50 protein-coding genes, 1 other RNA gene and 1 pseudogene (2 of these 52 cut by a window edge) are annotated in these 56,426 nt (G+C 63.4%); 35 read left to right on the top strand and 17 right to left on the bottom strand.

Translation table 11 applies throughout. The annotated features are described in order from the left end of the window. The 5 genes and pseudogenes from M729_RS0102525 to M729_RS0102505 form a co-directional block, all read left to right on the top strand. Positions 1-764 carry the 3' portion of an ABC transporter ATP-binding protein gene (locus tag M729_RS0102525; RefSeq protein ID WP_013530913.1) on the top strand. Its footprint begins 28 nt before the window's first position, so 764 of the gene's 792 nt are visible here — the last part of the coding sequence; the start codon falls outside the window, past its left edge; it ends in the stop codon at positions 762-764. A gap of 112 nt (positions 765-876) precedes the next feature. Next, positions 877-1,287 (top strand): annotated as a pseudogene (locus M729_RS01000000134590) (DUF559 domain-containing protein); the annotation flags it as partial. Continuing rightward, positions 1,288-2,166, top strand: a complete 879-nt coding sequence (locus M729_RS0102515) for an ABC transporter permease (RefSeq protein ID WP_013530914.1) — start codon at positions 1,288-1,290, stop codon at positions 2,164-2,166. It abuts the pseudogene before it with no gap. Beyond that, positions 2,163-3,317 (top strand): ABC transporter permease, encoded by a 1,155-nt coding sequence (locus M729_RS0102510; RefSeq protein ID WP_027160664.1) that lies wholly within the window; start codon positions 2,163-2,165, stop codon positions 3,315-3,317. The genes M729_RS0102515 and M729_RS0102510 overlap by 4 nt, the downstream gene beginning before the upstream one ends. Positions 3,318-3,357: 40 nt before the next feature. Beyond that, positions 3,358-4,329 carry an ABC transporter substrate-binding protein gene (locus tag M729_RS0102505; protein WP_027160663.1) on the top strand — a complete coding sequence of 324 codons (972 nt, stop codon included), beginning with the start codon at positions 3,358-3,360 and terminating at the stop codon, positions 4,327-4,329. Between the two features lie 50 nt (positions 4,330-4,379). Here M729_RS0102505 and M729_RS0102500 read toward each other — a convergent pair whose 3' ends face one another. Continuing rightward, the gene (locus M729_RS0102500; RefSeq protein ID WP_024501498.1) at positions 4,380-4,838 is read right to left on the bottom strand and encodes an Lrp/AsnC family transcriptional regulator; all 459 of its coding nucleotides are present in this window, start codon (positions 4,836-4,838) and stop codon (positions 4,380-4,382) included. 125 nt (positions 4,839-4,963) lie between these two features. On the opposite strand from M729_RS0102500, the gene M729_RS0102495 reads away from it, so the two are divergent. Next, complete coding sequence (locus M729_RS0102495; protein ID WP_027160662.1) at positions 4,964-6,247, top strand: cystathionine gamma-synthase family protein; 1,284 nt, start codon at positions 4,964-4,966, stop codon at positions 6,245-6,247. Positions 6,248-6,401: 154 nt separating this feature from the next. Beyond that, positions 6,402-6,842: a CHRD domain-containing protein gene (locus M729_RS0102490; protein ID WP_027160661.1), complete on the top strand. Its 441-nt coding sequence runs from the start codon at positions 6,402-6,404 to the stop codon at positions 6,840-6,842. Between the two features lie 212 nt (positions 6,843-7,054). On the opposite strand, the gene M729_RS0102485 is transcribed toward M729_RS0102490, so the two are convergent. The 3 genes from M729_RS0102485 to M729_RS0102475 all read right to left on the bottom strand — a co-directional run bounded on the left by M729_RS0102485 (position 7,055) and on the right by M729_RS0102475 (position 10,908). Next, entirely contained in the window at positions 7,055-8,704 is a 1,650-nt protein-coding gene (locus M729_RS0102485; protein WP_027160660.1) for a thiamine pyrophosphate-binding protein, read from the bottom strand. Beyond that, positions 8,701-9,876, bottom strand: coding sequence for a CaiB/BaiF CoA-transferase family protein (locus M729_RS0102480; protein WP_027160659.1), 1,176 nt, complete (start codon positions 9,874-9,876; stop codon positions 8,701-8,703). Before M729_RS0102480 ends, M729_RS0102485 begins: the two co-directional genes overlap by 4 nt. Before the next feature lie 99 nt (positions 9,877-9,975). Then, entirely contained in the window at positions 9,976-10,908 is a 933-nt protein-coding gene (locus tag M729_RS0102475; RefSeq protein WP_027160658.1) for an alpha/beta hydrolase, read from the bottom strand. Positions 10,909-11,091: 183 nt separating this feature from the next. Here M729_RS0102475 and M729_RS0102470 point away from each other — a divergent pair, with 183 nt between their 5' ends. Further along, complete coding sequence (locus M729_RS0102470; RefSeq protein WP_027160657.1) at positions 11,092-12,099, top strand: ribonuclease; 1,008 nt, start codon at positions 11,092-11,094, stop codon at positions 12,097-12,099. Positions 12,100-12,189: 90 nt separating this feature from the next. Here M729_RS0102470 and M729_RS0102465 read toward each other — a convergent pair whose 3' ends face one another. Beyond that, positions 12,190-13,476 carry a GGDEF domain-containing protein gene (locus M729_RS0102465; protein ID WP_032808027.1) on the bottom strand — a complete coding sequence of 429 codons (1,287 nt, stop codon included), beginning with the start codon at positions 13,474-13,476 and terminating at the stop codon, positions 12,190-12,192. A 254-nt stretch (positions 13,477-13,730) separates the two neighbouring features. Here M729_RS0102465 and ettA point away from each other — a divergent pair, with 254 nt between their 5' ends. From ettA to M729_RS0102445, 3 genes are all read left to right on the top strand, one after another. Continuing rightward, a complete protein-coding gene (ettA, locus tag M729_RS0102455; RefSeq protein ID WP_013530923.1) occupies positions 13,731-15,380 on the top strand; it encodes an energy-dependent translational throttle protein EttA in 1,650 nt (549 codons plus the stop codon). 43 nt (positions 15,381-15,423) lie between these two features. Then, positions 15,424-16,191 (top strand): trans-aconitate 2-methyltransferase, encoded by a 768-nt coding sequence (tam, locus tag M729_RS0102450; protein WP_027160655.1) that lies wholly within the window; start codon positions 15,424-15,426, stop codon positions 16,189-16,191. Between the two features lie 142 nt (positions 16,192-16,333). Beyond that, positions 16,334-17,455, top strand: coding sequence for a beta-ketoacyl-ACP synthase III (locus M729_RS0102445; protein WP_027160654.1), 1,122 nt, complete (start codon positions 16,334-16,336; stop codon positions 17,453-17,455). 10 nt (positions 17,456-17,465) lie between these two features. Here the strand turns inward: M729_RS0102445 and M729_RS0102440 are convergent, their stop codons facing one another. Then, entirely contained in the window at positions 17,466-18,032 is a 567-nt protein-coding gene (locus tag M729_RS0102440; protein WP_027160653.1) for an isoprenylcysteine carboxylmethyltransferase family protein, read from the bottom strand. A gap of 197 nt (positions 18,033-18,229) precedes the next feature. Here M729_RS0102440 and M729_RS0102435 point away from each other — a divergent pair, with 197 nt between their 5' ends. Beyond that, on the top strand, positions 18,230-18,847 hold the full coding sequence (locus M729_RS0102435; RefSeq protein ID WP_027160652.1) for an MOSC domain-containing protein: 618 nt from the start codon (positions 18,230-18,232) through the stop codon (positions 18,845-18,847). Between the two features lie 47 nt (positions 18,848-18,894). Here M729_RS0102435 and M729_RS0102430 read toward each other — a convergent pair whose 3' ends face one another. Then, entirely contained in the window at positions 18,895-19,734 is an 840-nt protein-coding gene (locus M729_RS0102430) for an SDR family oxidoreductase (protein WP_027160651.1), read from the bottom strand. A 129-nt stretch (positions 19,735-19,863) separates the two neighbouring features. Next, positions 19,864-20,829, bottom strand: coding sequence for a D-amino acid aminotransferase (locus tag M729_RS0102425; RefSeq protein ID WP_027160650.1), 966 nt, complete (start codon positions 20,827-20,829; stop codon positions 19,864-19,866). 157 nt (positions 20,830-20,986) lie between these two features. On the opposite strand from M729_RS0102425, the gene M729_RS0102420 reads away from it, so the two are divergent. Then, positions 20,987-21,484: a hypothetical protein gene (locus M729_RS0102420; protein ID WP_027160649.1), complete on the top strand. Its 498-nt coding sequence runs from the start codon at positions 20,987-20,989 to the stop codon at positions 21,482-21,484. Positions 21,485-21,490: 6 nt separating this feature from the next. Here M729_RS0102420 and M729_RS0102415 read toward each other — a convergent pair whose 3' ends face one another. Together M729_RS0102415 and tsaA are read right to left on the bottom strand one after the other, a co-directional pair. Beyond that, complete coding sequence (locus M729_RS0102415; protein WP_013530931.1) at positions 21,491-21,805, bottom strand: DUF2293 domain-containing protein; 315 nt, start codon at positions 21,803-21,805, stop codon at positions 21,491-21,493. After that, the gene (tsaA, locus tag M729_RS0102410) at positions 21,802-22,338 is read right to left on the bottom strand and encodes a tRNA (N6-threonylcarbamoyladenosine(37)-N6)-methyltransferase TrmO (RefSeq protein ID WP_027160648.1); all 537 of its coding nucleotides are present in this window, start codon (positions 22,336-22,338) and stop codon (positions 21,802-21,804) included. The genes M729_RS0102415 and tsaA overlap by 4 nt, the downstream gene beginning before the upstream one ends. Positions 22,339-22,460: 122 nt before the next feature. Between tsaA and M729_RS0102405 the strand changes: the two genes are divergently transcribed. Further along, a complete protein-coding gene (locus M729_RS0102405; RefSeq protein ID WP_027160647.1) occupies positions 22,461-23,483 on the top strand; it encodes a metalloregulator ArsR/SmtB family transcription factor in 1,023 nt (340 codons plus the stop codon). After that, on the top strand, positions 23,480-24,397 hold the full coding sequence (metF, locus tag M729_RS0102400; protein ID WP_027160646.1) for a methylenetetrahydrofolate reductase [NAD(P)H]: 918 nt from the start codon (positions 23,480-23,482) through the stop codon (positions 24,395-24,397). Before M729_RS0102405 ends, metF begins: the two co-directional genes overlap by 4 nt. Positions 24,398-24,835: 438 nt before the next feature. Here the strand turns inward: metF and M729_RS0102395 are convergent, their stop codons facing one another. Next, positions 24,836-25,753 (bottom strand): DMT family transporter, encoded by a 918-nt coding sequence (locus M729_RS0102395; RefSeq protein ID WP_024501483.1) that lies wholly within the window; start codon positions 25,751-25,753, stop codon positions 24,836-24,838. Between the two features lie 207 nt (positions 25,754-25,960). On the opposite strand from M729_RS0102395, the gene M729_RS0102390 reads away from it, so the two are divergent. After that, positions 25,961-27,181: an alanine racemase gene (locus M729_RS0102390; RefSeq protein WP_013530936.1), complete on the top strand. Its 1,221-nt coding sequence runs from the start codon at positions 25,961-25,963 to the stop codon at positions 27,179-27,181. A gap of 108 nt (positions 27,182-27,289) precedes the next feature. On the opposite strand, the gene M729_RS0102385 is transcribed toward M729_RS0102390, so the two are convergent. Then, a complete protein-coding gene (locus M729_RS0102385; RefSeq protein ID WP_013530937.1) occupies positions 27,290-28,471 on the bottom strand; it encodes a lytic murein transglycosylase in 1,182 nt (393 codons plus the stop codon). Positions 28,472-28,785: 314 nt separating this feature from the next. Then, positions 28,786-29,586, bottom strand: a complete 801-nt coding sequence (locus tag M729_RS0102380; protein WP_013530938.1) for a GH25 family lysozyme — start codon at positions 29,584-29,586, stop codon at positions 28,786-28,788. A gap of 230 nt (positions 29,587-29,816) precedes the next feature. On the opposite strand from M729_RS0102380, the gene M729_RS0102375 reads away from it, so the two are divergent. Then, positions 29,817-31,196 (top strand): serine hydrolase, encoded by a 1,380-nt coding sequence (locus tag M729_RS0102375; protein WP_027160645.1) that lies wholly within the window; start codon positions 29,817-29,819, stop codon positions 31,194-31,196. A 52-nt stretch (positions 31,197-31,248) separates the two neighbouring features. On the opposite strand, the gene M729_RS0102370 is transcribed toward M729_RS0102375, so the two are convergent. From M729_RS0102370 to M729_RS0102360, 3 genes are read right to left on the bottom strand one after another with little or no spacing between them, the layout of a single operon-like run. Then, positions 31,249-31,932 (bottom strand): class I SAM-dependent methyltransferase, encoded by a 684-nt coding sequence (locus M729_RS0102370; protein ID WP_027160644.1) that lies wholly within the window; start codon positions 31,930-31,932, stop codon positions 31,249-31,251. Beyond that, positions 31,929-33,227, bottom strand: coding sequence for a DUF3419 family protein (locus tag M729_RS0102365; protein WP_027160643.1), 1,299 nt, complete (start codon positions 33,225-33,227; stop codon positions 31,929-31,931). The genes M729_RS0102370 and M729_RS0102365 overlap by 4 nt, the downstream gene beginning before the upstream one ends. A gap of 33 nt (positions 33,228-33,260) precedes the next feature. Continuing rightward, positions 33,261-36,908: a hydantoinase B/oxoprolinase family protein gene (locus M729_RS0102360; RefSeq protein ID WP_027160642.1), complete on the bottom strand. Its 3,648-nt coding sequence runs from the start codon at positions 36,906-36,908 to the stop codon at positions 33,261-33,263. 80 nt (positions 36,909-36,988) lie between these two features. Here M729_RS0102360 and M729_RS0102355 point away from each other — a divergent pair, with 80 nt between their 5' ends. From M729_RS0102355 to rnpB, 5 genes are all read left to right on the top strand, one after another. Further along, positions 36,989-37,363: a hypothetical protein gene (locus tag M729_RS0102355; protein WP_244514312.1), complete on the top strand. Its 375-nt coding sequence runs from the start codon at positions 36,989-36,991 to the stop codon at positions 37,361-37,363. 174 nt (positions 37,364-37,537) lie between these two features. Continuing rightward, the gene (locus M729_RS0102350; protein ID WP_027160641.1) at positions 37,538-38,257 is read left to right on the top strand and encodes a DnaJ family molecular chaperone; all 720 of its coding nucleotides are present in this window, start codon (positions 37,538-37,540) and stop codon (positions 38,255-38,257) included. Then, on the top strand, positions 38,254-39,009 hold the full coding sequence (locus tag M729_RS0102345) for an N-acetylmuramoyl-L-alanine amidase (RefSeq protein ID WP_027160640.1): 756 nt from the start codon (positions 38,254-38,256) through the stop codon (positions 39,007-39,009). Before M729_RS0102350 ends, M729_RS0102345 begins: the two co-directional genes overlap by 4 nt. A gap of 209 nt (positions 39,010-39,218) precedes the next feature. Next, positions 39,219-39,950, top strand: coding sequence for a lytic transglycosylase domain-containing protein (locus M729_RS0102340; protein ID WP_013530946.1), 732 nt, complete (start codon positions 39,219-39,221; stop codon positions 39,948-39,950). Between the two features lie 50 nt (positions 39,951-40,000). After that, positions 40,001-40,410: RNase P RNA component class A (rnpB, locus tag M729_RS1000000136445), an RNA gene on the top strand. An 87-nt stretch (positions 40,411-40,497) separates the two neighbouring features. Here the strand turns inward: rnpB and M729_RS0102335 are convergent. Next, positions 40,498-41,625, bottom strand: coding sequence for a cystathionine gamma-lyase (locus M729_RS0102335; protein WP_027160639.1), 1,128 nt, complete (start codon positions 41,623-41,625; stop codon positions 40,498-40,500). Positions 41,626-42,035: 410 nt separating this feature from the next. On the opposite strand from M729_RS0102335, the gene mraZ reads away from it, so the two are divergent. From mraZ to M729_RS0102270, 13 genes are all read left to right on the top strand, one after another. After that, positions 42,036-42,494 carry a division/cell wall cluster transcriptional repressor MraZ gene (mraZ, locus tag M729_RS0102330; RefSeq protein WP_013530948.1) on the top strand — a complete coding sequence of 153 codons (459 nt, stop codon included), beginning with the start codon at positions 42,036-42,038 and terminating at the stop codon, positions 42,492-42,494. Continuing rightward, positions 42,491-43,525, top strand: a complete 1,035-nt coding sequence (gene rsmH, locus M729_RS0102325) for a 16S rRNA (cytosine(1402)-N(4))-methyltransferase RsmH (RefSeq protein ID WP_027160638.1) — start codon at positions 42,491-42,493, stop codon at positions 43,523-43,525. The genes mraZ and rsmH overlap by 4 nt, the downstream gene beginning before the upstream one ends. A 4-nt stretch (positions 43,526-43,529) precedes the next feature. Further along, entirely contained in the window at positions 43,530-43,928 is a 399-nt protein-coding gene (locus M729_RS0102320; RefSeq protein WP_013530950.1) for a hypothetical protein, read from the top strand. After that, positions 43,925-45,634 (top strand): penicillin-binding protein 2, encoded by a 1,710-nt coding sequence (locus M729_RS0102315; protein WP_013530951.1) that lies wholly within the window; start codon positions 43,925-43,927, stop codon positions 45,632-45,634. Before M729_RS0102320 ends, M729_RS0102315 begins: the two co-directional genes overlap by 4 nt. Positions 45,635-45,688: 54 nt before the next feature. Further along, positions 45,689-47,143, top strand: a complete 1,455-nt coding sequence (locus M729_RS0102310) for a UDP-N-acetylmuramoyl-L-alanyl-D-glutamate--2,6-diaminopimelate ligase (RefSeq protein WP_024501469.1) — start codon at positions 45,689-45,691, stop codon at positions 47,141-47,143. Then, the gene (locus M729_RS0102305) at positions 47,140-48,597 is read left to right on the top strand and encodes a UDP-N-acetylmuramoylalanyl-D-glutamyl-2,6-diaminopimelate--D-alanyl-D-alanine ligase (RefSeq protein WP_024501468.1); all 1,458 of its coding nucleotides are present in this window, start codon (positions 47,140-47,142) and stop codon (positions 48,595-48,597) included. The genes M729_RS0102310 and M729_RS0102305 overlap by 4 nt, the downstream gene beginning before the upstream one ends. An 18-nt stretch (positions 48,598-48,615) precedes the next feature. Next, a complete protein-coding gene (gene mraY, locus M729_RS0102300; protein ID WP_013530954.1) occupies positions 48,616-49,698 on the top strand; it encodes a phospho-N-acetylmuramoyl-pentapeptide-transferase in 1,083 nt (360 codons plus the stop codon). Between the two features lie 8 nt (positions 49,699-49,706). Next, entirely contained in the window at positions 49,707-51,107 is a 1,401-nt protein-coding gene (gene murD / locus M729_RS0102295) for a UDP-N-acetylmuramoyl-L-alanine--D-glutamate ligase (RefSeq protein WP_027160637.1), read from the top strand. Continuing rightward, positions 51,107-52,258, top strand: coding sequence for a putative lipid II flippase FtsW (ftsW, locus tag M729_RS0102290; protein WP_013530956.1), 1,152 nt, complete (start codon positions 51,107-51,109; stop codon positions 52,256-52,258). The genes murD and ftsW overlap by 1 nt, the downstream gene beginning before the upstream one ends. 1 nt (position 52,259) lies before the next feature. Next, on the top strand, positions 52,260-53,387 hold the full coding sequence (murG, locus tag M729_RS0102285; RefSeq protein ID WP_027160636.1) for an undecaprenyldiphospho-muramoylpentapeptide beta-N-acetylglucosaminyltransferase: 1,128 nt from the start codon (positions 52,260-52,262) through the stop codon (positions 53,385-53,387). Then, complete coding sequence (gene murC, locus M729_RS0102280) at positions 53,384-54,790, top strand: UDP-N-acetylmuramate--L-alanine ligase (protein ID WP_013530958.1); 1,407 nt, start codon at positions 53,384-53,386, stop codon at positions 54,788-54,790. Before murG ends, murC begins: the two co-directional genes overlap by 4 nt. Beyond that, a complete protein-coding gene (gene murB, locus M729_RS0102275) occupies positions 54,787-55,752 on the top strand; it encodes a UDP-N-acetylmuramate dehydrogenase (RefSeq protein WP_027160635.1) in 966 nt (321 codons plus the stop codon). Before murC ends, murB begins: the two co-directional genes overlap by 4 nt. 391 nt (positions 55,753-56,143) lie before the next feature. Beyond that, positions 56,144-56,426 carry the 5' portion of a D-alanine--D-alanine ligase gene (locus tag M729_RS0102270; RefSeq protein ID WP_024501463.1) on the top strand. The gene runs 644 nt beyond the window's last position, so the window shows 283 of its 927 coding nt (coding positions 1-283); the start codon lies at positions 56,144-56,146; its stop codon lies off the right edge, out of view.

Raw genomic sequence — 56,426 nt, 5'->3', positions numbered from 1 at the left:
CGGCAAGCAAACTCGGGCTGACTTTCCAGACCAATGACGGGCCGGTGCAGGCGCTGTCCAATGTCGATCTCACCATCGGCAAGGGCGAGTTCGTCTCCTTCATCGGGCCTTCGGGCTGCGGCAAGACCACGCTGCTGCGCGTCATCGCCGATCTGGAGAAGCCGACCTCGGGGGCGATTTCCGTCAATGGCATGACAGCAGAGCAGGCGCGCGAGAAACGCGCCTATGGCTATGTCTTTCAGGCGGCGGCGCTGTTTCCGTGGCGGACCATCGAGCGCAATGTGGGGCTGCCGCTGGAGATCATGGGCCTATCCAGGGCGGAGCAAGGCGAGCGGATCAAGCGCACGCTCGGCCTCGTCAACCTCTCTGGATTCGAGAAGAAATATCCCTGGCAGCTCTCGGGCGGCATGCAGCAGCGCGCCTCGATTGCCCGTGCGCTGGCCTTCGACGCCGACCTGCTGCTGATGGACGAGCCGTTCGGCGCGCTGGACGAGATCGTGCGCGACCATCTCAACGAGCAGCTGCTGGAATTGTGGGGACGCACCAACAAGACCATCTGCTTCGTCACCCACTCCATTCCGGAGGCCGTCTATCTGTCGACGCGCATCGTCGTCATGTCGCCGCGCCCGGGCCGTGTCAGCGACATCATCGAATCGACGCTGCCGAGAGAGCGGCCGCTCGACATCCGCGAGACGCCGGAGTTTCTGGCGATCGCAGCGCGGGTGCGGGACGGGCTGCGCGCGGGGCACAGCTATGATGATTGAGGGGCAGGATGAGCTTCCTCCTCTCCCCAACGGGGAGAGGGTGGCCGGAGCGAAGCGGAGGTCGGGTGAGGGGGCGGCGCCGACGGATCCGACCAAGAGAAAGGTCGGGGCAACCGCTCGCGCCCGAAAGCTGCGGGTTGACGAGACCGAGGCTGAATACAGGCTTTGGGGGGAGCTGAGAGACCGTCATCTCAATGGCTACAAATTTGTGAGGCAAGTGCCGCTTGGACCGTTCATCGCGGATTTTGTTTGTCGCGAGGTAAGCCTGATTGTCGAACTTGATGGTAGTCAGCACGCAGATTCTCCAACCGACCCTTCCAGGACAGCTTGGCTGAACGGACAAGGTTATTCGGCTCTCCGGTTCTGGAATCATGAGGTTTTGGCCGAACGTCGAGCGGTCCTGGATACGATCTTGGCTTGCCTTGACGGAAAGATTTCTACCCCCTCACCCGACCTCCGCTTCGCTCCGGCCACCCTCTCCCCGTTGGGGAGAGGAGGGCGCCAGTCGGCTGAGGCCCGCTAGATGGACACCTTCCGCGACAAGCTCGTTCCCGTCACCTCCATCCTCGTTGGCGTGATCGCGCTCTGGTATGTCTTCGCCGTCATCCTCAACACGCCGTTCCAGCGCGATCTCGATCGTCGCGCCGGTGAAACATCCACGTTCAGCGAACTCATCGGCAAGACGCTGTCGCAGCCGAAGCCGACATTGCCGGCGCCGCACCAGGTGGCGGTGAATTTCTTCGAGAACACCTTCCTGCGGCCCATCACCTCCAACCGCAGCCTGGTCTACAATGCCTGGGTGACGCTTTCGTCGACGCTGCTCGGCTTCGCTTTCGGCACGGCGCTCGGCATCATCATCGCCGTCGGCATTGTCCATGTGGCGACGCTCGACCGCAGCCTGATGCCGTGGATCATCGCCTCGCAGACCATTCCCATCCTGGCTGTGGCGCCGATGATCATCGTCGTGCTGGGGGCGATCGGCATCAGCGGGCTCGTCCCGAAGGCGATGATTTCGACCTATCTGTCGTTCTTCCCGGTGACTGTCGGCATGGTGAAGGGGCTGCGCTCGCCCGAGATCATGCATCTCGACCTGATGCACACCTACAATGCCAGTCGCGCACAGACCTTCTGGAAGTTGCGCGTGCCTGCTTCGGTGCCGTTCCTGTTCACCTCGATGAAGGTGGCGGTGGCGGCAAGCCTGGTCGGCGCCATCGTCGGCGAACTGCCGACAGGCGCTGTCGCCGGCATCGGCGCCAAGCTGCTCGCCGGCGCCTATTACAGCCAGTCCATCGACATCTGGTCGGCGCTGGTTGCTGGCTCAGTGGTGGCAGCCCTTCTGGTCATGGTGGTCGGCATTGCCGGGCGCCTCGTCGACCGCGCCATGGGCGGGAGGCCGGCATGAACTGGCTGAAACCCTCCTGGCAGGCAGTGCTGGCGATCGTGCTGTGCCTGATCGCAGTGGCGCTCGGCCCGATCGCCGCGCCGAAAGTCGATGCACTGGCGCAGCCTGCAGGGACGTTGATATACCCCTATGTGGCGACGACCTGGCTGATTTTCGGCGTGCTGCTTGTCGCTGCTTTGATCTCGATGACCAGAATACCGTCCATCGTCGAAGCCGTTGTGCTTTTCATCGGCGCGCATCTGGCCGCCTGGCTGCTGATTGGCGGCATCACCGGCTTCGAAGGCCTGGCGCGGACGCCGTTCTTCCTGTTGCTCACCGGTGCATGGCTGCTTGGCTGGCGCTGCGTGGCGGTGCTGTCATCATTGCGTCCGTTCGCCAAATGGGCTCGCACCGCGCTGCGCCTGATCATCCCGGCCATCTTCGGCGCCTGGATCCTGATCATCTGGGAAGCGGTGACGCGTGGGGCCGGCATACCCTTCATCCTGCTGCCGCCGCCAAGTGCCATCGGCGCGCGCATCGCCGGTTCGCTGCCGGTGCTCGGCGCCGATGTCCGCCAGACCATCTTCAAGGCGGTCATCTTCGGCTATGTCGTGGGCAGCGGCGCCGGCTTCATCACCGCGGTGCTCGCAGACCGTGTGCCGTTCCTGCGACGCGGCCTGTTGCCGATCGGCAACATGGTCTCGGCGCTGCCGATCATCGGCGTCGCGCCGATCATGGTGATGTGGTTCGGCTTCGACTGGCAGTCCAAGGCGGCGGTGGTCATCATCATGACCTTCTTCCCGATGCTGGTGAACACGGTCGCCGGTCTGGCCGCCTCCGGCCATATGGAGCGCGACCTGATGCGCACCTACGCGTCGGGCTACTGGCCGACGCTCTTGAAGCTTCGGCTGCCGGCAGCAGCTCCCTTCATCTTCAACGCGCTGAAGATCAACTCGACGCTGGCGCTGATCGGCGCCATCGTTGCCGAGTTCTTCGGCACGCCTGTCGTCGGCATGGGCTTCCGCATCTCGACCGAGGTCGGGCGGATGAACATCGACATGGTCTGGGCCGAAATCGCAGTTGCAGCACTTGCGGGTTCGGTCTTTTATGGCGTGGTCGCTCTTGTCGAAAGAGCCGTCACGTTTTGGCATCCCTCTGTCCGTGGTGGATAGGGGCGGTGGGTTTAGGGCACTAACTTCAGAGGGTAACAAAATGAAAAGACTGATTATTCCCGTTCTGGCTGGCGCGATGTCGCTTGCCGCTTTCCAGGCAATGGCCGCCGACAAGGTGACGTTGCAGCTGAAATGGGTCACGCAGGCCCAGTTTGCCGGCTACTATGTCGCCAAGGCCAAGGGTTTCTATGAGGCCGAGGGTCTCGACGTCGACATCAAGCCGGGCGGTCCCGATATCGCGCCCGAGCAGGTGATCGCCGGCGGTGGTGCCGACGTTATCGTCGACTGGATGGGCGGTGCGCTGGCTGCCCGCGAAAAGGGCGTGCCGCTGGTCAACATCGCCCAGCCGTTCAAGAAGGCCGGCATGGAACTGGTCTGCCCGAAGGACGGCCCGATCAAGACCGAAGCCGACTTCAAAGGTCACACGCTCGGCGTCTGGTTCTTCGGCAACGAGTATCCGTTCTACGCCTGGATGAACAAGCTCGGCCTGAAGACCGAGGGCGGCCCGGACGGCGTCACGGTGCTCAAGCAGAGTTTTGACGTGCAGCCGCTGATCCAGAAGCAGGCGGACTGCATCTCGGTCATGACCTACAACGAGTACTGGCAACTGATCGACGCCGGCTACAAGCCGGAACAGCTGACCGTGTTCAACTACTCGGCCATGGGCAACGACCTGCTCGAGGACGGGCTCTATGCGTCCGAAGACAAGCTCAAGGATCCGGCCTTCGAAGACAAGATGGTGCGTTTCGTGCGCGCCTCGATGAAGGGCTGGAAATACGCCGTCGACAACAATGACGAAGCCGCAGGCATCGTCATGGACGGCGGCGGCCAGGACGAAAACCACCAGAAGCGCATGATGAGCGAAGTCGCCAAGCTGATCGACAATGCCGACGGCAAGCTTGACCCGGCGACCTACGAGCGCACCGCCAAGGCGCTGCTCGACCAGAAGATCATCACCAAGGAGCCGACCGGCGCCTACACCACCGCCATCACCGACAAAGCGGTCAAGTAAGCCTAGCCGGCAACACATCTATCCAGAAAGCGGCGCCTCCGGCAGAAATGTCAGAGGCGCCGTTCCTTTATGGTGTTCATGACGAAGCTGGTCTCGATCGAGGCGACGCATTTCAGCCGCGCGATCTTTTCCTTGATGAAGCGCTCGTATTGTTCGAGGCTTCCCGTCACCACTTTCAGCACATAGTCGCGCGAACCGGTGACGAGGTGGCATTCCAGCACCTCTTCCCAGCCGCGGATCGCGTCCTCGAACATCACGATCTCGTCTTCGTTCTGGCGGCTGAGCCGGATGGTGGCGATGGCGACCATGCTCCAGCCGAAGGCTGAGGGATCGACCAGCGTGGTGTAGCCTCTGATGACCCCGGTCTCCTCCAGCCGCCGCACACGCCTCAGGCAGGGCGACGGCGACAGGCCGATGCGCTCGGCAAGCTCGTTGTTGGTGATGCGGGCGTCGGCCCGCAGCTCACGCAGGATTTTCAGGTCGAAATCGTCGGCTATCTTCTGCTGCACTTTCGGTCTCTCCAGGCAATTTGTTGCGGGGATGCAGCCATGTGAGCCCAAGAATAGCAAGGACTGGCGGAACGAGATCGCATAAATTGCCGTTCACTATTTCACTCGAACAGGCAGGAAAAGCCATGACCGCGCCACGCCCGTCGAAAACCCATATCGGCAACCACAAGCTCCATCCGGAGACGCTGATGCTGAGCTATGGCTTCGATCCGCAGCTGTCGGAGGGCGCCGTCAAGCCGCCGGTGTTCCTGACCTCGACCTTCGTGTTCAAGTCGGCGGAGGAGGGACGCGACTTCTTCGACTACACATCCGGCAGGAAGGAGCCGCCGAGCGGCACCGCCTCCGGCCTGGTCTATTCGCGCTTCAATCATCCCAACAGCGAGATCGTCGAGGACCGGCTGGCGATTTATGAGGGGACGGATGCCTGTATCCTGTTTTCATCGGGCATGTCGGCGATCGCCACGACACTGCTCGCATATGCCCGTCCAGGCGACGTCATCCTGCATTCGCAGCCACTCTACGGCGGCACGGAGACGCTTTTGACGCGCACGCTCTCCGGTTTTGGCATCGGTGCTGTCGGTTTCGCGGATGGCGTGGATGAGCCGGCGGTGCGCACGGCCGCCGACGCGGCTGTCGCGAAAGGCCGCGTGTCGGTCATCCTGATCGAGACGCCGTCAAACCCGACCAACAGCCTGGTCGACCTCGCGCTGATGCGCAAAATCGCCGACGAGATCGGCGCGAGCCAAGGGTCAACGCCGATCATCGTGTGCGACAACACATTGCTGGGTCCGGTGTTCCAGCGGCCGATCGAACATGGTGCCGACGTGTCGGTTTATTCGCTGACCAAATATGTCGGCGGCCATTCCGACCTGATCGCGGGTGCCGCCATGGGCAGCAAGGCTATCACCAAGCCGATCAAGGCGCTGCGCGGCGCGATCGGCACGCAGCTCGACCCGCATTCCTGCTGGATGCTCGGCCGCTCCCTGGAGACGCTGTCGATCCGCATGGAGCGGGCCAACGACAATGCTCGCCTGATCGCCGAATTCCTGCGCGACCACGCCAAGGTCGACAAGGTGCACTACCTGCCGTTTCTGGGCGAGAATACGCCGGCCGGCCGCGCCTACAGGGCGCAATGCAGCGGCGCCGGATCAACCTTCTCCTTCGACATCAAGGGCGGGGAGAAGGCGGCTTTCGCCTTCCTCAACGAATTGCAGATCTTCAAGCTGGCGGTGAGCCTCGGCGGAACGGAATCGCTGGCCAGTCACCCCGCGGCCATGACCCATTCGGGCATTCCCTTCGAGGTGCGCCAGCGCATCGGCGTGCTGGAGACCACGGTCAGGCTGTCGATCGGCGTCGAGCATCCGGACGATCTGATCGCCGACCTGACGCAGGCGCTGGCGGCGGTCTGACCGCTATCGCTGAAGCCGGACAGGACGGCCCCTAGGATCTCTATACGTCATCACAAAAACGTGTGGTTGGATACATTGTGCCGCCAGGCCGTTCCGTTGGCGCATGCGCGCGCCGGGGAGCCGCGACGCATGCACAGTCAATCGGAGGTTCTTCATGCGCATCCAATCCTTCTTACCGGCGCTGTCGGCGCTGGCCATTTCGACCGCTTTCCTGTTCGCATCGCCGGCCTTGGCAGCCATGGAAAAGTTCAAGGCGACACTAGACGGCAGCCAGCAGAGCCCGCCCGTCACCACGAAGGGTAAGGGCACGGCCACTTTCACCTTCGACACGACCAAGAAGAAGCTCAACTGGAACGTCAAATATTCCGGCCTCAGCGGACCGGCGACGGCCGCGCATATCCATGGCCCTGCGGCGATGGGTGAAAACGCCGACCCTGTCATCCCGTTCAAAAAACTCAAGAGCCCGATCAAAGGGTCGGAGACGCTCACTGATGCCCAGGCGGCTGACCTTGAGGCCGGCAAGTATTACGTCAACGTCCACACCAAAGCGAACCCGAATGGGGAGGTCCGCGGCCAGATCGAGAAGGCGAAGTAGCTGACCGTTGAAGGTTGGCGGGACAGCGCCCCCCCTCTGTCCTGCCGGACATCTCCCCCTCAAGGGGGGAGATGGAATGTACTTCGGGTTTCGCCAATCGCCAGTATTGGAAGAAGGGCGAGACGACGAAACTGCCAATCTCCCCCCCTTGAGGGGGAGATGCCCGGCAGGGCAGAGGGGCGTGAAGGAACTCGACTTGCCCCGGTCGGCTCTCAAACCTTGTCGCGGATCTGGGTCATCGTCCGGGTCGGGGTGATCGCTTCGGGGTCGAGCCTGATCTCGACGATCGCCGGCTTGCCGCTGGCGCGGGCGCGTTCGAAGGCCGGGGCGAAGTCCGCCGTCTTCTCAACCGTTTCGCCATGGCCGCCATAGGCGCGGGCGAGAGCCGCGAAATCGGGGTTCTTGAGGTCGGTGGCCACCACGCGGCCGGGATATTCGCGCTCCTGATGCATGCGGATGGTGCCGTAGATACCGTTGTTGACGACGACGACGACGATCGGCAGGTCGTATTGCACGGCAGTGGCGAATTCCTGCCCGTTCATCAGGAAGCAGCCGTCGCCGGCGAAAGCGACCACGGTGCGCTCTGGAAACAGCTCTTTGGCGGCGACTGCCGCAGGCGTGCCATAGCCCATCGAGCCTGACGTCGGCGCACCTTGAGTGGCGAAGCGGCGGAAGCGATGGAAGCGATGCACCCAGGTGGCGTAATTGCCTGCGCCGTTGGTGAGAATGGCGTCGTCGGGCAGCATCTTTTCGAGATAGTTCATGATCGGGCCCATCTGGACCGGGCCGGGGCCGCTTTCGGGTGGTGTCGACCAGTCGAGATAGGTGGCATGCAGCTTTGGCGTCTCGGCTGCCCAGACGGGTGCGGAGGCCGGCTTGCGTTTGGCGAAAGCGTCGACGAAGGCGGACGGCGAGGCGTTGATCGCCAATGCCGGCCTGTAAACGCGGCCGAGCTCGCCGGAATCGGCATGGACATGGACCATTGTCTGGGCGGGGTAGGGGCTTTTCAGCAGCGTGTAGTCCGAGGAGGGCATTTCGCCCATGCGGCCGCCGATCAGCAGCACGAGGTCGGCCTGCTTGATCGCTGTGGCCAGCTTCGGGTTGATGCCTATGCCGACATCGCCGGCATAGTTCGGATGCAGATGATCGAACAGCATCTGGCGGCGGAAGGAACAGCCGACCGGCAGCGACCAAGCCTCGGCGATCGCGCGCATTTGTGCAACCGCCTCGGCGTCCCAGCGCGTGCCGCCAAGGATGACGAAAGGCCGCTTGGACTTGGCCAGCAATTTCTCAAGCGCATCGAGTTCGGCTTCCCCGGGCCGCGTTTCGACCGGTGTGTGCGGCAAGGCGACGGGCGCTTCAACGACACTGGTCAGCATGTCTTCGGGCAGCGAGATCACCACTGGGCCGGGACGGCCCGATGTCGCCACGGCGAAGGCGCGGGTGACGAATTCTGGGATGCGCGAGGCGTCGTCGATCTCGACTACCCATTTGGCGATGTCGCCGAAGAACCTCTTGTAATCCACCTCCTGGAAAGCCTCGCGCTCTTTGGCGTGGCCGGCGACCTGGCCGATGAACAGGATGACGGGTATCGAATCCTGCATGGCGATGTGGATGCCGGCCGAGGCATTGGTGGCGCCGGGGCCGCGGGTGACGAAGCAGATGCCGGGCTTGCCGGTCAGGCGGCCGTGGCAATCGGCCATCATGGCGGCACCGCCTTCCTGGCGGCAGACGATGGTGCGGATCGCTGAATCGTGCAGCGCGTCGAGCACCGCCAGATAGGATTCACCGGGCACGCAGTAGATGCGGTCGGTGCCGTTGGCTTCGAGAGCGTCGACGATGAGTTGTCCGCCGGTCTTCATTGTCCAGACTTCTCCAGTTCGGCAAGGATTTCTTGCGTGTGCTCGCCCAGGCGCGGCGAGGGGCGCTCATAGACCAGCGGCGTGCCCGACATCACCATCGGCGCGCGCACCGAAGGCAGAAGATTGCCATGGCCGTCGTCCAGGTCGAGCCGCATGCCGCGCGCGATCGTCTGCGGGTCGGCGAACATCTGGCCGATCGTGTTGATCGGGCTCGCCGGCACGCTGGCCGCTTCGAGCTTTGCCAGCAGCGGATCGCGATCAAAAACCTTCAGCGCCTCGACCATGCGTTCGCGCAACTTGGCCCGGTTGGCGACCCGGGCGGGATTGGTGGCGAAGTCGGGATTGGCAGGCAGGTCGTCCAGCCCGACGGCAGCGCAGAATTTGGCGAACTGGCCGTCATTGCCCACCGCCAGGATGATGTGCCCATCCCGGACCGGCACCACCTCGTAGGGGGCGATGTTCATATGCGCATTGCCCATCTGCACCGGCGATCTGCCGGAGACGAGATAGTTCAAATTCTGGTTGCCGAGCGCCGAGATCTGGGTGTCGAAAAGCGCCATGTCGACATGCTGGCCTTCCCCGGTCTGCTCGGCATGGCGCAGTGCTGCCTGGATGGCGATGACCGAATAAAGGCCGGTGAAGATGTCGGAGATGGCGACGCCGGCTTTTTGCGGCTCGCGGCCGACCTCGCCGGTGATCGACATCATGCCGGCCATGGCCTGGATGATAAAGTCGTAGCCGGCGCGCGGCGCATAGGGTCCGTCCTGGCCGAAACCGGTGATCGAGCAGTAGACGAGGCGCGGGTTGATCTTGCGCAGGCTGTCATAGTCGAGGCCGTATTTCTTCAGGCCGCCGAGCTTGAAGTTCTCGATCAGCACGTCCGAAGTGGCGACCAGCCGGCGCACCGTCTCGGCGCCTTCCGGGGTCGAGAAATCGATGGCGATGGAGCGCTTGCCGCGATTGCAGGAATGGTAATAGGCGGCCGACAGGTTCTCGCCGTCCTTGCCCATGACGAAGGGCGGGCCCCATTTGCGGGTGTCGTCGCCGCCATCGGGGCTCTCGACCTTGATGACATCGGCGCCGAGATCGGCAAGCAACTGCCCGGCCCATGGCCCGGCAAGGATGCGGGCGAGTTCGACGACGCGGACGCCTTTCAGCGGGGGCTCAGCCATGGATCACCGTGGTTGCCGCAATCACTGCGATTGCTGCGAAAGCAGAGCCTCTATCAAGCCCTGCAACGGCTGTCACGGCTCTTGCAATGGGCCAATCCGTCACGCTTTGAGGACTTCGTCGGCCCAGGCGGCGAAATCATCCATGATAATGTCGCGATTCACCTCGTTCAGGCTTTCGTGGCGGGTGTCGGCGTAAACCTTTGAAACCAGATTCGAAAAGCCCATCTTGCGCATGCGATTGGCAAGATGGGTGATCCCTTTGCCATAGTCGGAAGCCGGATCCTTCTCGCCTCCGACGATGCTGACGGGCAGGTCGCGCCGGATACCGGCAAAGCCGGCATCCTTGCCGCCGTTCAGCGCCATACCGACGACGTCGCGCCACATCGACACCGAAGCGTCCCAGCCGCACAAGGGATCGGCAATGTATTTCGCCACTTCCGCTTCGTCGCGCGACAGCCAGTCGAACACTGTGCGGTGATTGGGCACCGCCTTGCCCCAGGCCTGGAAGGTGAGTTTCGGCAGCAGGCGCGATGGCACGTCGGAGCCGAGCCGCATCCGTTCCCAGGCAAGGATGCCGAGCGCAAGCTGCCCAAGCGGGCCTTGGGAGAAATTGCCATTCCAGATTGCTGCCGCGTGAACGCGTGGCGAGTGGCGCGACAGGTAGTTCAGCGCCACCGACGCACCCATCGAATGGCCAAACAGGATGACCGGTCTGTTTGGCCGTTCGCGGGCGATGAGATCATGGATGACGTCGACGTCGGCGATCACCTTGGCGGCACCGTCCCTGTCGGCGAACCTGCCGAGCGGAGCGTCGGACGCCTTGGTCGCGCCGTGGCCGCGATGATCGTGGACATAGACGTCGAAACCGCGCGAGCCAAGAAAATCGGCAAAGCGGGCATAGCGCGCTGCGTGCTCGGCTAGCCCGTGATTGATCTGGACGACGGCGCGTGCCCGCCCATCGGCCTGCCTGACGAAAAGATTGAGCTCGGCACCGGTCGGCGAGGCAACCACGCGCTGCTGGCTGAATGACATGCCGCCTGATCCCGCCCCTGCTTTTGTCGTCGTTGGCTTTGTTTGCGCCGGCCCACATTATGCGTCAATCCGGCAAACCCGCTTTTCGCGACGATGTTTCTTGCGTTCGGTCAGCAAAATATCGCAATTCTGACATGGAGACAGCTTCAGTCTGTCGCCCACTTCTTCAGCCGGGGATTCTCCATGCGCATCGGTGTCGTTTTCGGATTGGCCATGTTGGCGGCGTCGCTGGCCGGGGCGGCGCATGCCGACGTGAAGATGAGCGGCAGCTTCGTCGCCGACGCCGCCTGTCCGGCGACGCAAGCGATCAAGAACGGCAAGAACCCCGGCAATGTCTCGACCGATGCCGGGCAGAGCTATCAGTTGCTTGCCGGCAACAAGGAGACGCCGACGCATTATCTCATCCTGGTGCCGGGCGCCGATCCGGAGCGCCGCTGGGTGAAGGTCAGCTGCGGCCATGTTTCCGGCAGCAGCGCGGCGACCGTGCCGGCCGCGCCGGACGAGCAAGGCAAGCCGGCGGCATCGGGGAAGCCCGAATACGTCTTCGCGCTGAGCTGGCAGCCGGCGTTTTGCGAGACAAAGTCGAACAAGACCGAATGCAGGGCACAAAGTACCGGCGATTTCGACGCCACGCATTTCACCTTGCACGGCCTGTGGCCGCAGCCGAATGGCAATTTCTATTGCCAGGCGACGGCGAGTGACAAGGCCAACGACAATCCGGCCCACTGGAAAGACCTGCCGCCGGTCAATCTTGACGCCAACACCCGCACGGAACTCGACCAGGTGATGCCTGGAACGGCCTCCCACCTCGAACGGCATGAATGGATCAAGCACGGCACCTGCTACGGCAAGAGCCAGCAGGACTATTTCTCCGACGCGCTGAATTTGATGCGCGCGGTGAACAGTTCGCCGGTGCGCGATCTCTTTGCCAAAAACATCGGCGGCAAGCTGACGGCCGACCAGATCCGCGGCGCTTTCGACACTGCCTTCGGGGCGGGAGCAGGGGACCGCGTGCGCGTTTCCTGCGTCATCGATCCGTCGAGCGGCAGGCGGCTGATCGGCGAACTGACGCTCGGCCTCGCCGGCCCGATCGGCCCAAACAGCGCGCTCAAGGACCTGCTGCTGGCTTCGGTGCCGACCAACAAGGCAGGCTGCCCGACCGGCACCGTCGACGCTATCGGGTTCCAGTAAAATACGGGGCAGATAAACGCTGGCGGGACGCAGACACCGGACTGTCGTGCCGGCAGGCGTGCGTCGGCACAAGAAATCCTGGAGCAGACCCTAAATCTGTGCGGATCTGGTCCACGCAGCGGCCGTGTCGGCTTCGTGGCCGCCCGGCTCGCCGACGACGCGATCACGGCCGGTCGACTTCGCCTTATAAAGACGCTGGTCGGCAAGCGCGAACAGGTCGGCAAGGCAGCGCGTGGTTTCGCTGACGCTGGAAACGCCGGCGCTGACGGTGAGTTCGAAGCGGCTGGTGGCGGCCGAGCCCTTGACCGCGTAGCGAATGCTTTCGCCGAACAGCCTGGCGACCGGGTGCGGACGAGAACTGAGGATGGCGAATTCCTCGCCGCCGATGCGGAACACCTGGTCTTCGGCGCTTGCCGTCTCGCCAAGCAGGCTTGCGACCGCTTTCAGCACCTTGTCGCCTTCGGCATGGCCGAAACGGTCGTTGATCGATTTGAAATGGTCGACATCGATGATCAGCAGGCTGAGCGGCCTTGCGGTGCGCAGGCTGACCTGGACGGCGGCTTCACCGTCGGCGTCGAAGCGCCCGCGATGCAGCAGGCCTGTCAGCCCGTCGCGGCCGACATGTTCGACCAGCGCTTCATAGCGTTCGCGATAGGTCAGCGTATCAAAGATATCGGTCAGTCCGCGCGGTGCCGTGATCTGTCGTTCCTCGAACCATTTGAGATAGGCGACAAGCATGGTGCTGAAGATCAGCGCGGCGGCCATCTTGGCAAACCAGCCGCCGAAAAAGACGGCTATCGGCGCGCCGGCGACGAAATGCAGAGCGGTGAAGAACCCGGCCTGGTCGAAGGTGAGCACGCACGCGACGGAAGTCAGGATGCGCGCGAACGGTGCCTTGCGCAGGGTGCGCCCGAGCTTTTCGTACAGCAGGATGATAAGGATGGCATCGACGAACAACAGCGTTGTGCCCCAAACCATCAGCCAGCCCATCTCGTCGATGAAACTCATGTCGGGTTGCCTACCGTCGGGAAGTGGGGCGACGGCGTGGAGGCGCAACAGCAGCACCAGTCCGATCATCAGCGCATTGCCGAGCAGCAGGCCGTAGATCGGCTGACGGACGGTGGCGGCATCCTCCTTCATATAGAGCAGCAAAAGCATCACCAGCTTGCCGGAAAACAGCACCGCCGAGCCCGGAGAGACCATGCCGAACGGCAGAGCGACGTAAAAAACGCTGGCGAGATAGGTCTCGAGGAAGTGCATGACGCCGAGCGCGCAGACGAAGACGCCGAGGCCGATACGCTGTCTGAAGCGGAAAAGCGTCACCATGACGCTGAAGTAGACGACCGCTTCGGCAAGGAGCAGGAAACTGTTCAGCAATGCCGTCGACCCGATCTCTTTCTCGAAATCGCGAATAGCGAGCGATTCCACGCCGATCCTGTTTTGACGCCGAAGAGTTAACCGGAGATTTCAGCACGCTTCGCGCTGGTGGAAAACTTCGGAGTAGCGGACACTTCCGCGTGTGACCGGGCAGATATGGCAAAAGCGATTGCCGTTCGCCGCCGCATCGCCTACATAGCGGCCAACCTCCATTCAATTCGACAAATCCAGTCGGTTTTTCAGGGAAAGCGCGCGTGGCACGCCAGTTCATCTATCACATGGCCGGCCTCAACAAGGCCTATGGCACCAAGAAGGTGCTCGAGAATGTCCATCTCTCCTTCTATCCGGACGCCAAGATCGGCATCCTCGGCCCCAACGGTTCGGGCAAGTCGACGATCCTCAAGATCATGGCTGGGCTCGACAAGGAGTGGAACGGCGAAGCGTGGCTCGCCGAAGGCGCCACTGTCGGCTACCTGGCGCAGGAGCCGGCGCTCGATCCGGACAAGACCGTGTTCGAAAACATCATGGAAGGCGTCGCCGCCAAGACCGCCATCATCGAGCGCTACAACGAATTGATGATGAACTATTCCGACGAGACGGCCGACGAGTCGGCCAAGCTCCAGGACGAGATGGATCGGCTGAACCTGTGGGACCTCGAACAGCAGGTCGAGATGGCGATGGAAGCGCTGGGCTGCCCGCCCAAGGATTCGGAAGTCACCAAGCTGTCGGGCGGCGAACGCCGCCGCGTCGCACTTTGCCAGCTTCTGCTGCGCCAGCCCGACCTTCTGCTGCTCGACGAACCGACCAACCATCTCGACGCCGAAACCACGGCATGGCTGGAAAAGCATCTGCGTGCCTATCCGGGCGCCGTGATGATCATCACCCACGATCGCTACTTCCTCGACAACGTCACCGGCTGGATCCTCGAACTCGATCGCGGCCGCGGCATTCCCTATGAGGGCAACTACACCAAGTACCTCGAAGCCAAGGCCAAGCGGCTCAAGCAGGAAGGCCGCGAGGACGATGCCCGCCAGCGCGCCATCGGCCGCGAGCGCGAATGGATTCAGTCGAGCCCGAAGGCCCGCCAGACCAAATCCAAGGCGCGTATCCAGGCGTTCCAGGACCTTTTGGATGCAGCCGACAAGCGGCGTCCGAGCGATACGCAGATCGTCATCCCGCACGGCGAGCGGCTCGGCAATGTCGTGATCGAGGCGGAAGGCCTGTCGAAGGGCTTTGGTGACACGCTGCTCATCGACGGCCTGGAATTCAAGCTGCCGCCCGGCGGCATCGTCGGCGTCATCGGCCCGAACGGCGCCGGCAAGACGACACTGTTTCGCATGATCACCGGCCAGGAAAAGCCGGATGCGGGTTCTGTGCGCGTCGGCGAAACGGTGAAGCTCGGCTATGTCGACCAGAGCCGCGATGCTCTCGATCCGTCGAAGACGGTGTGGGAAGAGATTTCCGGCGGCGCAGAAGTGGTCAAGCTCGGCAAGTTCGAGGCCAACACGCGCGCCTACTGCGCGTCGTTCAACTTCCGTGGCGGCGACCAGCAGCAGAAGGTCGGCAACCTCTCCGGCGGCCAGCGCAACCGCGTGCATCTGGCCAAGATGTTGAAGACCGGCGGCAATGTGCTGCTGCTCGACGAACCGACCAACGATCTCGACACCGAAACGCTGGCCGCGCTCGAAGACGCGCTGGAAAATTTCGGTGGCTGCGCGGTCATCATCTCGCACGATCGCATGTTCCTCGACCGCCTGGCGACGCACATCCTCGCCTTCGAGGGCGACAGCCATGTCGAATGGTTCGAGGGCAATTTCGAGGATTACGAGCAGGACAAGATCCGCCGCCTCGGGCCGGATGCCGTCAACCCGCACCGCATGACCTACAAGAGGCTGACGCGGTAGGGGGTTTTCCGGGCGGCGATCTCAACCGGCATGAGGAGCTCAAATGGCTGATTGGTCCGCCGCCCAATATCTGAAATTCGAGGACGAACGCACGCGGCCCGCGCGGGATCTTGTGGCGCAGGTGCCCGTCGACTTTCCACGCCGGGTCGTCGACATCGGCTGCGGGCCGGGCAATTCGACCGAGTTGCTCGTCGGGCGCTGGCCGGATGCCGGGGTGAGCGGCTTCGACACTTCGCCCGACATGATCGAGAAGGCGCGGGCGCGCTTGCCCGAGGTCACCTTTGATCTCGCCGATGCCTCCACATGGCAGCCGGCGGAGCCGGTCGACGTGATTTTTGCCAATGCGGTGTTCCAGTGGCTGCCCGAGCATCCCGCAGTCTTCCAGCGGCTGATGGGTTTCCTCGCGCCAGGCGGCGCGCTGGCCGTCCAGATGCCCGACAATATGGGCGAAGACTCGCACCGCCTGATGCGCGAGACCGCCGCCGAAATGCCGTTTGCCGAAAAGTTCAAGGGCGCGGCACGCGGGCCGTTGCCGCCGGTGTCGTCCTACTATGACCTCCTGTCGCCGCTCAGTGATCGGCTGGATATCTGGCATACCATCTACAACCACCCGCTTGCCGATGCGCAGGCGATCGTCGAATGGGTGAAGTCGACGGGCCTGAAGCCGTTCCTCGATCCGCTGGATTCCGACGAACGGGCGATGTTCCTTGAAAGCTACACGGCCAAGATCGCCAAGGCCTATCCGAAGACGGCTAGCGGCAAGGTGCTTTTGCGCTTTCCACGCATCTTCATCGTTGCCAAGCGGGCCTGATTATCCATGTTGCACGAGGACCAGTCCGGCCTAAACCTTTGGTTTAAGCCGGCGTAAACCGCCGCGGTGAGAAAACTGTTGCGCCGGAGCGTTCCGGCGCCCACATGAAGCCCGCAACGCCTGCGGATGGGACGGACTGGACATGCATCGCGTCATCATCAGCGGCATCGGCGTTGAAATCCCTGAAGCCACAATCACCAATGAAGAGCTGGTGGCCAGCTTCAATGCCTGGGTCGACGCGGAGAATGCGCGCCGCCTGGGCACCGACGAGCCGCCGCTGGCGAAATCGGATAGCGACTTCATCGTCCACGCTTCGGGCGTGCGCACCCGTCATGTCATCGAGCGCGAAGGCATTCTCGACCCGACCCGCATGTCGCCGCGCATTCCGGCTCGGCCCGACGATGCGCTGTCGCTCGAAGCCGAGTTCGGCATCGCCTCGGCAAAGAAGGCTCTCGAGCATGCGGGACTACAGCCGTCGGATATAGACCTGGTGATCTGCTCGGCCTCGCATCACCAGCGGCCCTATCCGGCGATCGCCATCGAAATGCAGGAGGCGCTGGGCACGAAGGGCGCAGGCTTCGACATGGGGCTCGGCTGTTCTTCGGCGGCGGCGGCCTTGCACATCGCCGTCAATTTGGTGCGGTCGGGCGCGCACAAGCGCATTCTGGTGACGACGCCCGAGATCATCACCGGCCATCTCAATTTCCGCGACCGGCAGACGCATTTCATTTTCGGCGACGCTTCGGTGTCGATGGTGGTCGAAGGCCTGGCCAAGGGCGACAAGCGGCCGGGGCGCTTCGAGGTGCTCGACACGCGCATCTGGACGCAGATGTCGAACAACATCCGCACCAATCTGGGCTACCATACCCGCACCGCCCAGGATGATCCCTACATGATCAATCTGGAAGGCAACCTGATCAAGCAGGTCGGCAACAAGGTGTTCAAGGAAGTCACCGTCGCCGGGCAGAAATTCATCGTCGAATTCCTCGCCGAGCACGGGCTGACGCCACAGGCGATCAGGCGCTTCTGGCTGCATCAGGCCAATGCGCGGATGAATGCGATGATCCTGAAGCTGTCGTTCGGCCACGAGGTCGATCACGACCGCGCGCCAATGGTGCTGGAGCGGCTGGGCAACACGGCGGGCGCCGGGGCCATCGTCGCGCTGTCGGAGAACCACGCCGATATGAAGCCGGGCGATTTCGGTCTGATCTGCGCTTTCGGCGCGGGGTACTCGATCGGCGGCGCGCTGCTGAGAATGCTTTGAGGCTGCCGCGTCAGGCTGGTGCGAACGGCACCAGCATCGGAACGCGCGCGGCATAGTCGTCATAGGCGCTGCCCAGTTCGCCGCGCAGGAAATTTTCTTCCAGCCTGGCTTTCGTCACGATGCCGATGATGAGCAGCGCGGTTCCGGCTATGCCCCAGATGGTGCCCTTGGCCGCCATGGTGGCGAGGATCGCCAGCAGCAATCCGGTGTAGATCGGATGCCGGACAAGGCCATACGGGCCGGTGTTGACGACATGGTGCCCGGCCTTGGCGGTGATGGTGCCCGACCACAGCCTGCCGAGATGCAGGCGCGCCCACCAGGCAAAGGCGATGCCGATGGCGATCAGGGCGACACAGATCCAGGCTTCGGGGAGATCAGGCATCCACAGCCTGAGCCGGCCTTCATAGCCGTGCGCCGGAATGAACAGCAGCACCGCGCCGGCTATCCAGAGACCCCGATAGCGGGCCTCCGCCTTGAACCCGGCGCGCTTCTGGGCAGGGTCGGACCACAAAGCGGCGACGGCCCAGCTTCCTGCCCAGATCAACCAAAGCAACGTGATTGCCGTCACAGGTCGCATGATCAGCCTCCGCAAACCGTCTGGACGTCACTATGAAACCGGCACCGCGCGCCGGCAATGCGGTGCGAGATCGATGACAGGTAAGAAAAGCGTGATCGCGATCCTATCGGTGCTGTTGATCGGACGATCAGCACTTTCGACTGGACGCCGCGAAGCGCGCCCGGCTAATTCGCTGGATGACGAATAGAAAGAACGCCATGCCGGATCTCTTCCCCGAGGCTGAAAAGCCGGTTGAAATCATCGCCGCGCGAAAGCTTGCCGCCAGGGCGGCAGCGCTTTACGTGGCGCCGGCGGATCATTTTCAGACGCGCCCGGTGGACGAATTGCGGCTGGGTTTCGACGGCATTTCAGGCGATTTCCATGCCGGACCGACGCGGCGCTCGGGCGGGCGCGAGCCCTGGTATCCGCGCGGCACTGAAATGCGCAACGAGCGGCAATTGTCCATCGTGGCAGCGGACGAGCTGGCGGTTGTCGCCGAGCGCATGGGCCTGGCCGAGATCAAGCCGGAATGGATCGGCGCCAATCTGGTGATCGAAGGGGTGCCGAACCTCTCCATGCTGCCGGCCGGCACGCTGCTGTTCTTCAAGGGCGGCGCCACCATCAAGGTCGACGCACAGAACGGCCCGTGCCGCATCGCCGGCCGGTCGATCGCCGAAAACGCCGGAATGGCCGACGTCGAAGCCGGCGCGCTGCTGTTCCCGAAAGCGGCGAAGCGGCTGCGCGGCATTGTCGCCTGGGTAGAGAAGCCAGGCACGGTTAGGGCAGGCGAAGAGATATCGCTGCGCGTGCCGGAGCAGTGGATTTATCAAGCCTGACGGCCGGCTACGCCGCCCATGGAGCGGCGCAGCAAAAGCGCTGGACTTCAGCCCTTGCGGTTCTTCTTCGCGCCTTGCGCCATGATGGAAACGTCGTCCCACTTCTCCCAGGTGGCAATGCGGTTGGCGTATTCCTGCTTGATCATCGGCAGGCCGCCATCGCCGAAGAATACCCGCAGCGGCGGCTCGGCGGCGTCGACAATGGCCAGCATGGCCGGCCCGGTGGCGTCTGGATCGCCGGCGACCGAATTGGCGCGGCGCTCGGCCATCTTGGCACGGGCGGGCGCATAGGCCTCGATCGGTTGGGACACCTTGGCCGACGGCCCGGCCCAGTCGGTGGAGAAACCGCCCGGCTCGACCAGCGTCACATGGATGCCGAATTCCGCGACCTCGATGCTGAGCGACTGGCTGAAGGCCTCCAGCGCCCATTTCGAGGCGTGGTAGAGGCCGAGCGAGGCAAAGGCATTGACGCCGCCGATCGACGAGATCTGGATGATGTGGCCGGAACGCTGTGCCCGCATAATCGGCAGTGCGGCCTGAGTGACCCACAGAGCGCCGAAGACATTGGTTTCGATCTGGTCGCGAGCTTCCTGTTCGCTGACCTCCTCGATGGCGCCGAAATGGCCGTAGCCGGCATTGTTGATGACGACGTCGAGCCGGCCAAAACGCTTGTGCGCCTCGGCGACAGCGGCATCGACGGCTTTCTTGTCGGTGACGTCGAGCTTTATCGCGGCAATCCTGTCGCCGTATTTCTCGACGAGATCGGCGAGCGTGCCGGCATCGCGGGCGGTGGCCGCGACGCTGTCGCCACGCGCGAGTGCAGCCTCGGCCCAGACGCGGCCAAAGCCCTTCGACGATCCGGTGATGAACCAAACCTTGTTTGTCATGATCTTGGAGTCCTTGCCCCTGCGGGCGTGATTTTGGATGAAAGCGGAGGCTTCTCCGCTTTCGGGCATATACGGTCGATCCTCTGATTTTCCAGAGGCGACGGGAATCTTTTGACAAAGACGCCTGAATTATCGGGGATAATTCACCTGAGACGACCAGGCCGGGTCATCGTGCTTTTGCCAGTAGCGCGCCATCAGCCGGCTGGTGATCGGTCCGACCTTGCCATTGGCGATCGCCGCGCCGTCGATCTCCGTCACCGGCATGATGCCGCCCGCAGTGGAGGTGATGAACACCTCGTCGGCCTCGCGCAATGCGGTGACGCTGACATCGGTCGCCGTGGCGGCAAGGCCTTCTTCTGCACAGAGATCGAAGACGGTGCGGCGGGTGACGCCGGGCAGCACGCCGGTGGCCGGCGTCGACAGTTTGCCGTCCTTGACGCAGAAGACGTTGAAGCCCGGGCCTTCGGCGACATTGCCGTTGAAGTCGAGGAGCAACGCGGTCTCTGCACCGCGGTCATAGGCATCGTAGAGGCCGCGCACCAGATCGAGCCAGTGGTAATTCTTGATCGCCGGGTCGATCGAGGCCGGCGGAATACGCATCTTGTCGCTGATGGCGACCCGCAGGCCGCGCTGCAGCTGCTCGGCGTTGGCGACCGAGCCGAACGGCACGGCGAAGGCCATGAAGCGGTTGACCGCCTGGCGCGGGTCGCGGCTGAAGGTCGGAGAGGCGCCGCGCGTGCACAGCATTTCGACATAGGCGGCGCGATGACCGGACAGCGCCACGCAATTGTGCAAGATTTCGGTCACGCCGTCGCGGTCGAAGGGAATGGTCATGCGCAGCTTTTCCAGCCCGCCGAGGAAGCGGTCGAGATGCAGATCGAGGCGGAAGAAGCGGCCGTTCCAGACATGCACGGTGTCGTAGGTGGCGTCGGAATGCAGAAAACCCCAGTCCAGCACCGAGATCTTGGCCTGCGACATCGGCAGGTATTGGCCGTCGAGAAAGGCGATGCCGTCGGGGTAGGAATGCGGGTCGACATGGCGGTCGCCAACCACGGGCAGTTGCTTCTCGTCCTGTGTCGTCGCCGTGTGGCTCATCGGGGCCTCCTGTCACGCAAGGCGAGTCAGCAGGCTATCGGCGCAGGGCAGAACGCATAGAGCCACCCGCCCGGTGCTGTTCGGCCTCGATGACGATCTCGCCGATACATTGGATCGGAATTGCCTTAGATTGCGCGCTCTGAACGGGAGGGGGAAGATGGGCAGGCTTGGGGCCGTCATAGCAGCCATGACGATGTTCGCCGCTGCGGGCGAAGCCAGCGCCCAGTGCGCGCGCGAAGGCGAGGAATTGTGCCGGGGCGGGCAGACCTATCGCTGCGAGAAAACCGGCAGCGAATTGACACCGATCTTCCAGAACGTGCCTTGCGCGGTGCCGTCGCTGAGCGGCACCTGGGTCGGCAGCGGCCATCAAAGCCCGGCGGGTGACGCCGGGGCCGACTGGCCGATCGCCATGACCATCAACGATGGCAGCGCGTCGATCGACTATCCGTCACTCGGCTGCGGCGGATTGCTGTCACAGACGTCCAGGGACGGCATTTCGGCGGAATACCACGAGAGCATCACCTACGGTCAGGACAAATGCATCGACGGCGGCAACATCACCGTCAGGTTTTTCAAGGAAAATCTGTCCTGGACCTGGATCGGCCAGGCCGATGGTCAGCCCTATAATGCGGTCGCAGTGCTTAAGCGGAAGTAGCCGTGGTCATTCCTCCTCGTCATCCGCGTCGAGCAGGCGCGTCGCGCGCCAGCGAGTGAGCACGACGTTGGTCTGCTCGATGACGAAGAAACGCGCCGAGTCGCGGTCGTAACCTTCGCTCAGCAGTTTCTCGTAATCTGTGTGCATGTGGCGGATATGGGCAATCGTCGCCAGCCATACGGCGATGCCTGGTGGTAAGGTCTTCATGTGGACCGCGCCGGCGTCGCCGCGGATCTTCTCCATGTCGGCATAAGGCGCCAGCGGCAGAAGTGCTGTCAGCGCCTTGGCGATGGCGCGGCGGCGACCGGTGGGCGCCGTCATCGCCGAACCCCGGGCTCGTCGCGCCCTTCGATGGTCGCCTCCGATATAGCGTCGGTCGAGGCGAAATAGGGTTTTATGTCGATGACCGGAGTGCCGTCGAGCACGTCGATGGCGTCGAGATCGATGCGGCCGGTGTTCTGGTCGAGCCCGACGAGCCTGGCCACATGCAGCCCGATTGGGTTGGGGCGGGCAGGGGAGCGCAGCGAAAATACGCCTTTTGCTTCGACCGCATGGCGTGGTTTCTGCACAATCAGGTCCCGCGGCGCGTGATGCAGCCAGGACAGGATGATGACGTGGCTGGCGCGCTCCAGCCCCCGTAAGCCATTTCGATAGGGCGCGTCGATGGTCAGCACTGCCTTCTGCCCGGTCTCGCGCGCGGCGCGCATGTTCTTCGGGCAGGTTTCGCGCGTCGTCCACGGCGAGGCAATGCGGCCGATGAAGACGATGCCGTCATCCGGCGGCATCAGTGCCGGATCGTTTTCCAGCCTCTGCTCGCCTTCGCGCGCCTCGAACATCTCACGCGGTCCAGTCATGGCCCATGTCTCTTAAAACGCCACACAAGCGGCATTTTCTTGTCCGGAAGCGACATAGCGCTTGCAAGGTTTCGAAAACTGACATAAACATATGTTTATATCTTTTCAAAGAGAATACGCTGATGCATGTCTCGCTCGACACTATGGTGGATACGTTAAAGGCGGCGGCCGAATCCAGCCGATTGCGCATACTGGCACTTCTGTCGCGCGGTGACCTCACCGTTTCCGATCTTACCGAAATTCTCGGCCAGTCGCAGCCGCGCGTTTCGCGGCACCTGAAGCTGCTTCTGGAGGCAGGGCTGATCGGCCGCTACCAGGAAGGGTCCTGGGCCTTCTTCCGCCTGTCGGATGCGGATTCCGCGCGTGACTTCGTCATGGGCCTGGTTTCCGGCATTCGCGGCGCCGATCCGCAGGTCGAGCGCGATCTTGAGCGCCTGGCCTCGGTCAAGCGCAAGCGGCAGGACCGGGCGGTCGAGTATTTTTCCGTGAATGCGGCAAGCTGGGACCATATCCGCTCGCTTCATGTGCCGGACCGCGCCGTCGAAGCCGCAATGCTGAAACTGGTCGGCAAGCGGCCGTTCCAGTCGATGCTCGATCTCGGCACCGGCACCGGGCGGCTGCTCGAAATCTTCTCGCCGCTCTATCGGCGCGGTGTCGGCATCGACATGTCGCGCGAGATGCTGACCGTGGCGCGCGCCAATCTCGACAAGGCCGGCGTTTCGAACGCGCAGGTTCGGCAGGGCGACATCTTCGCGCCGCCGGTCGAGCGCGATGCCTTCGATCTCGTCACCATCCATCAGGTGTTGCACTATCTCGACGATCCCGCCCGCGCCATCCGCGAGGCGGCGCGGCTTTTGCGTCCGGCAGGACGCCTGGTCATCGTCGATTTCGCGCCGCATGCGCTGGAATTCCTGCGCGAGGAGCATGCGCATATGCGGCTCGGCTTTTCCGACCGGCAGATCGCCGACTGGTTTTCGGAAGCCGGCCTCGATCTCGAAGATGCCCAGGAGTTCGAGCCGCGCGGTGGCAATGAGGCGAGGCTCACTGTGAAACTCTGGCTCGGCCGCGATCGGCGCCTGCTGATTGCCGATCCTTCCAACGACACAAGGCAGGCCAAAGCGAACTCGATGGGGGAAATCGCATGAACCAGTTCCGCTTTTCCCGCCGCCCCGACATCGGCGACAAGGTCAGGGTTTCCTTCGAATTCTTCCCGCCGAAGACGGACGAGATGGAAGCGAGGCTGTGGGAGACGGTCACGAGGCTGGAGCCGCTGAAGCCGAAATTCGTCTCGGTGACTTACGGCGCCGGCGGCTCGACACGGGAGCGCACCGCGCGCACTGTAAAGCGCATCTTGACGGAAACCGGTATTCCTGCAGCGGCGCATCTGACCTGCGTCGGGGCAACGCGCGACGAGGTCGATGCGGTCATCCGGGATTACAAATCGATCGGCATCAACCGGTTCGTGGCGCTGCGCGGCGACCCGGCCTCCGGCGTCGGCGGGCCCTACCGGCCGCATCCCGGTGGCTACGAGAATGGCGCGGAACTGGTCGCCGGGCTCAAGACGATCGCGGATTTCGACATCTCCGTCGCGGCTTATCCGGAAAAGCATCCGCAAAGCCCCGATTTTGCCACCGACATCGAGATGCTGAAGCGCAAGGTCGACAATGGCGCGACGCGGGCGATCACCCAGTTCTTCTTCGACAACGATCTCTACGAGCGCTATGTCGAGCGCGTTCGCCGCGCCGGCATCTACATCCCGATCGTGCCGGGCATCCAGCCGGTTCACAGTTTCAAGCAGGTCGCGAACTTTTCCGCGAGGGCGGGCGCGCATGTGCCCGGCTGGCTGGCGGAGCGTTTCGAAGGCCTCGACAAGGACCCGCAGACGCATGCGCTGGTGGCATCGGCGGTGGCAGCCGAACAGGTCATGGACCTGGTCGAGCGCGGTGTCGGCGATTTCCACTTCTACACCATGAACCGCGCCGATCTGGTCTTTGCCATCTGCCATATGATCGGTATTCGCTCGCACGAGGCGGCGGCCGCCGGATCAGCCGCGGCATGAGGTCGGGCTCAACAACAAAAGGCCGGGAAAACCCGGCCTTTTGAATTGGTTGGACTATTTGGGTGCTGGTCTTCCCCGCTTTGGCGGTCAGGGAAGGAAGCCCATAATGAGGGCTCCGATAAAGGCGAACGCAGCACAGATCATCAATGCGTTGATAGGCCTCGTAAGTCCCATGACATAGCCTCCTCTTAAAGAGCTATGTCATGGAGTCTAGGTTCATTTGTGCCACAGGCAAGCGGAAAATGTGCTGCATTGCGACGTGATTGTGAAATCCGCGACATGTCTTTTGCCGTTAGGCTTTGAAACTCCTAGGCAAATACCGACTTCAGACCTGTGAATAAAATGTGGCCGGCTCGTGTCGCTGCCGTGTCATGGCAGCGCTACCGCCGCGAAAGTCGAATCCGACTTTCGCGGCGATGTGGGGGTTCAAAGGACGCGCTAACGTCTTCCAAGGACGCGCCCGTCGATGGTGATGAGGCCGAGCGCGATCAGCACCACCCCGCCGATTTCGAACAGCTCCAGCCGCTCGCCTAGGAACAGGAAGCCGAGCAGCATGGCGCTGGCCGGCACGACCAGCGTGACCAGCGAGGCGTTGGTAGCGCCCGCCGAGGCGACGAGGTTGAAATAGAGGATGTAGGCGACGGCTGTGGACAGAAGTGCCAGCGCCAGCACCGCCGCCCAGACCGGCGGCGAGGCCGAGAACAGGCCGGATGGGCCGTAGGTGAAGAGCACGATCGGGATCATGATGATGGTCGAAGCGGTCAACTGCCCGGTGGCGACGACCGGCGAGGGCACGCCCTTGAAGCGGCGGGCGACCATCAGCGCAATGCCATAGGACAGTGAAGCGCCGATCAGCGCGAATTTGGCCCAGACCGGGCCGCCGAGCCCGGCAAGCAGGCCGGGGCCGATCATGACGGCCGTACCGGCGATGCCGAGCGCAATGCCCGCGAGCTTGTTCCAGGAGAGCTTTTCGTCCGATGTCAGCGCATTGGCGAGGATCAGCGTCCAGAACGGCGTCGTGGCGTTGAGCACCGAGGCGACGCCGGCGCCAAGCTCCGTCTGGCCGGCGAAGATCAGCGAAAAGGGCACGACGTTGTTGGTGAGCGCCAGCAGGAAGAACAGGCCGGCATGGGGAAGGGCGAGGCGGAAGGACGGGCCACGCAGACCGAGATAGATCTGCAGCGCGATCGCCGCGATGGCGACGCGAAACAGCACCAGCACCAGCGGATGAAGTTCCGCCACCGCGATGCGGGCAAAGAAGAACGAGCCGCCCCAGATCGCGCCGAGCAGCAGGAGCTGCCCCCAGTCCTTGAGCACCATCGGCCCGCGCGGTGCTGATGTCGCGGCTATTGTCATGTGAGTCGCCCTCCCAGACGGCCTGAATGCCAGTCAGTCAGGCAGAAGCCATATCGGACTCAGTGACAAGAGCCACCCGAAACCTGATCGGTGGCAAACGTTCCTGCCAAGACCCAGCGCCCCAGCGTCAGCCGCACGAGACACAGAATTGTTTTCATTAGCCGCTAGCTTGGATTAATTGTGCGCAGCCGAAGTGAGGATTCGTCCATGCAGCGATTCGAGAATGCCCGCGAGGCGGCACTGGCGCTTCGTCCGGACGATCCGGTCTATTGCTTCCGCCCGCAAGTGCTGATGGCGGATGCCAGGCAGTTCATGGGCATGTTCCCCGGCAAGACCGCCTATGCGGTCAAGACCAATGGCGAGCAGATCGTGCTGAAGACGCTGGTCGAAGCCGGCGTCAAGGCTTTCGACGTCGCTTCGCCGGGCGAGTTCGCCGCCGTGCGTGCCGTTTCCCCCGATGCCGAGATGCTCTACATGCACCCGGTCAAGGCGCAGTCGGACATCAAGCTGGCGCTGGAGAAATACGCCATCCGCGTCATTTCGCTCGATCATGAGGACGAGATCACCAAGCTGACGCGCGTGGTGCGGGCTCTCGACATCGATCCGGGCTCGATCAGCGTGTTCGTGCGGGTGCAGACCAAGGGGCATGCCGCCTACGAACTGTCGAAGAAGTTCGGCGCCGGGCCGGCGTATGCCGTCGAGCTCGCGGAGCGGCTGAACCGTACCGGCTACAAGGTCGGCCTGTGCTTCCATGTCGGCAGCCAGATCGAGGATCCCGACACCTATGAGCGGGCGCTGGCTTCCGCCGACTGGGTGCGCAACCGGCTGACCTTCGATATTGCCGGGCTCGATGTCGGCGGCGGTTTCCCCGCCGAATACGGCCACGATCCTAACCGCAAGCAGATCGAGATGCCGTCGCTTGGCCAGATCATGTCGCGGCTGTCGGGCGATCTGAAGGAGTATCAGTTCGACCAGATGCCGCTGGTGGCTGAGCCCGGCCGGGTGATCGTGGCGCGCTGCCTGTCGTTGATCGTGCGGGTGTTGCTGCGCAAGGGCAAGCGGCTCTACATCAATGACGGCATCTGGGCATCGCTGTCGGATTCATGGACCGGCAAGATCACGCTGCCGGCGCGCTTCATTCCCGACCCGGCGATCCGCTCGCGCAATGGCGAGGAGAAGAACATCGTGCCGTTCAAGGTCTGCGGCGCGACCTGCGATTCCGTCGACATCCTGTCGCGGCCGTTCTGGCTGCCGGAAACGGTCGATACCGGCGACTGGATCGAGATCGGCCATATCGGCGCCTACTCGCTGTCGCTTAGGACCCGCTTCAACGGCTTCTATCCCGACACATTCGTCGAGGTGACGACGCCGTTCGACGAGGGCGACGCGCCACAGGGGTTTGCCAGTTTGGAGACGATGGCGGATTGAGGGGAATAAGGCAGTAGGGGAATAGGGGAATAGGGGAATAGGGGAATAGGGGAATAGGGGAATAGGGGTGGCGGCAGTCACTGCTTCGGGCTAATTTGCCCTACTGCCCTATAATTTTCCCAAAAGCTCCGGCGTCGGCCAGCCATCCACCGGCAAACCTAGCCGCGTCTGCTCCTTGCGGATCGCCTCGCGGGTGTTGGTACCCAAAATGCCGTCGACGGTGCCGACATCGTAGCCCTTGGCTTCCAGCTTGGTCTGCAATGCCTTCATCTGCTCATTGTTGAGACCGGTCTCGGGATTGCGCGGGTCCAACGGCGGCGCGCCTGCCAGCCGTGCGGCAAGGTTGGCTGCCGTCAGCGCATAGGTGAAGGACTGGTTCCATTCGAGATAGACGTCGAAATTGTCGTAGGTGAGAAAGGCTGGCCCCTTGCGGCCCATCGGCAGCGCGAGGCCTGCTTTCAGGCCGTTGTCGACCAGCGGCGCGCCGCTGGGGTAGGTGACGCCCCATTGCGCCCACTGCGACAGCGGCAGCTTGTTGGTGCGACCGGTCTGATCCCACGGCATGTCTTCGGGCACGCGGACTTCCTGGATCCAGGGCTGGTCGCGTTTCCAGCCGCGCGACAGCACCTTGTTGGCAGTGGTCATGATCACATCAGGCACGCTGCCGCGCAGGTCGATCTTGCCGTCGCCGTCGCCGTCGACGCCGCGTGCCAGATAGTCGGAGGGCAGGATCTGCGTCTGGCCGATCTCGCCGGCCCAGGCGCCCCTGACATCGGCCGGCAGCACGCCGCGATCGATCAGTTCCAGAAGCGGCACTAGCTGTTGCCGGAAGAGCTGCGGCCGGCGGCAATCATGGGAAAGCGTCACCAGGGCGCTCAGCGTGTGGAAGTCGCCCTGCACGGCGCCGAAATCGGTCTCCAGTGCCCAGAAGGCGGCGATGATCGGCGCCTGGACGCCGAACTGCTGGTCGGCGCGGGCGAAGACATCCGCGTATTTCTTCATGTTCGCCGCACCTTGCTTCAGGCGATAGGCCGAGATCATCCGGTTGGAAAACTCGACAAAGGTTTGGGTGAAGACGCCCTGGGCGCGGTCGCGCGCCAACACCTTGTCATCTAAGGTTGCCGCTTCAAGGGCGTCGAGACCCACTGCACCTACGCCGGCCGCCTTGGCTTCCGCGGCGACGCCCTGCTTCCAGGATTCGAAGTCGCCGCCGCATTCCTGCGCCATCGCCGGCAAGGCCGTGGCGCACAGGGTCAGCGCAGCCGCGAGGACTTTGGAACGCAGTCGCATCAGCTTCCTTTCGAAACGAACAGGGGGTCATTTGTTGTGCTCCCCCCGGGAAGCCCAACGCCCTGAATTACCGGCGGTTGCACTCTTTACCGCTGGCTGTGTCGAAAAGCAGGCGGCAGGCCCGGTGTCAACGGTGTTCTGCGGCAGCTTCTCTGCTGGAGTGATTTGATGCAGGGCAGTGCTGCCGTTGCACCGGTTCAACGGAAGCTCTGCTGGAGTGATTTGATCCAGGGCGGTGCTGCCGTTGAACCGGTTCAACGGAAGCTCTGCTGGAGTGCTTTTGATCCAGGGCGGTGCTGCCGTTGAACCTGACGTCAACGGGTGTTCTGCCGCAGCCATTTGTTCCAGGCGGCTTCGCTGCCGTTGAAGACGTTGATGTCGGACTTGCCGGTCATGCCGGGAACGATGCCGGTTCCGGTGTACTGCCAGAAGGTGAAGGGGTGGCTGCCGTATTTCTCACGCGGATGGCCGGCGACGGAACGCAGCCAGTAGGGATAGCCGCGGAACCCCGACAGCCCGTTGTCGTCGAAGAAGTCGACGGAAGTGTAGATGATCGGCTTCTTGCCGTAATGGCGTTCGACGATTTCGAGGAAGGTGGTCATCTCCGCGCGCACCGTGGCGGCGTCGGGACGCAGCCTGCAGGTCGGCGATTGCGGGTTCCATTCCATATCGAGGACCGGCGGCATCGCCGAGCGATCGACGGGGACGTTGCGGATGAACCAGCGCGCCTGAACGGCAGCCGGGGTGCAGAAATAATAGAAATGATAGGCCGCTCGCGGAATCCCGTTGGCCTTCGTGCGCGCCCAATGCTCGCTGAAATACTCGTCGAAACGGTCGCCGCCCTCGGTCGCCTTGATGAAGGCGAAGGAGATGCCGCTGGCCCTGGCAGCCGGCCAGTCGACCGAGGTCTGGTATTTGGAAACATCGGTGCCGTGGACGGCATAGTTCCACGGCGCGCCGCTCTCCCATTCATGCGGCTTGGAGTCGGCAAAGCGCGGCGCGCGCACGGCAACCGTCGGGCTGCTCGAAGCGGATGGCGACAGCGGCGAGAGATCGTCGACGGTCGAGCAAGCACCAAGCAGCGCTAGCATGATCAGGCCCGCAAGACGGCGCATCGCAATTCCCGAGCCGGATTCAGCCGGTCGCTGATGGGTCTCTACACTGATGGCCTGCTTTGTGATCGGGCCCCCTCCGAACGATCGCCCCACAGCATCGCCCGGCATATCCTGTGATCGCCGATCATGGTTGATAATCCGTTGATGGCGCTCGACAAGCTTTGTGATTTGCGGAAGCAATGGCGGCAAATCGATGACATAAGGGTCGCGCAGAGCCCGGAGGTAAATAAATGCGGATCGTGGTCAAGATCGTCAAATGGCTGCTTGGCCTGATCGTTCTGGCGGTCGCCGCGCTTTTTGCCTGGCTTTATATCGCGCCGCCGGAGTTGATCAGGGTCGGCTCGGGCTACTCGGCCAAGATCGTCTGTTCGAACGTCTTCATTGCCGGCCGCGATCCCAATGAGGTGCTGGCCGTCGACGTGCAGGCGCCCGGGCATCCCCTGCTGCGGTTGATGCGGGTTTCGGTGGACAAGAACAGGGGAACGGTGTCTGCTGGCCTGTTCGGTTTCCTCGGCAAGAGCGTCGCCGTAGCCCGCGACGGGCTTGGCTGCGCTTCGGTTCCGGACGGCGACGTAGGAAAGGTGCGGCGGACCGCGATCCAAGCGGAGCCGTCCGCAGTCACCATGGGCGACCTGTGGCCAGAAGGCGAACGGGTCGAGGCATCACAGGATCCGGTTGTTGCCAAGCTGCTGGACGATGCGGCGCTGATCGGCACCGGCATGCGCGCGGTGGTGGTGGTCAAGAATGGCCGTGTCGTCGCCGAGCGCTACGGCGATGGCTTTTCCGCCAGGACGCCGCTGCTCGGCTGGTCGATGACCAAAACGGTGAATGCCGCCATCGTCGGTACGTTGGTCAAGGACGGCAAGATGGCTTTCGACAACAAAAACCTGTTTGCGCCGTGGAAGGCGGACGGCCGCGCCGCGATCAGCCTTGCCGACATGATGGCGATGTCGAGCGGGCTGGAGTTCAACGAGGATTATGGCGACGTCGCCGACGTCACGCGCATGCTCTATCTCGAACCTGACATGGCGGGCTTTGCCGAATCCAAGCCGCTGGCTGCAGAGGTCGGCAAACAGTTTTCCTATTCGAGCGGCACGGCGGTGATGCTGTCGCGCCTCTGGCAGGACGCGGTCGGCGACAAGGCCAGGGCGCTGACGTGGCCGCGCACGGCGCTATTCGAGCCGCTCGGCATGCACAGCGCGGTGCTCGAGACCGACGAGCTGGGCACCTTCGTCGGCTCGTCCTATCTCTACGCAACCGCGCATGACTGGGCGCGCTTCGGCCAGTTCCTGCTACAAGGCGGGGTGTGGAACGGCAACCAGATCCTGCCGGCCGGTTTCGTCGACTGGATGCGAGAGCCGGCATCCGCCTCGAAGGTCTACGGCAAGGGCCAATTGTGGATCGAGGCCCCGGGCGATGAGGAAAACCCCGGCGCCGGCGTCGCGGCAGGCCTGCCCAAGGACACGTACTGGATGGAAGGCCATGACGGGCAGACGGTTGCCATCATTCCCTCGGAGCAGTTGGTGGTGGTGCGGCTGGGGCTGACGCCTGCCAAGCTTGGCTATCGGCCGCAGACGATGGTGGGGGCGTTGGTGAAGGCACTCCATTAAGGTGCATTGACATTCAGGTGAGGTCGGCCTGCAAATGGCAGTTTCACCTTGGCTAGCCGCGCGGCCCGATAACCGCCAGCCAGGCGTAGCCGCGATAAAGCGTGCGGAAACGGAAGCTTGCGCCGGTTCGCCGAGATTCCGATTCCAGCACTTCGCGCAGCGATTCACGAGGCGCGACGTGGAATTTTTTCAGCCAGCCGCGCAGCAGTGTGCGAAACCAGCGCGGCAGGCCTTCCTGCTGGCCGAAATCGACGATGTGCAGCGAACCGTTCGGCGACAGGGCGGCAAGTGCCGCCGATACTGTTTTTTCCCAGCCGGGGATCATCGACAGCGAATAGGACACGAAGACACGGTCGAAGCGTTCGACATCGAAGAGTGCACGGGCATCGAAATCGGTGGCATCGCCCCTAGCCAATATGACGCGACCGGACAGGCCCTCGCGGTCGATCGCCTTTCCGGCCGTCTCCAGCATTTCGGCCGAAATATCGAGGCCGAAAAAGCGCGCGTCGGGATAGTGACGGGCGGCGAGGATGACATTGCGGCCGGTGCCGCAGCCGAGTTCCAGCACGGTGCCACCGACAGGCACGTCGAGTCCCGAGATCATTGGGTCGCGGCCGAGCAGGTAGTATTTGCGGGTCAGGTCGTAGATGTGGCGCTGCCAGCGGTAGACGCCGTCCATCAGTTCGGCATGGCTGGCCTTGAATTCGGGGCTGGCCGGCAGCTCGCTGGTGCTCATGCCGCGCGCTTCACGTAGAGGTGGAAGCCGCCATAGATGGCCGAGCGGTCGCGGGCCGAAAATTCGCGCGAAGCCTGGTCCTGATAGTCCCATTGGTCGAGCAGCGAGCTGGAGACGCGACCCGGCAGCAGGCTGGGCTCGGCGGCGGTGCGGAAGATGACGCGGGCGCCGGCCGAAGCCGTGCGGGTGATTTCCGCCCACAGCGCGTTGAGCTGATCGTCGGTCATCCAGTCCTGTGCGTCGAGCAGGACGAAGCGGTCGACCGCGCCTGCATCCTTGCCGGCGAGAAACTCGATCAGATTGGCATGGTGGATGGCGACGCGGCCGACATTGCCGCGGATGGTCTCGTAATTCTGCTTTTCGAGATAGGCGGGCAGGGCGGCCTCGCCGGGGTCCGGATAGCGGCGGGCAAAGGCCTGCCAGGCGAAGTAGTTATTCTCCAGCGGAAAATCGCAAGCGAGTTTTTCCAGCCGGGCTTTCAGCACGCTGGCCATGGTGCCGTCGCCAGAAGTGATCAGCGAATCGTACTGCGCCGGTGGAATGCCGAGGCCGAACAGCGAAGCCTTGCGCGACGTCGCCCATCTCAAAAGCTTGTTGTCGAAGACCGGCGCCAACTCCTCGTTGAAGAAGCGGCGCTGCTCGCCGATGTTCCTGGCCTGCATGATGCCGGCTGGGTCGACGCCGAAGAATTTTCCCGTGCGATGGCCCATGGCGATGAACAGGCCGAGCAGGCCGGTCTGGTAGAAATTGCGGTCGAACACAGTGATCCTACGGCGGCCGCGCCAGTTGCGGCGCTCCCAGTAGTGACGGCTGACAGGATCGAGATGCGGCGCGATGAAACGGTCATACGCTCTCGAATTGTGGCTGGTGTCGGCGGCGCCGAAGAAGCGGAACAGGTCGCCCTGCGATGGCAAATGGCGCACCGCCTCCAGCTTCATGCGGTTCAGCGCGATATGCGCGGTGTTGAGGTCGACGGCGTCGACCCGGGCCGGCGAGCGCGTGAGGTAGGCCAGGATGTTGCAGCCGCCCGAGGCGATGGTGACGACGCGGTGGCCCTGGCCAAGCTGCATCGCCTCCATGTCGACATCGGGGTCTTCCCAGATCTGCGGATAGACGAGGCCGGAGAACAGGAAGGCAAACAGCCGCTCCGAAATGCCGGCCTTCGACAGCGGGCGGTTCTGGTAGACGGCCTTTCCAACTTCCTTGCCGCGGCGAAAAACCAGATCTGCGGAAACGTCCGTCATGGCAAGATGATTCCCCATTTGCTTTGCCGCAAGCGGGTAGCGCAGGGCCATGACAGGCCGGTGACAGCCTGTTGACGCCTCTTCTTACGGTTTACCAAATCCCCCCGGCGTCGGCGTCGTCAGGATGACGGCGTCTCCTGCCTGCAGCACGGTCTGGTCGCAGGCTTTCAGCAGGTCGATCGTGCCGTCCTTGCGGCGGATCTTGGTCGAGCCGACCTCGCCGTCGCCGCCTCCGTCCAGCCCTTGCGGCGGCCGGTTGCGGTGCGAGGACAGGATCGCGCATTCCATCTTTTCGAGGAAGCGGATGGTGCGTTTGGTGCCGTCGCCGGCGCTCCATCTGCCCTTGCCGCCGGAATCTTTCCGGATGTGGAAATCCTCGAGCAGAACGGGAAAGCGCAGCTCCAGCACTTCGGGATCGGTGAGGCGCGAATTGGTCATGTGGGTGTGGACGCCGGAGGTGCCGGCAAAGCCGCGGCCGGAGTTCATCCGGCCGGCCGGCGAGCCGGAGCAGATCGTCTCGTAATATTGATACGTCTTGTTGCCGAAGGTCAGGTTGTTCATCGTGCCTTGGGCGTTGGCCATGGCGCCCATGGCGCCGAACAGCGCGTTGGTGACATGCTGCGAGGTCTCGACATTGCCGGCGACGACGGCGGCGGGGTAGGCGGGTTTCAGCATGCAGCCATCGGGAATGATGATGTTGATGGGCCGCAGGCACCCGGCATTCATCGGGATCATATCCTCGACCATGACGCGGAAGGCGTAGAGCACGGCGGCGCGGGCCACCGGCTCGGGCGCGTTGAAATTGTTCTTCATCACCGGCGAGGTGCCGGTGAAGTCTACCGTCGCCTCGCGCTTTTGCCGGTCGACCGTGATCTTCACCTTGATGATCTGGCCGGTGTCGGTCGGGTATTCGTACTCAGAACTATCCGGCAGCCGCTCCAGCACGCGGCGCACGCTTTCGGCGGCATTGTCCTGGACATGGCCCATATAGGCCTCGACGACATCGAGGCCGAAATGGGTGACCATCTTGCGCAGTTCGGCTACGCCCTTCTCGTTGGCGGCGATCTGCGCCTTGAGGTCGGCGATGTTCTGGTGCGGATTGCGGGCCGGGTAGCGGTGATCGGTGAGCAGCGTTTCCAGCTCCTTCTCGCGGAAGCGGCCACGGTCGACGATGCGGAAATTGTCGAACAGCACGCCTTCCTCGTCGACCGTGGTGGCGAGCGGCGTCATCGAGCCGGGTGCCGTGCCACCGATATCGGCATGATGGCCGCGCGAGGCGGCCCAGAACAGGATTCTTTCCTTGGCATCATCGAAGACCGGCGTCACGACAGTGATGTCCGGCAGATGCGTGCCGCCATTATAGGGTGCGTTGAGGGCAAAGACGTCGCCGGGGTGGATGTCGCCGGAATTCAGCCGGATGATGGTTTCGACCGAGCGGTCCATCGAGCCGAGATGTACCGGCATGTGCGGCGCATTGGCGACCAGCGCGCCGGTCCGGTCGAAGACGGCGCAGGAAAAATCCAGCCGTTCCTTGATGTTGACGGAATAGGCGGTGTTCTGCAGCGTGACGCCCATCTGCTCGGCGATCGACATGAAGAGGTTGTTGAAGACCTCCAGCATGACCGGATCGGCCTCGGTGCCGAGCGCTGCCTGCCGGCGCTTTTTCTCGACGCGGCGCAGGAGCACGTGGTTCCTGGCGGTGATTTCGGCCAGCCAGCCCGGCTCGATGACGATTGTCTGGTTCGGCTCGATAATCAAGGCAGGTCCCGCAACCCTGTTTCCCGGCTTCAGCGCCTCGCGGCGGAAGATGGGTGAAGTGCGCCACTCTCCCTCGGTGAAGATTTCGCGGGTCTGTGAAGGGCTTACGGCAAGGTCTTCGGTTCGCGATTCAGTTTCGTCGCGCCCAGTGCCGCCAGTGTCGGTGCCTTCGACGCCGACGGTCTCGACGATCATCGGCTTGTCGTCATAGACGAAACCGAACTGCGCCTTGTGGGCGATTTCAAAATCGCGCCTGGCCTGGAAAATCGAATCCGCCTCGAAATTCACCGGCAGTGTCGTGTCGGTGCCGTCATAGCGAATGTGCAGCACCGGTTTCGTGGCGACCGTATCCTCGCCGATGCCTTGCGCGGCGAGTTCGGCGATGACGGCTTCTCTCAAGATGGCAATGAGGTTGCCGATCTCCGTTCTGGACTCTTCGGCAAGGGGCTTCAGCAGCGCCTGCTGGCGCGAGGCAAAGACCGAGGACAGGCCGATGCCATAGGCCGACAGAAGACCTGAGAAGGGATGGATCAGCACCGCTTCCATGCCGAGCGCATCGGCGACCAGGCAAGCGTGCTGGCCGCCGGCGCCGCCAAAACAGTTCAAGAGATATTCGGTGACGTCGTAGCCGCGCTGCACGGAGATCTTCTTGATGGCATTGGCCATGTTTTCGACGGCGATGGTGACGAAGCCCTCGGCGACAATCTCGGGCGACCGGCCGTCGCCGATTTCGGCGGCGAGTGCGGCGAATTTTGCCCGTACCGTCTCGACGTCGAGCATCTGGTCCTGGCCGGGTCCGAAAATGGCCGGGAAGAAATCGGGCTGCAGCTTGCCCAGCATCACATTGGCGTCGGTAACGGCGAGCGGGCCGCCGCGCCGGTAGGCTGCCGGGCCGGGATTGGCGCCTGCGGAATCCGGCCCGGCCCGGAAGCGGCTGGCCTCGTAGTGCAGGATCGAGCCGCCGCCGGCGGCGACGGTATGGATGCGCATCATCGGCGCGCGAATGCGCACGCCGGCGACCTCGGTGTCGAAGGCGCGCTCATATTCGCCGTCATAGTGAGCGAGGTCGGTCGAGGTGCCGCCCATGTCGAAACCGATGACCTTGTCGAAGCCGGCGAGCCTGGCCGTCTCGACCATGCCGACGACGCCGCCGGCTGGTCCTGACAGCAGTGCGTCCTTGCCCTGGAACATGTCGGCGGCGGTGAGACCGCCCGACGACATCATGAACATCAGGCGGGGAAATTGATCGCTCTCCCCCACAAGGGGGGAGCTTGGCGCCGCACCCAACTCTCCCGCCACCCTTTGCACATAGCGCGACAGGATCGGCGACAAATAGGCGTCGACCACCGCGGTGTCGCCGCGGCCGACCAGCTTGATCAGCGGCGAGACCTCATGGCTGACCGAGACCTGGCTGAAACCGAGTTTGCGGCAGACTTTCGCCACGGCCTTCTCGTGGTCGGGGTATTTCCAGGCGTGCATGAAGACGATGGCGACCGCATCGATGCCATCGGCCCTGGCCTGTTCGATCGCCGGCCGGCAGGCGGCGATATCGAGTAATTGTTCGACGCAGCCATCGGCGCGCACACGCTCGTTGATTTCGATGACGCGCTCGTAGAGCTGTTCGGGAAGGATGATCTCCTTGGCGAAGATGTCCGGGCGCGCCTGGTAGGCGATCTTCAGCGCATCGCGGAAGCCCTTGGTGATGAGCAAAAGCACGCGGTCGCCCTTGCGCTCCAGCAGCGCATTTGTGGCGACCGTGGTGCCCATCTTGATGTCGCCGATCAGGCCGCTCGGGATCGTGTCGCCGGCCGACAAGCCAAGAAGGTCGCGAATGCCCTGGATGGCGGCATCGTTATAGGCTTCGGGATTTTCGGAGAGAAGCTTGCGCGGGTGCAGCCCGCCTTCCGGATCTCGGCCGATGATATCGGTGAATGTGCCGCCGCGGTCGATCCAGAAATCCCATTTTTCGGTCATGACAGCCCCTGGCGCTCTTCTGTTCGATCGGTGTTTCGGCACATGCTGTTAGTTCGCTACGGCCTGAGCGGCAATCGCAAATGAACCAGACGATGTTACATGCGGAAACGCAACGTTACGAAACTCATGGCCGGCTGACGCATTTGTCCTTCGACCGCTCACGGCAACGTGAGCGTGTGTTGAAGGAGAGACAAATGAAAAAGCTCATTCTCGCGTCCGTTTCCGGTTTGGCTTTGCTTGGCGTCGCCGCCTGCAGTGACAGCGGTACGGACAACACCACCACCCAGAGCACCAACCCGCCGGCCGCCGAGGAACCGATGAAACCGGCCACCCCGGAAGCCACGCCGCCGGCCGCGACGCCTCCGGCAACCGATAATTCGACCACGAAGAGCATCACACCCGAGAAGCCCGCCGAGCCGGCTCCGGCAACACCAGCTCCTGCGCCCGCGCAGTAGTGAGCAAGCAGTACTTCTTGTGATGAATGAGGAAGGCCGGCTCCCGCCGGCCTTTCTCATGTCGTCCGAACGCCGTGGGCCAATCCCTCTCGCGCGCCGGATCGATTTGTCGCGCAAAGCCTGCGGCACTGTCCCGGCTTGATAGGAGGGAGCGGTGGCTCTAAAAAGCAGGCCATGTCGATTTGGGATCGCCTCGGCGAATTCATCACCCGCGTTTCATCCTCAACCTCGTCGGGTGTCGCCGACGTCGTCGAGGCTGTGCGCACGGTTTTCTCCGGCGATGCGGATTTGCGCCGGCGTGTCGCCTTTTCGGTGGCGATGATCGCGCTGTCGGCCAAGATGGCCAAGGCCGATGGCATCGTCACCCAGGACGAGGTGCGCGCCTTCCAGGAGATATTCGAAGTGCCGCCGAAGGAGACGCGCAATGTGGCGCGGCTGTTCGATCTCGCCCAGCGCGACGTGGCCGGTTTCGAAACCTATGCCGAGCGGATGGCCCAGATGTGCGGTTCGGGGCATTCCAACTGCGTGATGCTTGAAGACATACTCGACGGTCTGTTCCACATCGCCAAGGCCGACGGGCTGGTGCACGAGCGCGAAGGCCATTTCCTGCACCGCATCGCCGAGATTTTCCGCATCGACGAAGTGCATTACGAAGCCATCATGGCCCGGCACGTCAATCTCGGCGCCGGGGATCCCTATGTCGTGCTGGGCATCGAGCGCGGCAAGCCGTTCGAAGAGGTCAGGAAACGCTATCGCAAGCTGGTTTCCGACAATCATCCGGATCGGCTGATCGCGCGCGGCCTGCCTCAGGAATTCATCAAGATCGCGACCACCAGGGTGGCGGCGATCAATGCCGCCTACGAGATGATCGAGCGGGGCCTGCGCCACGCATGAGCGGCTTTCTGCCCGACCAGCCACGTGCCGAAGTCAGGGTATCGCCGAATTTCGGCCCACGGCGCGAGACACCCAGGCCCGACATGATCGTGCTGCACTACACAGGCATGGCGACCGGCGCCGGGGCCGAGGCCTGGCTTTGCGATCCGGCCAGCGAGGTCTCGTCGCATTATCTGGTCCACGAGAATGGCCATATCGTGCAGATGGTCAGGGAAAGCGACCGCGCCTGGCATGCCGGCAAGAGTTCGTGGTTCGGACGCGCCGACATCAATTCCTGTTCCGTCGGCATCGAGATCGTCAATCCGGGGCATTCGCTGGGCTATCCCGGTTTTCCCCGGCGGCAGATCGATGCCGTGATCGGGCTGTGCCGGGGGATCGCCGGTCGGCATTCGATCGCCGCCGAGCGGGTACTCGCGCATTCCGATGTTGCGCCGGGGCGCAAAATCGATCCCGGCGAGAAGTTTCCGTGGCGGACGCTATTCGAGGCCGGTGTCGGCCATCTCGTTACGGCCGCCCCCGTCAGGCGAGGCGCCACTCTGACAACCGGCGACACCGGCGGCGATGTCGAAGCGTTGCAGTCGATGCTGGCGCTCTACGGCTATGGCGTTGAAATATCCGGCGTTTTCGACCGGCAGACGGAGGCGGTGGTCGAAGCCTTCCAACGGCATTTCCGGCCGCGCAAGGTGGACGGCGTTGCCGACGGTTCGACGCTGCGGACGCTGCAAAGGCTGCTTGCTTCCGTGAAGCGCTAATCCCCGGGAGACCTCTCCCAAGCAATTCTTTCCAATCCTTAAGTTACAGGCTGTCACTCAAAGTGACTTGCCTGGCCTTGTTTGACACCAATTCGGGCGTCAAACGGCTGACGTGTAGATGTCGGACCCCAAGCCCCCCGGGTTGTTCCGACGTTGGTTAGGCGTTGCTGCGTGAACATCTTCGCGCGGTTCAGACAGAACAGGATCACATGCAGAAATTTACCGTTTTAACGGCAGCTCTTGCTGCCGGCGTAATGACTTTTGCCTTCAGTGCGGCGCATGCAGCGTCATTCAGCCCGCGGGCCGATCAAGGGTTTCCGGTGGTATCCGCAAAAAGCGGCAAGGCAGGCCACGACGCCAAGGCGACAAAGCAGGCATCCGCCAAAGCGGAGACGAAGCGGGCTTCCGCCAAAGCGGAAAAGGCAAGCTGGTCCAAACCGAAGAAGTCCATTGCCAAAAGGCAGACGAAGCGCGGCCGCAAGACCGTCGACATGACGAGAACGGCATCGATCGGCCTCAGGAACGCGGCGGAGTCGACGGCCGCGGTGGCGAGCAGCGGCCAGTATTCCGCAATCGTTGCCCGCTATGCGGCGATCGAAGGCGTGCCCGTGTCGCTCGCCTCGGCGGTCATCAAGATCGAGAGCAACTACCGGCCCAACATCGTCGGCAGCGCCGGCGAGATCGGCCTGATGCAGATCAAGCCGGCCACGGCTCGGATGATGGGCTATAGCGGCTCCGCCAAGGGCCTGTTCGATCCCGACACCAACATCAAATACGGCATGAAATACCTTGCCATGGCACGGAGCCTCGGTGGCGGCACGACCTGCGGCACCATTCTGAAATACAATGCCGGGCACGCCGCAACGCGGATGAACCCCGTGTCGGCAGCCTATTGCGGCAAGGTCAAGGTGCAGATGGCTGCGCTTGGATCGCCCGCATAAGTCAGCTTTTTCGTTTGCGTTTTCGGGCGTGAACCCCTTTATACGCTCTGCCAGCTGGCTGGGCGGCCGCACCCGCAAACGCCGAAAGGTCGTGGGTGAGGAAAGTCCGGGCTCCATGGAAACACGGTGCCGGTTAATGGCCGGCGGGGGCGACCCCAGGGAAAGTGCCACAGAAAGCAAACCGCCACGATCCGGCTTGCCGGATTCGGGGCAAGGGTGAAAGGGTGGGGTAAGAGCCCACCGCGCGACTGGCAACAGGAGCGGCACGGTAAACCCCACCGGGAGCAAGACCGAATAGGGACGGTGCGAGGGGAAACCCTCGAGGGCTGTTTCCGGCTCACCGTCCGGGTAGGTTGCGTGAGGCGCATGGCAACATGCGCCCAAGATGAATGGCCGCCACGTTCTCGCCTCGCAAGGGACGAGGGCCATACAGAACCCGGCTTACAGGCCAGCTGGCAATTTCTCTCCCCCGATATCAAGAGAAATCTCTTGATATCAGCAGGTTGCGCCCTCGGGCGCGCCTGTTGATTCAAGCCTGTCCGGCCGTTCATCCGAGCCGGGAGCCGCTGATCCCGTCCAGCGACGTCTCGATCGCTTTCCAGAGCTCTTCCACCGGCTCGCAGCCGACCGACAGGCGGACGAAACCGGCGGAGACCGCATCGCCTCGCTTCAGGCGCCGCTCGGCGGAGGTGTGGACGCCGCCGAAGGATGTCGCGGCCTGCATCAGGTCGCAATTGTTGATGAAGTCCTCGGCTTTGTCTTCCGAGGCGAGTTCGAACGAGATGAGAAAGCCGAAGCGCTCCATCTGGGCGCGGGCTAGGTTGTGCGACGGGTCGCCTTCAAGCCCGGGATAACGCAGGCCGCTGATTGCCTTGTGGCCCTGCAGTCGCCGCGCGATGACTTCCGCCGAGGAACACATGCGATCGAAGCGCACATCCAGTGTCTCTAGGCCGCGGTGCACCAGCCAGGCTTCGAACGGACCGGGAATGCTGCCGGAAACTTCGCGCCAGCCGGTCACGGCGGCGATAATATCGGCATGGCGACTGGCGACATGGCCGAACAGCACGTCGGAATGGCCATTGGGTGCCTTGGTGTCGGCGGCAACGACGATATCGGCGCCGTGGTCGAGCGGTCGTTGGCCGAAAGGGGTCATGGTCGTGTTGTCGACCACAAGAATCGCGCCGGTTTTGTGGACAGCATCGGCAACGGCGGCGATATCGCAGATATCCAGCCCCGGATTGGCAGGGGTTTCGACAAATGCCAGCCGATAGCCATCGAAGCCGCCATCGAGGAAGGTCGAAGTCGGCCTGACATCATAGGTGATGCCGAGCGGCTTGAGGAAGCGCTCGGCCAGCGCTCGTGTCGTGTGATAGCCGTCCGATGGCAGCAGGATACGGTCGCCGGCCTTGAGCACGGCAAAAAACGCCGCCGAGATTGCCGCCATTCCGGAAGGGAACGCGACGCAGGGCGCGTCCTCCAGATGGGCCAGCATATGCTCGACCGCGTCCCAGGTCGGGTTGCTGAATCGCCCGTACTGGTTGAAGCCGGTGGCGTCGCCGGGCGCATGAAAGATGGCGGCCATGGTCAGCGGCAGGGGAATGGAATCGCCCATGGCAAGCCCGCTGCGACGCAGGTGAGGAAGCGCTGCAGCGCGTGACTTTGCTGTTTCAGACATCAAATTTCAGACCCTGTTGGTGACCGGCTGGATGTGGCGAGACGCTATGCCCGGCAGCGGCTCGCGGCAAGGCGCGTCCGGTTGGGCCAGGCGGCTCTAAACGCTTCGTTAGGCTTAATAGACCATAAAGACGAGACGTGTCGTCACGGCTGCTCTCTTTGGTCGGGGCGCGCGTGTTTGTGAAGCCTATTCCCGTTGACGCCCATAGTGCCCCATGATATCCCATCCAGACATCAAAGCCTTCGTTCCGTGTCAGGGTAAAGCGTACGCCAATCGGGCAGCCGCGGCGGCTGCGCGTTTGCTGGTTTTTGCCTGTGCGGACGAGGCTGATACGGGGCAGGGAACGCGCTGCGGCGGCGCGTGCGACAAGATGCAGAGGGGTGCGGCGGCGCAAGCGGCTGTAGCGTTTAATGGACCGGTTTCTGTCAAACACGGTGAGCAGGATCGATGCGAAGGGGCGGGTGTCCGTTCCCGCGCATTTCCGTGCCGTCGTGCAGAAGCGCGGCTATTCGGAACTCTATGCGCTGCGCTGCCTGGACCTGCCGGCGATGGATGTCGGCGGGCTCGACCTGCTCGACCGCTACGAGCAGCGCATAGCGCTCGAGGATCCCTTCCTGCAGACGGCGGACGATATGTCGTTCTTCTGCCATGGCGACGGAACCTTCTTGAAACTCGACCAGGACGGCCGCATCACGATGAGCGATTTCCTTCGCGAACACACCGGCATCTCGGCGGAAGTGGCCTTTGTCGGGCGCGGCAATTTCTTTCAGATCTGGGAGCCGGGACGGCTTGCCGCCTATGGGGCGCAGGCGCGGGCACGGCTTTTGCAGCTTCGGCAGGGGACGAAGCCTGGGGAGCGACCGGAATGACGGCAGGCCACGGCGATGACCTTCCTCGCGCCGTAGATGGGCACGCCGTTGGCGGATCGGCCCGCCACATTCCGGTCCTCCTTGCCGAAGTGCTCGAAGCACTGGCGCCGGCGCAGGGCGACCTCATCATCGACGGCACGTTCGGCGCCGGCGGCTACACCAGGGCCATTCTGGCGACAGGCGCCTCCGTGGTGGCGATCGACCGCGATCCGGATGCCATTGCGGCCGGGCGCGATCTTGAAGTGCAGTCGGGTGGTCGGCTGCGGCTGGTGCAGGCGCCGTTCTCGACGCTGGACGAACATGTCGAGAGCGCCGACGGGATCGTGCTCGACATCGGCGTGTCCTCGATGCAGCTCGACCAGGCGGAGCGCGGGTTTTCGTTCCGCGCCGACGGGCCGCTCGACATGCGCATGGCGCAATCGGGCCTCAGCGCCGCCGACGTCGTCAATTCCTTCAAGCCGGGCGATCTTGCCCGCATCTTCGGCTTCCTCGGCGAGGAGCGCCATGCCGGACGCATTGCCCGCATGATCGAGGCGCGCCGCGAAAAGCGCCCGTTCGAGCGCACGTTGGAACTCGCCGACGCCATCGAGACGCATATCGGCCGGGCGCCGAAGGACAAGATCCATCCGGCGACGCGCGTCTTCCAGGCGCTGCGCATTTTTGTCAATGACGAGCTTGGCGAACTGGCCAAGGCCCTGTTTGCGGCCGAACGCGCTCTGAAGCCGGGCGGACGGCTCGCCGTGGTCACCTTCCATTCTCTGGAAGACCGCATCGTCAAGCGTTTCATCGCCGACCGGGCCGATGTCGCGACCGGCTCGCGTCACCTGCCCGAGGCGCATGCGCGCACCGCGACGTTCCGCAAGGCGGGCGGCGGCGTGACGGCCGGCGACGCCGAGGTGGCGGCCAATCCGCGCGCCCGTTCGGCCAGGCTGCGCGCGGCGGTCCGCACCCAGGCGCCGGCGCGCGGCAGCGACTTTTCGATTTTCGGCCTTCCAAAGCTTCCCGGTATCGACCGGCCGGGGGAGAGGTAGCTAAGTGTTTCGTACCAGCGACATTGTCCTGATCGCCGTCATGGTTGCGGTCGCGGCCCTTACCTACAAGGCCAAGCGCGAGGCCGAGGAACAATTGGCCGCCGTGCAGAAGATCCATGCGCAGATACGCTATGAGGAGGACACGATCGACCTGCTCAAGGCCGACTGGAGCCTGCTTACCCAGCCGTCGCGGCTGCAGAAGCTCGCCGAACTCTACAAGTCGCAGCTCGAACTCGAGCCGGTCAGCGCCCGCCAGATCGGCGGTGTCGGCGACCTGCCGGCCAAATCCCTTGACATCCAGGACATCTTGTCGGGACGCCAGGGCGGCATGGCTGATAGTTCGGGCGGCAAGGCGCCGTCGGACGGCAGGGATCCCGTGGTGACCGGAGGCATCGCCCAATGATCGGTAAACTGCTGAAACGTCGCGCCAGGACGAGTGAAGATGGATCGATCGTGGTCGAGGGCGCCCGCAAGGCGACCGGCGGCAAGGGCAGGACGCGCATCGTCATGACGATGGCGGTGTTCTTCGGCATCTTCTCGACCATATCAGGGCGGCTGGTCTATCTCGGCTTCCAGACCCCCGATATGTCGGGCGGTCCGCAGAGCCGGGTGACGGCATCGCGGCCCGACATCGTCGACCGCAACGGCGAAGTGTTGGCCACGGACATCAAGACGGCGTCGCTGTTTGCAGAACCACGCCGGATTGTCGACGCCGACGAGGCGATCGAGAAGCTGTCGACGGTGCTTCCGGACATCGACTATGAGCAGACCTACCATAAGCTGAAGAGCGGCGCCGGTTTCGTCTGGCTGCAGCGGCAGCTGACGCCCAAGCAACAGTCCGACATCATGCAGCTCGGCATTCCCGGTTTCGGCTTCCGCACCGAAAAGCGCCGCTTCTATCCGAGCGGCGAAACCTCGTCCTACATTGTCGGGCTCACCAACATCGACAACCAGGGCATCTCCGGCATGGAGAAATATGTCGACGAGCAGGGGCTGAGCGACCTGCAGGCGTCGGGCCTTGCCATTGCCAAGGATCTCAAGCCGGTAAAGCTTTCGATCGATCTGCGCGTGCAGCATGTGGTGCGCGACGAGATCGCCGCCGGCCTGGAGCGCTATCGTGCCATGGGCACCGGCGCCGTTGTGCTCAACGTCAAGACCGGCGAAGTGGTGGCCATGGCCTCGGTGCCGGATTTTGATCCGAACAATCCCTACAACGCACAAGACAAGGACCGGCTGAATCGCATGTCGGCGGGCCTCTACGAGATGGGTTCGACCTTCAAGAGCTTCACCTCAGCCATGGCGCTCGATTCCGGCAAAGCGACGATGGCGAGCCGCTTCGATGCTTCGCATCCAATCCGGGTCGGCCATCAGGCCATTCACGATTTCCACGGCAAGAACCGTGTGCTGTCGTTGCCGGAGGTGTTCCTCTACTCGTCCAACATCGGGTCGGCCAGGGAAGCCGAGATGGTCGGCATCGAGGGGCATCGCGAATTCCTGCATCGCCTTGGCATTCTGGACAGGATGCAGACCGAATTGCCGGAGACTGCCCGTCCGACTGAACCGAAGGTCTGGAAACAGGTCAATTCATTCACCATCGCCTTCGGCCATGGGGTGTCGACGACGCCGCTGCAAGCGGCTGTGGGCTGCGCGGCGTTGATGAATGGCGGTTTCCTGATGAACCCCACCTTTCTGGTGCGGACGCAGGCGGAAGCGATGGCCACCGCCAAGAGAGTGGTGAGCGAAAAGACCGTCGAAGGCATGCGCTACCTCTATTCGCTCAATGCCGAAAAGGGCTCTGCCAGAAACGCCAGAGTCCCCGGCTACCGCGTTGGCGGCAAGACCGGAACCGCCGAGAAGGTCATCAATGGCCGCTACTCGAAGGACTTGAATTTCAACACCTTCGTCGCCGCCTTCCCGATGGACGATCCGCAGTATCTGGTGTTTACCATTGCCGATGCCCCGCACCCGGAAAAGCCCGGCATGACGGATGTCGCGGCCGCGAATGCTGGGGTTATGGCCGGCAATATCATCAGGCGTTCAGCTGCCATGCTTGGCGTGAAGCCAGATTTCAGCCATGAAAATGGTGCAACGCTGGTTTCCTATCAGTGATTCTTAGGGCGCGCCGGCAACAGCGCGCTATTTTGTTGCGGTGAACGGGACTCGATGAAGCTCAGAGATCTAGCCGGTATCCTGCCCGTCGAGGGAATAGCTTCCGTCGATCTGGAGGTTACAGGGATTTCTTCGGATTCCCGCCAGGTAAAAGCGGGCGTTGTCTTTTTTGCGCTCGCCGGAACCAAGGCCGACGGTGCCGTTTATGCCGCAGATGCCGCCGCGCGCGGTGCGGCCGCGATCGTGGCGGGCAAGGGCAGCACCATTGCCGGGCTCCCGGTTCCGGTGCTGGCGGTCGACGATCCGCGCCTGGCGCTGGCGCAGAGTGCGGCACGCTATTTCGGCAAGCAGCCTGAGATCATGGTCGCGGTGACCGGCACCAGCGGCAAGACCTCGGTCGCAGCCTTCACCAGGCAGATCTGGGAGCAAGCCGGTTATGCCGCCGCTTCGATCGGCACCACCGGCGTGGTGGCGCCTGGGCGCAACGACTATGGTTCGCTGACGACACCCGATCCGGTCGCCCTGCATCAATTGCTGCGGGAATTGGCCGATGCCGGCGTCACCCACGCCTCGATGGAAGCCTCCAGCCATGGGCTCGACCAGCGCCGCCTCGACGGCGTGAAGCTGGCCGCCGGCGGCTTCACCAATCTCGGCCGCGACCATATGGATTATCATCCGACCATCGAAGATTATCACCGCGCCAAATTGCGCCTGTTCGACACGTTGCTGCCGAAGGGCGCGCCGGCCGTGATCTTCGCCGACGATCCATGGTCGGCGCCGACGACCGTGGCCGCAAAGGCTGCCGGGCTCAATGTGCTGACGGTCGGCCGCCATGGCGACTTCCTCAGGCTGAAACGGGTCGAGCACGAACGCCACCGCCAGCGGGCCGAAGTCGAGGCCGACGGCGTGCTCTACGAGATCGACCTGCCGCTGGCCGGTGATTTCCAGATTTCGAACGCGCTGGTTTCGGCGGGTCTTGCCATTTCCACGGGAACACCTGTCGCCAAGGCCTTAATGGCGTTGGAGAAACTGAAGGGCGCGCCGGGCCGGCTCGACCTCGTCGGCACCACCGGCAATGGCGCGCCGGTCTATGTCGACTATGCCCACAAGCCGGACGCGCTGGAAAACGTGCTGGCTTCGGTGCGGCCGTTCACCACCGGCCGCGTCATCGTCGTGTTCGGCTGCGGCGGCGACCGCGACCGGGGAAAAAGGCCGATCATGGGCGAAATCGCGACGCGGCTTGCCGATGTCGTCATCGTCACCGACGACAATCCGCGCTCCGAAGTGCCGGAAACGATCCGTGCCGCTATTTTGGCCGCTGCTCCAGGTGCCATCGAGATCGGCGACCGGCGCCAGGCGATCCACGAAGCGGTCGCCATGCTGCATGCCGGCGACACGCTGATCGTGGCCGGTAAGGGCCACGAGGAAGGCCAGACGATCGGCTCCGAGACCTTGCATTTCTCCGATCATGAGGAAGTCCGGGCGGCACTCACGGAGCGCGCAGCATGAGCTTGCTGTGGACCTCCGAAGCGCTGGTTGCCGCCATGGACGGGCGGCCGCTCGGGCCGATGCCGGATGGCATTTCAGGCATTTCGATCGACAGCCGCAGCCTGCAGCCGGGCGACGCCTTCTTCGCCATCAAGGGCGAGGCGATGGACGGCCATGACTTCGCAACCGCCGCCATCAAGGCTGGCGCTGGCGTGCTGGTGGTGGCCGAAGGCAAGCTGCCGTCGCTCGGCCGGCTGACAGCGCCGATCATCGTCGTCGAGGACGTGCTGGTCGCGCTGGAAAAGCTTGGAGTTGCATCGCGCGCCCGCTCGAGCGCGAAAATCATCGCTGTGACCGGTTCGGCCGGCAAGACCACCACCAAGGAAGCGCTGCGCCATGTGCTGCAAGCCGTAGGCAAGGTGCATGCCTCGGCGCAGTCCTTCAACAATCACTGGGGCGTGCCGCTGACCTTGGCGCGGATGCCTGATGATTGCGACTATGCCGTGTTCGAGATCGGCATGAACCATCCCGACGAGATCCGTCCGCTGGTCAAGATGGTGAGGCCGCATGTCGCCATCGTCACCATGATCGCGGCGGCGCATCTCGGCTTTTTCCGCAATCTGGACGAGATCGCCAAGGCCAAGGCCGAGATTTTCGAGGGGCTGGAGCCCGAGGGGGCCGCCGTCCTCAACCGCGACGATGCCCGCTTCAAGCTGCTCGACAAGATGGCCCATGCCGCCGGTGTCGAGCACGTCTACGGCTTCGGCGAGAATGCGCGCTCGACCTTCAAGCTCACCAAATGCGAACTGCATGCCGATCATTCCGACATCACCGCCAGGATCGGCGGCCACGAAGTGACGGCGCGGATCGGCGCGCCCGGCCGCCATATGGTGCAGAACGTGCTGGCGGTGCTGGGTGCGGCGCATCTGGTCGGCGCCGATCTCGACAAGGTTGCTTCAGCACTGGCCGATCTCTCCGCGGAGCGCGGGCGCGGCAAGCGCCATGTGCTGCGCCATCCCGGTGGCTCGACTTCGAGCCACCCCGGCGGGTCGATCACGCTGATCGACGAGAGCTACAACGCCAATCCGGCATCGATGGCTGCAGCCATGGCATTGCTCAACGCGACGCCGGTGACGGGCGAGGGCCGCCGCATCGCCGTGCTCGGCGACATGCTCGAACTCGGCGACCATTCGACCAAGCTGCATGCGGCCCTTGCCGATCTCATCGTCGGCACGGGCACGCAGACCGTCTTCCTCGGCGGTCCGGAAATGCGGGCGCTGGCCGAAGCGCTGCCGGCTGAGATCAAGACGGAATACCGCGCCGGTGTCGAGGAGCTGAAGCCGGTGCTGCTTGCCGCGCTCAAGCCGGGTGACGTGGTGATGATCAAATCGTCGAAGGGCATCGGTTTTGCAAAACTGGTCGATGCGCTGCTGGGCAAATTCCCGGCTGAATCGACAACCAGAAAACAGACCTAGGTCGGGGGACGAAAGCGCATGTTCACACTGCTCGTCGATTTTGCGGACAAGGTCTCGGTCTTCAATGTCTTCCGCTACATCACCTTCCGCACCGGTGGCGCGCTGATCACGTCGGCGCTGATCGTCTTCATCTTTGGACCGACCATCATCAATTCGCTGCGGCTGCGGCAAGGCAAGGGCCAGCCGATCCGCGCCGACGGGCCGCAGACACATTTCAAGAAGGCCGGCACGCCGACCATGGGCGGGCTGATGATCCTGTCGGGCATCATCGGCTCGTCGCTTTTGTGGGCGAACCTGTCCAGCATCTATGTCTGGGTGGTGCTGCTGGTGACGCTGGGCTTCGGCTCGATCGGCTTTTACGACGACTATCTGAAGGTCACCAAGCAGTCGCATCTCGGCTTTTCCGGCAAGGCACGGCTGGCGCTGGAATTCGTCATCGCCGGCATCGCCGCTTGGGTGATCATGCACAATGGCCAGGCGCCGTTCTCGTCGTCGCTGACTTTTCCCTTCGCCAAGGAATTCATCGTCAATCTCGGCTGGTTTTTCATTCCGTTCTCCTGCTTCGTCATCGTCGGCGCCGGCAATGCGGTGAACCTGACCGACGGCCTTGACGGCCTGGCGATCGTGCCGATCATGATCGCGGCTGCCTCCTTCGGCGTCATCGCCTATCTCTCCGGCAACGCCGTGTTCGCCGAATATCTGCAGATCCATTTCGTGCCCGGCACCGGTGAACTCGCGGTCGTGCTCGGCGCGGTCATCGGCGCTGGCCTCGGCTTCCTCTGGTTCAACGCGCCGCCGGCGGCTATCTTCATGGGCGACACCGGCTCGCTGGCCATGGGCGGCCTGATCGGCACGGTCGCGGTCGCCACCAAGCACGAGATCGTGCTGGTCATCGTGGGCGGATTGTTCGTCGTCGAAATCCTGTCGGTCATCATTCAGGTCGGCTATTTCAAGATGACCGGCAAGCGGGTGTTCCTGATGGCGCCGATCCACCATCATTTCGAAAAGCTCGGCTGGACCGAAAGCCAGGTGGTGATCCGCTTCTGGATCATCGCCGTCATCCTGGCGCTGGTCGGCCTGTCGACCCTCAAGCTGAGATAGGAAGCCCTTTGATCCCCGCCGCATCCTTTTCAGGCAAGCGCGTTTCGCTCTTCGGGCTCGGTGGCTCGGGGATCGCGACGGCGCGCGCGCTGATCGAGGGCGGCGCGGACGTGCTGGCCTGGGACGACAATCCCGACAGTGTGGCCAAGGCCGCCATTGCCGGTATCGCGACCGCTGATTTGCGCGGCGCCGACTGGGCGAAATTCTCGGCCTTCGTGCTGTCGCCTGGTGTGCCGCTGACGCATCCCAAGCCGCATTGGACGGTGGAACTGGCGCGCGGCTCAGGCGTCGAGATCATCGGCGACATCGAGCTTTTCTGCCGCGAGCGAATGCTGAGCGCGCCAAATTCGCCTTTCATCGCCATCACCGGCACCAACGGCAAGTCGACGACGACCGCGCTGACCGCGCACATCCTGAAAGCCGCGGGACGCGATGCCCAGATGGGCGGCAATATCGGCCGCGCGGTGATGACGCTCGATCCGCCCGAGCCCGATCGGCATTATGTGGTCGAATGCTCGTCCTACCAGATCGATCTCGCGCCCTCGATAAACCCGACGGCCGGCATCCTGCTCAATCTGACGCCCGATCATCTCGACCGCCACGGCACCATGCAGCACTACGCCGCGATCAAGGAGCGGCTGGTGGCCGGCAGCGAGACGGCGATCGTCGGCATCGACGATTCCTGGTGCGCGCAGATTGCCGAGCGGCTGGAGCGGGCGGGGCGGCATGTCATCCGCATTTCCAAGCGCCTGCCGCTGACCGACGGCTATTTCGCCGATGGCAGCAATTTGATGGAAGCTGTGCACGGCCGTTACAGCCGTGTCGCCTTCCTCGAAGGCATCGGCTCCTTGCGTGGCCAGCACAATGCCCAGAACGCTCTGGCTGCGGTCGCCGCTTGTCTCAAGATCGGGCTGGAGCTTGGCGAGATCCAGTCGGGACTGGAAAGCTTTCCCGGCCTCGCGCACCGCATGGAGCAGGTCGGCCGCAAGGACCATGTGCTGTTCATCAACGATTCCAAGGCGACCAATGCCGATGCTGCGGCGCCGGCGCTGTCCAGCTTCGCGCGCATCTACTGGATCGCCGGCGGCCTGCCCAAGGAAGGCGGCATCGAACCCTTGCGCGGTTTCTTCCCGCGCATCGCCAAGGCCTATCTTATCGGCGAGGCGGCGCCGGCGTTTTCGGCGACGCTGGGCGAGGCCGTGCCCTACGAGATTTCAGGCACGCTGGCCGCGGCGGTCGAGCACGCCGCGCATGATGCGGCTAAGGACGACAGCGGCGAGGCGGTGGTGCTGCTGTCGCCGGCCTGCGCCAGCTTCGACCAGTTCAAGAATTTCGAAGTTCGCGGCGAAGCCTTCAGGCAAGCTGCGAATGCTATCGAGGGTGTGAAACCCATCGGAGGGGCACGATAATGCAGAGCCGTCTCGACAAAAGTCCGGTTGCGACCTGGTGGTGGACGATCGATCGCTGGTTCCTGGCGGCGTTCCTGTCGCTGATGGGCCTCGGTATCGTGCTGTCCTTCGCGGCGAGCCCGGCGGTCGCCGAACGCATCGGCCTCGACAGTTTCCACTTCGCCACCAGGCAGATCATCTTCACCGTACCGGCGCTCGGCGTGATGCTGGCCGTCTCCTTCCTCGATTCCCGGCAGATCCGGCGCATGGCGCTGATCATGCTGTGCCTGATGCTGGTGCTGATGGTGGCGGTGCTCTACATCGGCGTCGAGGTGAAGGGCGCACGCCGCTGGGTGTCGCTTGCCGGCCTGTCGATCCAGCCGTCGGAATTTTTGAAACCAGCCTTCGTCATCATGTGCGCCTGGCTTTTCGCTGAGCACAAGCGCCAGCCCGACATTCCCGGCAATCTGTTCGCCATGTTGCTGCTGGTACTGGTCGTGTCGCTGCTGGTGGCGCAACCGGATCTCGGCCAGACCATGCTGACGACCGGCACCTGGGGCATCATGTTTTTCATGGCCGGGCTGCCCTGGCTGTGGATCGTTGCGCTGGGTGCCGCCGGCGTCGGCGGCGTTTTCGCCGCCTATACGGTGTTCCCGCACGTTGCCTTGCGCATCGACAAGTTTCTTACCGGCGAAGGCGACACATTCCAGGTCGATATGGGACGCGACGCGCTGATCAATGGCGGCTGGTTTGGCGTCGGACCAGGTGAGGGCACAGTCAAGCGCGTTATTCCCGACAGCCATGCCGACTTCGTCTTCTCGGTCGCAGGCGAAGAGTTCGGACTGATCATGTGCTTCTTCATCATGTCGATATTCGCCTTCATCGTGCTGCGCGGCCTCAACACGGCGCTGAAGGAGCATGACGATTTCACCCGCTATGCGGTCGGCGGCCTCGTCACCGTCTTCGGCTTGCAGGCGGTCATCAACATGTGCGTCAACCTCCAGCTTGTGCCGGCCAAGGGCATGACGCTGCCGTTCATCTCCTATGGCGGCTCCTCGCAGATCGCCATCGCCATCTCGATGGGGATGGTGCTGGCGCTGACACGCAAGCGGCCGGAAAAGCGCAAGCAGATGGGCTTTGGCCTGTCGCAACGCGCCGTGCCGGCGGAGTGATATGGCCAGAGGCGTCATCCTTCTCGCGGCAGGCGGCACCGGCGGGCATCTTTTCCCGGCCGAGGCGCTGGCGCATGAGCTGAACGAGCGCGGCTGGTCGGTGCACCTGGCAACCGACGACCGTGCCGAGCGTTTCGCCGGCCATTTTCCGGCCGCTGCCGTCCACCCGATCCAGTCGGCGACGATGGGCTCGAAAAACCCTTTTGCCCTGCTTGGTGCCTTCTGGAAAATCTGGCGCGGCGTGCGCCAGGCTTCTGCCGTCATCGCCAGGATCAAGCCGGATGCCGTCGTCGGCTTCGGCGGCTATCCGACCTTGCCGCCGCTCTACGCGGCGACACGGCGCAAGGTACCGACCCTGATCCATGAGCAGAACGCGGTGATGGGGCGCGCCAACCGGGCGCTGGCCGGCCGTGTCGACGCGATCGCCGGCGGCTTCCTGCCGCAGGACAGCAGTGCAGCCGGGGTCAAGACGGTGACGACAGGCAATCCGGTCCGGCCTGCGGTGCTGGAAGCGGCCAAGACTGCCTATGCGGCATCTGCCGGGGATCAACCGTTCGGCCTGCTGGTTTTTGGCGGCAGCCAGGGCGCCCAATTCTTTTCCGATGCCGTGCCGGGAGCCATTGCGCTGCTTTCCGACGCCCAGCGCAAACGGCTGGTCATTACCCAACAAGCGCGCGCCGATGACGTGGCGCGGGTCAAGGCGGCCTATGCCACCCTTGGCGTCGCCGTCGAGGTCTCGCCCTTCTTCACCGATATGGCGGCACGCATGGCGGCCGCTCATCTGGTGATCTCGCGTTCCGGCGCCTCGACCGTCTCGGAGATCGCCGTCATCGGCCGGCCGGCGCTGCTGGTGCCTTACCCCCATGCGCTCGATCACGATCAGGCGGCGAACGCGGCGGCCCTTGCCGCTGCCGGCGGCGGCGAAGTGCATCCGCAATCCTCGCTCTCGTCCGAACGCATCGCGGCGCTTGTCGGCGGGCTGATGGACGACCCCGATCGGCTGACGGCGATGGCGGCGGGTGCGAAATCGGCCGGCAGGCCGGACGCGGCACGGTTGCTCGCCGATCTTACAGAGGCTATTGCGTCCAAAAAAACCGTTTCGGATTTCAGGAAGGGGACGCAAGCATGAAGATGCCGCAGACCATCGGCCTTGTGCATTTCATCGGCATTGGCGGCATCGGCATGAGCGGCATTGCCGAAGTGCTGCACAATCTCGGCTACAAGGTGCAAGGGTCCGACCAGGCCGAAAGCGCCAATGTGCAGCGGCTGCGCGACAAGGGCATCGAATGCTTCGTCGGCCATAGGGCCGAGAATCTCGGCGATGCCGAGGTGGTGGTCGTCTCGACGGCGATCAAGAAATCCAACCCTGAGCTGAAGGCCGCGCGCGAAAAGCTGCTGCCGATCGTGCGCCGGGCCGAGATGCTGGCCGAACTGATGCGCTTTCGCCAGGCGGTGGCGATCGGCGGCACGCATGGCAAGACGACGACGACCTCGATGGTGGCGACCTTGCTCGATGCGGGCGGGCTCGATCCGACCGTGATCAATGGCGGCATCATCAATGCCTACGGCACCAACGCCCGCATGGGCGACGGCGAATGGATGGTGGTCGAGGCCGACGAGAGCGACGGCACCTTCCTGAAACTGCCGGCCGAGATCGCGGTCGTCACCAACATCGACCCCGAGCATCTTGACCACTATGGCAGCTTCGACAAGGTGCGCGAGGCGTTCCGCCAGTTTGTCGAGAACGTACCGTTCTACGGTTTTGGCGTGATGTGCACCGATCACCCCGAAGTGCAGGCGCTGGTCAGCCGCATCGAGGACCGCCGGGTCATCACCTATGGCGAGAATGCGCAGGCCGACGTGCGCTTTACCAATCACCGCATGTCAGGTGCCATTTCGGAATTCGACGTGGTGATCCGCGACCGCAAGACCGGCGGCCAGACTGTCATAGCAGGCCTGCGCCTGCCGATGCCCGGCCGTCACAACGTCTCCAACGCGACGGCAGCAATCGCGGTCGCGCACGAACTCGGCCTGTCGGCCGAGGCGATCAAGAAGGGCCTGTCGTCCTTCGCCGGCGTCAAGCGCCGCTTCACCCATACCGGTTCGTGGGACGGCGTCGAAATATTCGACGATTACGGCCACCATCCGGTCGAGATCTCGGCGGTGCTGAAGGCGGCGCGCAGCGCCACCCAGGGTCGTGTCATCGCCATTGCCCAGCCGCATCGCTTCACCCGGCTGCATGATCTGTTCAACGAGTTTTCCACCTGCTTCAACGACGCCGACACAGTAATGGTGGCGCCGGTCTACGCGGCCGGCGAAGAGCCGATCGACGGCGTCAGCTCGGACGCGCTGGTGTCGCGCATCCGCGCCGGCGGTCATCGCGACGCGCGCTACATCGAGGGCCCGGCGGCGATTGCGCCCATCGTCCGTGACCTGGCCAAGCCGGGCGATTTCGTCGTCTTCCTTGGAGCCGGCAACATCACCCAATGGGCCTATGCGTTGCCCAAGGAGCTTGGCGGGACCGTCTCATGATGCACGGCCAGGCCCTGATCGACAGACTTGGCGACCGGCTTGCCGGCCTGCGTGGCCGCCTGACGCCGAACGCCGAGATGAACAAGATCACCTGGTTCCGTGCCGGGGGGCTGGCTGAAGCGTTGTTCCAGCCGGCCGATGAGGAGGACCTTGCCGCGTTCCTGAAAGCCGTTCCCGAAGAGATACCGCTGACGGTCGTCGGCGTCGGCTCCAACCTTCTGGTCCGCGATGGCGGCATCGAGGGCTTTGTCATTCGGCTTTCGGCCAAGGGCTTCGGCGATGCCGAGGTGATTTCGCCAATCAGGATCAAGGCGGGAGCTGCTACCCCCGACAAGCGCGTCGCAGCGGTGGCGCTCGAGGCCGGCATTGGCGGCTTTCATTTCTACCACGGCATTCCGGGTGCAATCGGCGGTGCGCTGCGAATGAATGCCGGCGCCAATGGCGTCGAGACGCGCGAGCGCGTCATCGAAGTGCGAGCACTCGATCGCAAGGGCAATGTGCAGACGCTGAGCAATGCCGATATGGGATACGCCTATCGCCATTCGGCGGCTCCCTCCGGGCTGATCTTCACCTCCGCCGTGTTCGAAGGCTTTGCCGAGGACAGGGCGACCATCAAGGCTGCGATGGAGGCCGTGCAGAACCATCGTGAGACCGTGCAGCCGATCCGCGAGAAGACCGGCGGCTCGACCTTCAAGAATCCCGACGGCACATCGGCCTGGAAGGAGATCGACAAAGCGGGCTGCCGCGGCCTGATGATCGGCGGCGCGCAGATGTCGCCGATGCATTGCAACTTCATGATCAACACCGGAACCGCGACCGGCTACGACCTTGAATATCTCGGCGAGACGGTGCGCACGCGGGTGCTGGAGAATTCCGGTATCCGGCTGCAATGGGAAATCAAGCGCATCGGCAATTTCCGGCCAGGGCATGCCGTTCAGGAGTTTCTCGGGCAGCTCCTTTAAGGTGCGCTGATATTCAGGTGATGCTCCGCTCCGGTTCTCGAAAGCCATCGTTTTCGACTCGGCCTGACCTGAATCTCGACACACCTAGCGCCTCGTTGAAGTTCATGTGATGCATGAACTTCAACGAGGCGAAAAACGGTCCGCGACCGTTGCCGCAAAGACTCAACGACACGCTTTTCGCATCCATTTTCTTAGAAAGTGAATCTCTCGGAATCGTAAGCACTTGCCAGTGAATCAACTCTCTGATTCTCTGCTCGAAAGCGTTTCCTGATTTGAGTCGTTCGACGCGTTTTCAGCGTTTTCCGTCTGGGGGGCAACCTGCCGGGAGACTCTGACTCAATGTTGCGGAAAATCTGGTTTTGGTCCGCCGTGAGAGAGGGGATGCCGGGGAATGAAAAACAAGCATGTGGCCGTCCTGCTGGGTGGTTTTTCGTCCGAGCGGCCCGTGTCCCTGTCCTCCGGAAAGGCTTGCGCCGATGAGCTTGAGAAGGAAGGTTACCAGGTCACCCGCGTCGATGTCGGGCGCGATGTCGGCTCCGTGCTTGCCGAGCTCAAGCCCGATGTCGCCTTCAATGCGCTGCACGGCCCTTTCGGCGAGGACGGCACCATCCAGGGCATCCTCGAATATCTCGGCATTCCCTACACCCATTCCGGCGTGCTCGCCTCGGCTCTGG

It is taken from the genome of Mesorhizobium sp. WSM1293, from assembly GCF_000513875.1.
GTDB lineage: Bacteria > Pseudomonadota > Alphaproteobacteria > Rhizobiales > Rhizobiaceae > Mesorhizobium > Mesorhizobium ciceri.
The sequence above is the reverse complement of the archived record's forward strand: the minus strand, read 5'-3'. Positions and strand labels throughout refer to the sequence as shown.

What these genes read in the sequence shown, in the direction of transcription:
- M729_RS0102405 (WP_027160647.1), top strand. Translation starts at nt 22,461, where the DNA reads ATGCATGTCTCGCTCGACACTATGGTGGATACGTTAAAGGCGGCGGCC.
- M729_RS0102445 (WP_027160654.1), top strand. Translation starts at nt 16,334, where the DNA reads ATGCATCGCGTCATCATCAGCGGCATCGGCGTTGAAATCCCTGAAGCC.
- M729_RS0102310 (WP_024501469.1), top strand. Translation starts at nt 45,689, where the DNA reads ATGAAGCTCAGAGATCTAGCCGGTATCCTGCCCGTCGAGGGAATAGCT.
- M729_RS0102365 (WP_027160643.1), bottom strand. Translation starts at nt 33,227, where the DNA reads ATGGCCCTGCGCTACCCGCTTGCGGCAAAGCAAATGGGGAATCATCTT.
- M729_RS0102485 (WP_027160660.1), bottom strand. Translation starts at nt 8,704, where the DNA reads ATGAAGACCGGCGGACAACTCATCGTCGACGCTCTCGAAGCCAACGGC.
- M729_RS0102470 (WP_027160657.1), top strand. Translation starts at nt 11,092, where the DNA reads ATGCGCATCGGTGTCGTTTTCGGATTGGCCATGTTGGCGGCGTCGCTG.
- murC (WP_013530958.1), top strand. Translation starts at nt 53,384, where the DNA reads ATGAAGATGCCGCAGACCATCGGCCTTGTGCATTTCATCGGCATTGGC.
- M729_RS0102420 (WP_027160649.1), top strand. Translation starts at nt 20,987, where the DNA reads ATGGGCAGGCTTGGGGCCGTCATAGCAGCCATGACGATGTTCGCCGCT.
- M729_RS0102475 (WP_027160658.1), bottom strand. Translation starts at nt 10,908, where the DNA reads ATGTCATTCAGCCAGCAGCGCGTGGTTGCCTCGCCGACCGGTGCCGAG.
- M729_RS0102335 (WP_027160639.1), bottom strand. Translation starts at nt 41,625, where the DNA reads ATGTCTGAAACAGCAAAGTCACGCGCTGCAGCGCTTCCTCACCTGCGT.
- M729_RS0102395 (WP_024501483.1), bottom strand. Translation starts at nt 25,753, where the DNA reads ATGACAATAGCCGCGACATCAGCACCGCGCGGGCCGATGGTGCTCAAG.
- M729_RS0102345 (WP_027160640.1), top strand. Translation starts at nt 38,254, where the DNA reads ATGAGCGGCTTTCTGCCCGACCAGCCACGTGCCGAAGTCAGGGTATCG.
- M729_RS0102390 (WP_013530936.1), top strand. Translation starts at nt 25,961, where the DNA reads ATGCAGCGATTCGAGAATGCCCGCGAGGCGGCACTGGCGCTTCGTCCG.
- M729_RS0102350 (WP_027160641.1), top strand. Translation starts at nt 37,538, where the DNA reads ATGTCGATTTGGGATCGCCTCGGCGAATTCATCACCCGCGTTTCATCC.
- M729_RS0102440 (WP_027160653.1), bottom strand. Translation starts at nt 18,032, where the DNA reads ATGCGACCTGTGACGGCAATCACGTTGCTTTGGTTGATCTGGGCAGGA.
- M729_RS0102305 (WP_024501468.1), top strand. Translation starts at nt 47,140, where the DNA reads ATGAGCTTGCTGTGGACCTCCGAAGCGCTGGTTGCCGCCATGGACGGG.
- tam (WP_027160655.1), top strand. Translation starts at nt 15,424, where the DNA reads ATGGCTGATTGGTCCGCCGCCCAATATCTGAAATTCGAGGACGAACGC.
- tsaA (WP_027160648.1), bottom strand. Translation starts at nt 22,338, where the DNA reads ATGACTGGACCGCGTGAGATGTTCGAGGCGCGCGAAGGCGAGCAGAGG.
- M729_RS0102515 (WP_013530914.1), top strand. Translation starts at nt 1,288, where the DNA reads ATGGACACCTTCCGCGACAAGCTCGTTCCCGTCACCTCCATCCTCGTT.
- M729_RS0102505 (WP_027160663.1), top strand. Translation starts at nt 3,358, where the DNA reads ATGAAAAGACTGATTATTCCCGTTCTGGCTGGCGCGATGTCGCTTGCC.
- ftsW (WP_013530956.1), top strand. Translation starts at nt 51,107, where the DNA reads ATGCAGAGCCGTCTCGACAAAAGTCCGGTTGCGACCTGGTGGTGGACG.
- M729_RS0102340 (WP_013530946.1), top strand. Translation starts at nt 39,219, where the DNA reads ATGCAGAAATTTACCGTTTTAACGGCAGCTCTTGCTGCCGGCGTAATG.
- mraZ (WP_013530948.1), top strand. Translation starts at nt 42,036, where the DNA reads ATGGACCGGTTTCTGTCAAACACGGTGAGCAGGATCGATGCGAAGGGG.
- M729_RS0102490 (WP_027160661.1), top strand. Translation starts at nt 6,402, where the DNA reads ATGCGCATCCAATCCTTCTTACCGGCGCTGTCGGCGCTGGCCATTTCG.
- M729_RS0102435 (WP_027160652.1), top strand. Translation starts at nt 18,230, where the DNA reads ATGCCGGATCTCTTCCCCGAGGCTGAAAAGCCGGTTGAAATCATCGCC.
- M729_RS0102480 (WP_027160659.1), bottom strand. Translation starts at nt 9,876, where the DNA reads ATGGCTGAGCCCCCGCTGAAAGGCGTCCGCGTCGTCGAACTCGCCCGC.
- M729_RS0102360 (WP_027160642.1), bottom strand. Translation starts at nt 36,908, where the DNA reads ATGACCGAAAAATGGGATTTCTGGATCGACCGCGGCGGCACATTCACC.
- murG (WP_027160636.1), top strand. Translation starts at nt 52,260, where the DNA reads ATGGCCAGAGGCGTCATCCTTCTCGCGGCAGGCGGCACCGGCGGGCAT.
- M729_RS0102430 (WP_027160651.1), bottom strand. Translation starts at nt 19,734, where the DNA reads ATGACAAACAAGGTTTGGTTCATCACCGGATCGTCGAAGGGCTTTGGC.
- M729_RS0102495 (WP_027160662.1), top strand. Translation starts at nt 4,964, where the DNA reads ATGACCGCGCCACGCCCGTCGAAAACCCATATCGGCAACCACAAGCTC.
- M729_RS0102315 (WP_013530951.1), top strand. Translation starts at nt 43,925, where the DNA reads ATGATCGGTAAACTGCTGAAACGTCGCGCCAGGACGAGTGAAGATGGA.
- metF (WP_027160646.1), top strand. Translation starts at nt 23,480, where the DNA reads ATGAACCAGTTCCGCTTTTCCCGCCGCCCCGACATCGGCGACAAGGTC.
- M729_RS0102380 (WP_013530938.1), bottom strand. Translation starts at nt 29,586, where the DNA reads ATGCGCCGTCTTGCGGGCCTGATCATGCTAGCGCTGCTTGGTGCTTGC.
- M729_RS0102385 (WP_013530937.1), bottom strand. Translation starts at nt 28,471, where the DNA reads ATGCGACTGCGTTCCAAAGTCCTCGCGGCTGCGCTGACCCTGTGCGCC.
- M729_RS0102370 (WP_027160644.1), bottom strand. Translation starts at nt 31,932, where the DNA reads ATGAGCACCAGCGAGCTGCCGGCCAGCCCCGAATTCAAGGCCAGCCAT.
- mraY (WP_013530954.1), top strand. Translation starts at nt 48,616, where the DNA reads ATGTTCACACTGCTCGTCGATTTTGCGGACAAGGTCTCGGTCTTCAAT.
- rsmH (WP_027160638.1), top strand. Translation starts at nt 42,491, where the DNA reads ATGACGGCAGGCCACGGCGATGACCTTCCTCGCGCCGTAGATGGGCAC.
- M729_RS0102355 (WP_244514312.1), top strand. Translation starts at nt 36,989, where the DNA reads ATGAACCAGACGATGTTACATGCGGAAACGCAACGTTACGAAACTCAT.
- M729_RS0102415 (WP_013530931.1), bottom strand. Translation starts at nt 21,805, where the DNA reads ATGACGGCGCCCACCGGTCGCCGCCGCGCCATCGCCAAGGCGCTGACA.
- M729_RS0102375 (WP_027160645.1), top strand. Translation starts at nt 29,817, where the DNA reads ATGCGGATCGTGGTCAAGATCGTCAAATGGCTGCTTGGCCTGATCGTT.
- M729_RS0102510 (WP_027160664.1), top strand. Translation starts at nt 2,163, where the DNA reads ATGAACTGGCTGAAACCCTCCTGGCAGGCAGTGCTGGCGATCGTGCTG.
- M729_RS0102425 (WP_027160650.1), bottom strand. Translation starts at nt 20,829, where the DNA reads ATGAGCCACACGGCGACGACACAGGACGAGAAGCAACTGCCCGTGGTT.
- murB (WP_027160635.1), top strand. Translation starts at nt 54,787, where the DNA reads ATGATGCACGGCCAGGCCCTGATCGACAGACTTGGCGACCGGCTTGCC.